This is a genomic window from Achromobacter sp. Marseille-Q4962 (assembly GCF_943737005.1).
Lineage (GTDB): Bacteria > Pseudomonadota > Gammaproteobacteria > Burkholderiales > Burkholderiaceae_B > Achromobacter.
In genome coordinates, this window is record NZ_CALSFU010000009.1 from 55918 (window position 1) to 111989 (window position 56072).

The following is a 56072-nucleotide window of genomic DNA, read 5'->3' on the forward strand; positions in this document are numbered from 1 at the left end:
GTGCTGGCCCTGGGCCTGGCCTACACGCCTTCGGTGGCGCGCATCGCGCGCGGCGCGGCGCTGTCGCTGCGTCAGCGCGATTTCGTGGTGGCGTCGCGCGCCACGGGGCATGGCGGCCTCTGGACCGTCTTCCGCCACGTGCTGCCCAATTGCGTGGCGCCCCTGCTGATCTTCTCCACCTCGCTGTTCGGCTCCGCGCTGCTGGCCGAAAGCGCCTTGAGCTTTCTCGGGCTGGGCGTGCCGCCGCCGCTGGCCACCTGGGGCGGCATGCTTTCGGAAAGCCGCAACGCAATGGACCAGGCCATCTGGCTGGCCGTGTTTCCCGGCGCCATGATCTCGCTGAGTCTCCTGGGCATCAACCTGCTGGGCGACGCGGTGCGGGACCGCCTCGATCCGCGCATGAGAGGAGTCATGGCATGAGCGACGTGCAGCCTCGCCGCAACGTTCACGACGGTCCGCCGCCCGTCCTGCTGTCGGTGCGCGACCTGGAGATCCGCTTCCCTGGCCGCGGGGACGCGGCGCCCGTGGTCGATCGCGTATCTTTCGACCTGCGCGCGGGCGAATCACTGTCCATCGTGGGCGAGTCGGGCAGCGGCAAGACCCTCATCGGCAAAACCCTGCTGGGTCTGCTGCCCGACGCGGCCCGTGTCGCCGCCGGCCAGGCGCTGTTCGAGGGCGCCGACCTGCTGCGGCAGGATGCCCGGCAATGGCGCGCCACGCGCGGCGCCGGCATCGGCATGGTGTTCCAGGAGCCCATGGTGTCGCTCAACCCCGCGCTGCGCGTGGGAGAGCAGCTCATCGAGGCGCTGGTGCCGCGCCGAGGCATGGACCGGCGCCAGGCATGGGAAGCCGCCGTGGCCATGCTGGAGCGGGTGCGCGTGCGCGATGCGCGCGACTGCATGAAGCGCTTTCCGCACGAGTTCTCGGGAGGCATGCGCCAGCGCATTTTGCTGGCCGGCGTCATGCTGCTCAAGCCGCGGCTGCTGATCGCCGACGAACCCACCACCGCGCTGGACTGCGTGGTGCAGAAGGAAGTGCTGGACCTCATGTGCGAACTCACGCGCGAGGAGGGCACGGCGCTGATCTTCATCAGCCACAACCTGGCGCTGGTGGCCGCCTACACCCAGCGCGTGCTGGTCATGCGCCGGGGGCGGGCCGTGGAAGCCGGCCCCGTGGCGCAGGTGCTGTCGCGGCCGGCCGATCCCTATACCCTGGGCCTGCTGGACGCGCTGCCCAAGCGCGGCCCGGCGCGCCGGACGCCGGACGCGCCGCCCATCCTGGAGGTCGCCGACCTGGCCGTGGACTACACGGTGCGCAAAGGCTGGCGCGGCAGCCGCCGGGTGCGCGCCCTGCATCGCGCCACGTTTGCGGTGGCGCCGGGAGAAACCCTGGCCATCGTGGGCGAATCCGGCAGCGGCAAGACCACCGCCATGATGGCCATCCTGGGCCTGGTTCCGCGTGCGGGCGGCCGCATCGCGCTGGCCGGGCAGGAACTGCCCGCGGGCGGCGCAGGGGCGGCCTGGCGGGCCGCGCGCCGCCGCATCCAGATGGTGTTCCAGGATCCGTACTCCTCGCTCGATCCGCGCATGCGCATCGCGGACCTGGTCGGCGAAGGGCTGCGGCTGGAGCCGGGGCTGACTGCCTCGGAACGCCGCGCCCGCGTGGACCAGGCGCTGCGCGACGTGGGGCTGGGCGACGGCTACGCCGGACGCTATGCGCACGAACTGTCGGGCGGGCAGCGCCAGCGCGTGGCCATTGCCCGCGCCCTGGTGTTGCGCCCGGAAGTCATCATCGCCGACGAGCCGGTATCGGCGCTGGACGTGACCGTGCAGAAGCAGGTGCTGGACACGCTGATGGACCTGCAGCGCGCGTACGGCTTTGCCTGCCTGCTGATCTCGCACGACCTGGGCGTGGTCGAGCAGATCGCCGACCGCGTGGTGGTGATGCTGCGCGGCCATATCGTGGAAGAGGGCACGCGCGACCAGGTGTTCGACCTGCCCACGCATCCGTACACGCGCAGGCTGCTGCAGGCCGTGCCCGAATTGCGCGGAGACCGCGAGCGCGGCTTTCGCGTCGAGGTGCGCGATTTGCCCGGCGAGGGCGCGGGCCGGGGCTGCTTCGATCCCGTGTCGGGCGGGGGCGAGCCGCGCATGGCGCCGGTGCCCGCCTCGGGCGCCATGCACCGCGTGGCGATGGCGGCTTGAGCCGCCTTCAGCGGCCGGCGCGTTCGGCCGCCAGCAGGGCCGCGTAGCCCTGGCGGCTGTCCGGCCACTGCAGCGAAAAGCCGCTGGCGAGCAGGCGGGCGTTGCTGAGTTTCTTGCTGCCGACGTGCGCGGGCGCGGGCGCTTCCGCCGGCGCGGGCGCGCCCGCCAGCCTGGCCAGTTCCGCGTACAGCTCATGCAGCGGCAGGGGCGTGCTGTCGCAGCCGATATAGACGGGGGCCGGGTCGGGAAGGCCGACCAGGTGCGCCACCGCGGCGGCCGCGTCGTCGATGTGGATGCGGTTGGCCCAGTGCGGCGGCCGCCGTGGCGCGCCGGCCTTGCCCGCGCGCAACCGCTCGACGAGCCGCATGCGGCCGGGCCCGTAGAGGCCGGCCAGCCGCAGCGCCACCGCGGGAACGGGTTGCGAGGCCAGCAGGGCTTCGGCTTCCAGCAGGATCCGCCCGTTGCCGGCCAGCGGGGCGGCAGGCGTGTTCTCGTCCACCCAGGCGCCGTGGTGCTCGCCATAGACGGCGCTGGAGGAAATGAACACCACGCGCCGCAGCGGGTCGCCCGCCAGGGCCTGGAGCACGTTGCGCAAGCCGTCCACGAACACCGAGCGGTAGGCGTCGGGGTCGCGCGAGCCGGGCGCGGGCAGATAGACCAGGCAGCCGATGCCCGCGGGCAGGCCGCGCAGGCTGGCCGGGTCGGCCAGATCGCCGCGCAGCCAGCGGATGCCGTCGGATCCGCCGTCGGGCGGGTGGCGGCGCAAGGCATGGACCTCGTTGCCGCGCGCGCGCAGCAGCCGCGCCACGCGCAGCCCCAGGTCGCCGCAGCCGGCCAGCAGGATGCGTTCGCTCATGGTCGTTCTTCCTTGGGACGGCCCAAGACAAAAAACGGCGCCCCGCGGGGCGCCTGGCTTCACATGCCGCTGTAGACCGGCCCTTCGCCGCCCTGCGGGGCCACCCACACGATGTTCTGGGTGGGATCCTTGATGTCGCAGGTCTTGCAATGGACGCAGTTCTGCGCGTTGATCTGCAGCTTGTCCTCGCCGTGGTCGTCCTTGATGAACTCGTAGACGCCGGCCGGACAGTAGCGCGATTCCGGCCCGCCGTACTTGGCGAGGTTGATGCGCACCGGAACGGAGGGATCCTTGAGCGTCAGGTGCACGGGCTCGTTTTCGTCGTGGTTGGTGTTCGAAATGAACACCGAGCTGAGCTTGTCGAAGGTGAGCTTGCCGTCGGGCTTGGGGTAGTCGATGCGCGCGCACTGCGAGGCGGGCTGCAGGCTGGCGTAGTCGGGCTTGTTGTGGCGCAGGGTCCAGGGGATGTTGCCCTTGAGCACCAGCTGCTCGATGCCCGTCATGATGGTGGCGACGGTGCGGCCCTTCTTGAACCACTGCTTGAAGTTGCGCGCCTTGTTGAGCTCGGTGTGCAGCCACGAGGCTTTGAACGCTTCCGGGTAGGCCGACAGTTCGTCCTGGCGGCGGTCCGCGGCCAGGGCGTCGAAGGCGGCCTCGGCGGCCAGCATGCCGGACTTGATGGCCGCGTGGCTGCCTTTGATGCGCGAGGCGTTGAGGAATCCCGCCTCACAGCCGACCAGCACGCCGCCCGGGAAGGTCAGCTTGGGCAGGGCCAGCAGGCCGCCCGCCGTGATGGCGCGCGCGCCGTAGGCGATGCGCTTGCCGCCCTCGAAGGTGCCGCGGATGGCGGGATGGGTCTTGTAGCGCTGGAATTCGTCGAAGGGCGACAGCCACGGATTGGCGTAGTCCAGGCCCACGATGAGGCCCACCGCCACCAGGTTGTTGTCCAGGTGATAGAGAAACGAGCCGCCGTAGGTATCGGAGTCCAGCGGCCAGCCGGCGGTGTGGATCACCAGGCCGGGCTTGGACTGGGCCGGGTCGACTTCCCAGAGTTCCTTGATGCCGATGCCGTACGACTGCGGGTTGCGGCCTTCGTCGAGCTTGTAGCGCTCGATGAGCTGGCGGCCCAGCTGGCCGCGCGCGCCCTCGGCGAAGATGGTGTAGCGGGCGTGCAGCTCCATGCCCGGCTGGTAGTGGTCGGTGTGGGTGCCGTCGCGGGCCACGCCCATGTCGCCGGTGGCCACGCCGCGCACGGCGCCGTTTTCGTCGTAGAGCACCTCGGCCGCGGCGAAGCCGGGGAAGATGTCCACGCCCAGCGCCTCGGCCTGCTCGCCCAGCCACTTCACCACGTCGCCCAGGCGGACGATGTAGTTGCCCTCGTTGTGGAAACAGGGCGGCAACAGCCAGTTGGGCGTCACGCGGGCGCCTGTCTCGCTCAGGAACATGAACTTGTCCTGCGTGACAGGCACGTTCAGGGGTGCGCCTTTTTCTTTCCAGTCGGGGATGAGCTCGGTCAGGGCGAGCGGGTCCATGACGGCCCCCGACAGTATGTGCGCGCCCAGTTCCGCGCCTTTTTCAAGCACGCAGACGCCGATTTCCTGATTCTTGTTCGCGGCCAGTTGCTTCAGACGGATGGCGGTGGCCAGGCCGGCGGGTCCTCCGCCGACCACGACCACGTCATATTCCATCGACTCGCGTTCAGACATTGCAAAGCTCCCCGTTGTATTCCATATATGTGGAAGTATTATCGGCGATTGTATTGCAGGCGGCATTCGGGCCGCCTTCGTATTTTGTTCACTGACCAGGAGTTATTGGTGAAGCCCGAACAGCCGCCGGAAAGAATCCTCGCCCCGGGAGATACCCATCAGGCCGACGTCCCCCTGCGCTGGGGCGATTCGGATGCCCTGAACCATCTCAACAACACGCTGTATTTCCGCCTCATGGAAGAGGCGCGCATCCAGATTTTCCTCGCCGCGGGCCTGCCGCTGCCGGCCGACACGGGCGCCATCCTGGCGCACGCGTCCTGCGATTTCCTGCGCCCGCTCACGTATCCGGCCACGGTGCGCGTGACCCACAAGGTGGTGCGCATCGGGCGCTCCAGCGCCGAGTTCGAGCTGGCGCTCGAGAAGGCGGGCGACGACACGGGGCCCTATGCGCGCGGACGCAATGTGCTCGTCTGGATGGATTACGTCGCCAATGTGTCCGCGCCGTGGCCGCCCGAGGTGCTGGCGCGGCTGGCCGCGCAGTTCCAGCCGGCCGCCTGACGGGCGTGCAATTGCCCGGCATGCCGTTAAAATCGAGCGCAAACCAAGAATCACAATAGCGAGGGGGCGCCGTCCCGGTACGACCCTCTTCCGTTTACATTAACCAGGAGTTGGAGCGATGGACAAGGTTTATGCAAGCGCCCGGGAGGCGCTGGCAGGCATCGTCAAGGACGGCCAGATGATTGCCGTGGGAGGCTTCGGCCTTTGCGGCATTCCCGAGGCCCTGATCGCGGCGCTGCGCGATTCGGGCGTGAAGGATCTCACCTGCGTCAGCAATAACGCGGGCGTGGACGGCTTCGGCCTGGGCCAGCTGCTCAACACCCGCCAGGTGCGCAAGATGATCGCCTCCTACGTGGGCGAGAACAAGGAATTCGAGCGCCAGTACCTGTCGGGCGAACTCGAGCTCGAGTTCACGCCCCAGGGCACGCTGGCCGAGAAGCTGCGCGCCGGCGGCGCCGGCATCCCGGCGTTCTTCACCCGCACCGGCGTGGGCACCATCGTGGCCGACGGCAAGGAAATCCGCGAATTCGACGGACAGCAGTACGTCATGGAACGCTCGCTGGTGCCCGACGTGTCCCTGGTCAAGGCCCATATCGCCGATCGCAGCGGCAATCTGGTGTTCCGCAAGACGGCGCGCAACTTCAATCCCAACGTGGCGATGGCTGGCAAGATCACCGTCGTCGAAGTGGAAAAGATCGTCGAGACCGGCGACCTGGACCCCGACCAGATCCACCTTCCCGGCATCTATGTGCAGCGGATCGTCCTGAACGCGAATCCCGAAAAGCGCATCGAACAACGCACCACTCGCCCGGCCTAAGGAGAAGACGACATGGCATGGTCCCGCGATGAAATGGCGGCGCGCGCCGCGCGCGAGCTGCAAGACGGTTTTTACGTGAACCTGGGCATCGGCCTGCCCACCCTGGTGGCCAACCACGTGCCCAAGGGCGTCGAGGTGTGGCTGCAGTCCGAAAACGGCCTGCTGGGCATCGGTCCGTTCCCCACCGACGACGAAGTCGACCCCGACCTCATCAACGCCGGCAAGCAGACGGTCACCACGCTGCCCGGCTCTTCCATCTTTTCCTCGGCGGATTCGTTCGCGATGATCCGCGGCGGCAAGATCAACCTGGCCATCCTGGGCGCCATGCAGGTGTCCGAGAAGGGCGACCTGGCCAACTGGATGATCCCGGGCAAGATGGTCAAGGGCATGGGCGGCGCCATGGACCTGGTGGCCGGCGTGGGCAAGGTGGTGGTGCTGATGGAGCACGTCGCCAAGAAGAAGGACGGCACGGAAGACATCAAGCTGCTGCCCGAATGCACGCTGCCGCTGACCGGCGTGGGCGTGGTCGATCTCATCATCACCGACCTGGGCGTGATGGAAGTCACCGACGACGGCCTCAAGCTGCTGGAGCTGGCTCCCGGCGTCGCCGTGGACGAGATCCAGTCCAAGACCAAGGCCAAGCTGGATGTCTCGGCGGTGAAGTAATCGCCCGGCACGACCTCGAAACGGCGCCCCTCGCGGGCGCTGTTTTCATTTGGACGGCGCGTCGAGCAGCATGCCCACGTGCGGGATGCCGTCTTCCATGTATTCGTCCGTGACCGGCACGAAGCCGTGGCCCGCATAGTAGTTCCGCAGGCGGGCCTGGGCGTTCAGGTAGAGCGGCCGGCCCGGCCACAGGCGTGCGGCCTCGGCCTTGGCGCGGCGCATGAGTTCGTGCCCCAGGCCGGCGCCGCGGAATGCGGGCGCGGTGATCACCCGGCCGATGACCGCGCGGCCTCCGTTCAGCGCGGGCTCCAGCAGGCGGCAATAAGCCGCCAGCTCGCCGTTTTCCCAGGCCATGAGGTGCGCCGTTGCGCCTTGCAAGTCTTTGCCGTCCAGATCCAGGTAGACGCATTCCTGTTCCACCACGAAGACTTCGGAGCGCAGCCGCAGCAGCGCGTAGAGCTCGGCCGGGGCGAGTTCGGAATGGGGCTTGCAGATCCAGGCGGGCATGGAAACTCCAGAAAGACGGGAGGCGTAAGCGTAACGCCTGCCGGCCCCGTTTTTTTTCTCCCGACTGTTACATCTGAACGCGGGTATACCCTGAGTATGAAAATCTATTTTCTTATCTAAAATTTGCATGTAAACAGATTTACATATTCGTTCCCACGCTTTTTCCCCTCGATGACCAAGGCTGCACTTACGATCGCTGACCGCATCGCCCGGGCCCAGCCCGCGCTCAGCCGGACGCAGCACAAGATGGCCGAATACGTGCTGGCGCACCAGTTCCGGGTGGCCACCATGACCATCGACGAATTCGCGGCGGCGGTCGGCGTGTCGGTGGCGACGGCCAACCGTTTCGCCCGGGCGCTGGACCTGCCCGGCTATCCGCAATTCCGCGCCGAGCTGGCGCGCGGCTTCGAGGCCGCGCTGGAACCGGTGGAAAAACTGCGCACCGAACTCGCGCACCCCGCCAGCGCGGCGCAGATCTTCGCCGCGACGCTGCAGGAAGACATCGACAACGCACAGCGCAATCTCCAGGCCCTGGACGCCCAGGCCTGTGAGCGCGCCGTGGACGCGGTGCTCGGCGCCGACCGGGTCTTCATCATCGGTTTCGGGGCCAGCGGCTTCCTGGCCGGCCTGCTGCAGCGGGGCTTGTGCATGCACCTGCATTCGGTGGAATCCCTGGCCGGGCCGGGCGGCGTGTCGCACGCCGCGCGCCAGATGTCGCGCATGACGTCCAGGGATCTGGTGATCGCCATCGGCTTTCCGCGCTACCTGGCCGACACCGTCACGCTGGTCAACGCCGCGCGGCAGGCCGGCGTGCCAGTGCTGGTGCTGACCGACAAGCCCACTTCGCCGCTGGCGCCCGCCGCATCGGTGGTGCTCTACGCATATTCGGCGCGCCAGCTCATGCCCAATTCCGAAACCGCCGCCCTGGGCCTGATCGAAGCGCTCTCGGCGGCGGTGGCCTATCGGGCCAAGAATTCCGTCGCGGCCGCGGCCGGGGTGACCCAGTCCGTGATGCCGTGGCTCATCCATGGAGTAGGAAAACGATGATTCAACCCGTGATCGCCATTCACGGCGGCGCCGGCGCGCTGACGCGCTCGGCCATGTCGCCCGAGAAGGAGCGCGAGTACCTGGAGGCGCTCGAGCGCATCGTGGCGGCGGGGCAGGCGGTGCTCGCGCAGGGCGGCAGCGCGCTGGACGCGGTGACCGAGGCCGTGCGCCTGCTGGAAGACTGTCCGCTTTTCAACGCCGGGCACGGCGCCGTGTTCACCAGCGCCGGCACTCACGAGCTGGACGCCGCCATCATGGACGGCGCCACGCTGCGCTCGGGCGCCATCGCCGGCGTGCACCGCGTGCGCAACCCGGTGTTCGCCGCGCGCAAGGTCATGGAAAACAGCAAGCACGTGTTCTTCGTGGGCGAGGGCGCCGAAGCCTTCGCCGCCGGGCAGGGCGTGGAGCTGGTGGATCCGTCTTATTTCTCTACCGAGGCCCGCCGCGAACAGCTGCTGCGCGTGCAGCGCGAGACGCCCGACGCCGCCGTGCTGGACCACGACGGCCAGGCCATGGTGGCGCGCGGCCAGCCCGCGCCGGCCGATCCGCTGGACGCCGACAAGAAATTCGGCACCGTGGGCGCGGTGGCCGTGGACGCGCAGGGCAACCTGGCCGCGGCCACTTCCACGGGCGGCATCACGAACAAGCAGGTGGGCCGCGTGGGCGACGCGCCGCTGATCGGCGCCGGCACCTATGCCAGCAACCGCACCTGCGCGGTGTCCACCACGGGCACGGGCGAGATGTTCATCCGCATGGTGGCCGCCTATGACGTCGCCGCGCAGATGGAATATTGCGGCGCGTCCCTGCAGGCGGCGGCCGACCGCGTGGTGCACGAAAAACTGCCCACCATCGGCGGCAAGGGCGGGCTGGTGGCGGTGGATGCGCAGGGCAACGTGGCGCTGCCGTTCAACACGGAAGGCATGTACCGGGGCTACGCCCGCGTGGGCGAGAAGCCGGTCGTCGCCATCTACCGATGAGCGCCGGCCAGGCTCGTTTGATCGAGCGCCGCGCAGCGCGGCGCAGGTTTTTTCAGTTGGGGATTGAATAAAGATGGTTGATCGCGCTAACAGCCTGGCGTTGCCGGAAAACCGCGTGGTCCAGGTCGAAGACCTGACGGTGCGCTTCGTGGGTTCGGAGCGCACGGTCGAAGCCGTGCGCAACCTGTCTTTCCACGTGGACCGGGGCGAAACCCTGGCCATCGTGGGCGAATCGGGGTCGGGCAAGTCGGTGACTTCGCTGGCGCTGATGCGCCTGGTGGAACACGGCGGCGGGCGCATCGCCCAGGGCCGCATGGCGCTGCGCCGCCGCAACGGCTCGGTGATCGACCTGGTCAACGCCAGCCAGCGGGCCATGCGCAACGTGCGCGGCGCCGACATGGCGATGATTTTCCAGGAGCCCATGACCTCGCTGAACCCCGTGTTCACCGCGGGCGACCAGATCGCGGAGTCCATCCAGCTGCACCAGGGCAAGGATGCGGCGGCCGCGCGCGCCGAGGCGCTGCGCATGCTGGAGCTGGTGCGCATCCCCGAGGCGAAGTCGGTCATGAACCGCCATCCGCACCAGTTGTCGGGCGGCATGCGCCAGCGCGTCATGATCGCCATGGCGCTGGCCTGCAAGCCCCAGCTGCTCATCGCGGACGAGCCCACCACGGCGCTGGACGTGACCATTCAGGCGCAGATCCTGCAGCTCATCCGCGAGCTGCAGGAAGAAATGCACATGGGCGTGGTGTTCATCACGCACGACATGGGCGTGGTGGCCGAGGTGGCCGACCGCGTGCTGGTCATGTACCGCGGCGACAAGGTCGAGGAAGGCCCGTCCGAGCAGGTGTTCGCCGCGCCGCAGCACCGCTACACCAAGGCGCTGCTGTCGGCCGTGCCGCGCCTGGGCTCCATGCAGGGCACCGACCTGCCGGCGCGGTTCCCGCTGCTGCAGGTCGACGGCAAGGCGCCGGCCGCGCAAGCGCCTGCCGAGGCGCCCGCTTCGGCGCCGGCGGGCAAGCGCGAGCCCGTGCTCAGCGTGCGCGACCTGGTCACCCGCTTCGACCTGCGCGGCGGCATCTTCAGCCGCGTGCAACGGCGCGTGCACGCCGTGGAGCGGGTGAGCTTCGATCTTTATCCCGGCGAGACGCTCTCGCTGGTGGGCGAGTCGGGCTGCGGCAAATCCACCACCGGCCGTTCGCTGCTGCGCCTGGTGGACAGCCAGGGCGGCGAGATCCGCTTCGGCGGACGCAATATCGTCAATCTGAAGACCAGCGAGCTGCAGTCCCTGCGCCGCGACATCCAGTTCGTGTTCCAGGATCCGTTCGCCTCGCTCGATCCGCGCGTGACGGTGGGCTTTTCCATCATGGAGCCGCTGCTGGTGCACGGCGTGGCGCGCGGCAAGGACGCCGAGCGCCGCGTGGCCGAGCTGCTGGAGCGGGTGGGCCTGCCGGCCGAGATGGCGCAGCGCTATCCGCACGAGTTTTCCGGCGGCCAGCGCCAGCGCGTCTGCATCGCGCGGGCCCTGGCGCTGAATCCCAAGGTGGTGATCGCCGACGAGTCGGTGTCGGCGCTGGACGTGTCCATCCAGGCCCAGATTGTCAACCTGCTGATCGACCTGCAGCGCGATATGGGCATTTCTTTCCTGTTCATTTCGCACGACATGGCCGTGGTGGAGCGCATCAGCCACCGCGTGGCCGTGATGTACCTGGGCCAGATCGTGGAAATCGGGCCGCGCCGCGCCATTTTCGAGAACCCGCAGCACCCGTACACCAAAAAGCTGATGTCCGCCGTGCCCATCGCCGACCCGGCGCGCCGCCACCTCAAGCGCGCGCTGCTTTCCGACGAGATCCCGAGCCCCATCCGCAGGCTGGGCGACGATCCCGTGGTGCGGCCGCTGGAGCAGGTCGGCCCCGACCATTTTGTTGCGCGCCACCCCGTGGGCGGCGCATATTGAGCAGGCCGCAGTCTCATGCCGCCGTCCAGCAGACTGGGATCCCCGGCCGCGAATGACGGCTTTTTTCTCCACCAAACCCCTTCTCCCCTGTGGAATCTGGAGTTGCAATGATGAAAGTTTTGCGCCCCACCAAGCTGATGGCCGCCGCCGCGCTGGCCTTCGGCGTGCTCGCCTCGCCCTTGGCGCATGCGTCCAAGGACGTGACCTTCGCGGTATCGATCGCGCTCGAGACCCTGGATCCGTACAACACCAACAGCACGCTGAACCAGGCGGCGGGCAAGGCCTACTATGAAGGCCTGTTCGAGTTCGACAAAGACCTCAAGATCCAGAAAGTGCTGGCCACCGACTACTCGGTGAGCGAGGACGGCCTGGTCTACACCTTCAAGCTGCGCCCCGGCGTGAAGTTCCACGACGGCACCGACTTCAACGCCGAAGCGGTCAAGATCAACTTCGACCGTCCCGCCAACCCGGACAACCACCTGTCGCGCTACATCCAGTTCAGCGTGATCGAGAAGACCGAGGTGGTGGACCCGCTCACCGTCAGGATCACGCTCAAGAAGCCGTTCTCGGCCTTCATCAACGCGCTGGCCCACCCGGCCGCCATGATGATCTCGCCGGCGGCCCTGGCCAAGTACGGCAAGGACATCGGCTTTCATCCCGTGGGAACCGGCCCCTTCGAGTTCGTCGAATGGAAGCCGGCCGAGTACCTGAAGGTCAAGAAGTTCGACGGCTACTGGAAGAAGGGTTACCCCAAGGTCGACACGCTGACCTTCCGCACCGTGACCGATAACAACACCCGCGCCGCCGTGGTGCAGACGGGCGAGGCCCAGTTCGCGTTCCCCGTGCCGTTCGAGCAGGCCGCCGTGCTGGCCAAGAACGACAAGCTGGACGTGGTCGACCACAAGAACTCGATCATGGCCCGCTACCTGTCGATGAACGTGCAGCAAAAGCCGTTCGACAACCTCAAAGTGCGTCAGGCCATCAACTACGCCATCAACAAGGAAGCCCTGGCCAAGGTCGCTTTCTCGGGCTATGCCACCGTGGTGGACGGCGTGGTGCCCAAGGGCGTGGACTACGCCTACAAGACCGGCCCCTGGCCCTACGACCTGAAGAAGGCCAAGGCGCTGCTGGCCGAAGCCGGCTACCCCAACGGCTTCGAGAGCACGCTGTGGTCGGCCTACAACGACGGCACCTCGGTGAAGGTGGTGCAGTTCCTGCAGCAGCAGCTCGCCCAGGTCGGCATCAAGGTGTCGGTGGAAGTGCTGGAATCGGGCCAGCGCGTGCAGCGCGTGCAGCAGGTGCAAAAGCCCGAGGACGCCAAGGTCCGCATGTATTACGCCGGCTGGTCGTCCTCGACCGGCGAGGCCGACTGGGGCCTGCGTCCGCTGCTGACCACCGCCGCCTTCCCGCCGGTGCTCAACAACGTCTCGTACTACTCGAACAAGTCGGTTGACGAGGGCGTCCAGGAGGCCCTGGCCACCACCGACCGCGCGAAGAAGACCGAGATCTACAAGAAGGTTCAGGAAACCATCTGGAACGACGCCCCGTGGGCCTTCCTGGTGACCCAGAACAACGTGTACGTGAAGTCGAAGAACCTCTCGGGCGTGTATGTGGAGCCGGACACCTCGTTCTGGTTCGGCGACATCGACCTGAAGCAGTAACCCTTGGGGCCTCCGGGCCCTTGTAAGGCCACATGCGGCGGGGGCGCGGTGCCCCCGCCGATGTCGCAGGAATTTCAATGCTGACCTACATCGTCAAACGTCTATTGGGCATGATCCCCACGCTGCTGCTGGTGGCCGTGGTGGTGTTCCTGTTTGTGCACATGCTGCCGGGCGACCCGGCGCGCCTGGCCGCCGGCCAGGACGCCGACCAGCAGACCGTGGAGCTGGTGCGCAAGGAACTCGGGCTCGATCTGCCCCTGCCGCAGCAGTTCGTGCGCTACTTCAGCCACATGCTGCAGGGCGACCTCGGAACCTCGCTGCGCACCAAGCGCCCCGTCTCCACCGAAATCGCCGACCGCTTCATGCCCACGCTCTGGCTGACGGTGGCCAGCATGCTCTGGTCCGTGACCTTCGGCATGGTCATCGGCATCGTCTCGGCCGTGTGGCGCAACCGCTGGCCGGACCGCCTCGGGATGACGCTGGCGGTGTCGGGCATTTCGTTCCCGGCGTTTGCGCTGGGCATGATGCTGATGCAGGTGTTTTCCGTGAATCTCGGCTGGCTGCCCACGGTGGGCGCGTCGAGCTGGAAGCACTACATACTTCCGTCCATCACGCTGGGCGCCGCCGTGGCCGCCGTGATGGCGCGCTTCACCCGCGCCTCCTTCGTGGAAGTGATCCAGGAGGATTTCGTGCGCACGGCCCGCGCCAAGGGCCTGAGCGAACGCCGCGTGGTGATCAAGCACACGCTGCGCAACGCGTTGATTCCCGTGGTCACGATGATGGGCCTGCAGTTCGGCTTCCTGCTGGGCGGCTCCATCGTGGTCGAGACCGTGTTCAACTGGCCCGGACTGGGCCGGTTGCTGGTCGATGCGGTCACGCAGCGCGACTATCCGGTGATCCAGGGCCTGGTCCTGCTGTTCTCGCTGGAATTCATTCTGATCAACCTGATTGTGGACGTGCTGTACGGCGTCATCAATCCCAGCATCCGTTACAAGTGAGGCGGCCATGAGCAATACCACTACCGCCGCAACCCCGGCCGCCGCGCCCGGCGACGTGCGCACTCCGGCCACCGAGTTCTGGCGCAAGTTCAAGAAACAGAAGCTCGCCGTGGGCGCGGGCATCTTCGTGCTGCTGCTCGTCATCGTGGCGATCTTCGCGCCCTGGATCGTGCCGTTCGATCCGGAGAACTTCTTCGACTACGACGCGCTGAACGCCGGCCCGTCGGTGAAGCACTGGCTGGGCGTCGATTCGCTGGGCCGCGACATCTTCAGCCGCATCATCATGGGCGCGCGCATTTCCATGGCGGCGGGCTTCCTGTCGGTGGCCATGGGCGCCGTGGTGGGCACCTTCATGGGCCTCATGGCCGGCTACTACCAGGGCTGGTGGGAGCGCATCACCATGCGCATCTCCGACGTGCTGCTGGCCTTCCCGGGCATGCTGCTGGCCATCGGCGTGGTCGCCATCCTGGGCTCCAGCATGGTCAACGTGATCGTGGCCGTGGCCGTGTTCAGCGTGCCGGCCTTCGCGCGGCTGGTGCGCGGCAACACGCTGGCCATCAAGCAGATGACCTATGTGGAGGCCGTGCGCAGCGTGGGCGCCTCTGACTGGACCATCATCATGCGCCACATCCTGCCCGGCACGATCTCGCCCATCGTGGTCTACGGCACCATGCGGATCGGCACCTCGATCATCACCGCCGCCAGCCTGTCCTTCCTGGGCATGGGCGCGCAGCCTCCCACGCCGGAATGGGGCGCCATGCTCAACGAGGCGCGCGCCGACATGGTGATCGCGCCGCACGTGGCCGTGTTCCCGGCGCTGGCGATCTTCCTGACCGTGCTGGCGTTCAACCTGCTGGGCGACGGCCTGCGCGACGCGCTGGACCCGAAGATCGACCGCAAGTAGTCCGCGCCGCCGCGACCGCCGCCGTGCCCGGGCCGCCCCGCGCGGCCGCGGGCGCGGCGGCGTTTTGCATCGAGACATGTGGCGGCACGAGGCAATCATGGAAAAACAGATCCTGGACCAACCCCGCATCGGCGTGCTGGCGTCCGGTCCGCTGGATTCGATCTGCGACGTGGGCGGCGTGACCGTCGGGCACTGCACGCTGTCCGAGGGGGCGCTGCAAACGGGCGTGACGGTCGTGCGTCCGCACGCGGGCGATCCCTTCCTGGACAAGGTGCCGGCCGCGGCCACGGTGCTCAACGGCTTCGGCAAGAGCGCCGGCCTGGTCCAGGTGCAGGAACTGGGCGTGCTGGAAACGCCCATCGCGCTCACCAACACCTTCGGCGTGGGCACCGTGGCCAACGCCCAGATCCGCGGCGCCATCGCGGCCAACCCGGAAATCGGGCGCGGCATGCCCACCGTCAATCCGCTGGTGTTCGAGTGCAACGACGGCTACCTGAACGACATCCAGGCGCTGGCGGTGCGGGAGACGCACTACGAGCAGGCCCTGGCCGCCGCCGGCCCGCGCTTCGAGCAGGGCGCGGTGGGAGCGGGGCGCGGCATGTCGTGCTTTTCGTTCAAGGGCGGCATCGGCTCGGCCTCGCGCATGGCGCAGATCCAGCCGGGCCTGCGTCATACGGTGGGCGCGCTGGTGCTGGCCAATTTCGGCCGCCTGCCCAACCTGGTGGTGGCGGGCCGCCCCTTCGGCCGCCGCCTGGCCGACCGCATGGACCGCGGCCTGTTGGGCGCCGGCGAGAACGCCGCCGTCGCGCCCGAGAAAGGGTCCATCATCCTGCTGCTGGCCACCGACGCGCCGCTGGATTCGCGGCAGCTACGCCGCCTGTCGCTGCGCGCGGGCGCGGGGCTGGCGCGCACCGGCTCGGTCTTCGGCCACGGCAGCGGCGACATCGCGCTGGCGTTCTCCACGGCCTACACCGTGCCGCAGCGCGCCGAGCAGCCGATGCCCGCCGTGGCCATGCTGCACGAGTCCCGCATCGATCCGCTTTTCGAGGCCGCCGCCGAGGCGGTCGAGCAATCCATCATCTCGGCGCTCTGGCGCGCCGAGAGCGTTACCGGGCGCGACGGGCACCGCCGCGCCAGCATCCGCGAGGCGGCGCCCGAGTGGCGCCAGTGGCTGGCGGATACCGAATTCGCACCGAACCAAGGCTGAATCCCATGAAGATCCTGATTTCCACCGATATCGAAGGCGTGGCCGGCGTGTTCCACGCCGAGCAGGTCCGTCCCGGCAATGGCGAGTACGAGCGCGCCCGCGCCTGGATGACCGCCGAGGCCAACGCCGCCGTGCAGGGCGCCATCGCGGGCGGGGCCGAGGAAGTGCTGGTCAACGATTCGCACGGAGGCTTTCGCAACCTGCTGCCCGACGGGCTCGACGAGCGCGCGCGCCTCGTGCTGGGCAAGCCGCGCTATCTCGGCATGATGGGCGGGCTGGAAGAGGGCGGCTGCGACGCCGTGTTCATGATCGGCTATCACTCGCGCTCGCAGGGGCGCGGCGTGCTGGCCCACACCATCAACAGCTTCGCCTTTGCGCGCGTGCTCATCAACGGCATGGAGCTGGGCGAGGCCGGCCTGTACGGCGCGCTGGCCGGCGAGATGGGCGTGCCCGTCATACTGGGCACGGGCGACGACGTCTTCATCGCCGAGACGCGCGGGCTGTTCCCCGGCGCGGAGTGGGTGCAGACCAAGACGGCGGGCGGCCAGGGCAGCGGCGTCACGCTGTCGCCGGCGGCGTCGCGTCGCGCCATCGCCGCGGCGGCCGAGACTGCCGTGCGCAATCTGAAGAAGGCCGTTCCGTTCCGCATCGCGCCGCCTATAGAATGCCGGTTGCAGACCCAGAGCACGGCCCTGGCCGATCTGTTCTGCATGTGGCCCGCGCTGGAGCGCGTGGACGGCGTCACCCTGCGGTTCACCACCGACAGCATGCAGTCCGCCATCCGCATGCTCAATAGCCTGGCCGCCATGTCATTCATGTTGCGCTGAGGATTCCCCACCCATGTCCCATACCGACGCCCGTATCGCCCGGCTGCGCGAGGCCATGCGCCGCCGCGGCCTTTCCGCCTGCATCGTCCCGTCTTCGGATCCGCACCTGTCCGAATACCTGCCCGCCCGCTGGCAGGGGCGCCGCTGGCTGTCGGGCTTCACGGGATCGGTGGGTACGCTGGTGGTCACGGCCGACTTTGCGGGTCTGTGGGTGGACAGCCGCTACTGGGTGCAGGCCGAGGCGCAATTGGCTGGCACCTGCGTGCGGCTCATGAAGATTGCCTCGGCGGCCGTGCCGGGCCACGTGGACTGGCTGGCCGGGCACGTCGAGGCCGGCGGGCGCATCGGGGTGGACGGGCAGGTGCTGGGCCTGGCGGCCTTCCGGGCGCTGGCGGCCGCCGCTGCCCGCGCCGGCGCCGAACTGGACATCCTGGCCGACCCGCTGGACGAGATCTGGACCGACCGTCCCGGCCTGCCGGCCGCGCCCATCTACGAACACCTGCCTCCGCACGCCTGCGTGACGCGGGCCGAAAAGCTGGCGCAGGTGCGCGAGGCCATGCGCGGGCACGGCGCCGACGTGCATTTTCTCTGCACGCTGGACGACATCGCGTGGCTCTTCAACCTGCGCGGCTCCGACGTGGAATACAACCCCGTGTTCCTGGCCCACGCCCTGGTCGGGCCGGACCATGCCACGCTCTTCGTGGCCGAGGGCGCGATGGACGAGGGCGTGCGCGCCGCGCTGGCGGCCGACGGCGTCGAGGTGGCGGCCTACGGGCAGGCGGCCGAGGCGCTGGGTTCGCTGGAGCGCGACCAGACCCTGCTGATCGACCCCGCCCGCGTGACCTGCGGGGTGTTCCACGCCATGGACCCGGACGTGCCGCGCGTGGAAGCCATCAACCCCTCCACGCTGCTCAAGTCGCGCAAGACCGAGGCCGAGCTCGCCAACGTGCGCGAGGCCATGGCCCAGGACGGCGCCGCGCTGTGCGAGTTCTTCGCCTGGTTCGAGGGCGCGCTGGGCCGCGAAACCGTTACCGAGCTCACCATCGACGAAAAGCTCACGGCCGCGCGCGCGCGCCGGCCCGGCTATGTGTGTCCCAGCTTCGGCACCATCGCGGGCTTCAACGCCAACGGCGCCATGCCCCACTACCGCGCCACGCCGGACTCGCACGCCGTCATCGAAGGCGATGGCCTGCTGCTCATCGACTCCGGCGGCCAGTACCTGGGCGGCACCACCGACATCACGCGCGTGGTGCCCGTCGGCACGCCCAGCGCCGACCAGAAGGCCGATTTCACGCTGGTGCTCAAGGGTATGATCGCGCTGTCGCGCGCCTCGTTCCCGCGCGGCACGCCCTCGCCCATGCTGGACGCCATCGCCCGCGCGCCCATCTGGGAGGGCGGAGCCGAGTACGGCCACGGCACCGGCCATGGCGTGGGCTACTTCCTGAACGTGCACGAAGGGCCGCAGGTCATTTCCTACCGCGCCGCGCCGGGGCCGCACACGGCGATGGAGCCGGGCATGATCACCTCCAACGAGCCCGGCATCTACCGCCCCGGCCGCTGGGGCGTGCGCATCGAGAACCTGGTGGCCAACCGCAGCTGGCTCGAGTCCGAACTGGGCGAGTTCCTGTGTTTCGAGACGCTCACGCTGTGCCCCATCGATACGCGCTGCATCGAGCCCGCCCTCATGCGCGAAGACGAGCTTGCCTGGCTCAACGACTATCACCGCACCGTCTACGAGCGCGTTTCGCCACTGGTCGAAGGAGCGGCGCTTCGCTGGCTGGAGCGCCGTTGCGCGCCGATCTGAAACCCCGGCGTCAGGCCGCGGCGGCGGGCGCTGCCCCGCCGCGCCGGCCATAGAGCAGGCGCGCGCACAGCGCGCAAGACAGCGATTGCAGCGCCGCGTAGGCGAGCAGCCGTATCCACGGCGCGGCGGGCGAGCGCGAGAAAGCCTGGATGCCGGCGCTGTCCACATTCATGAGGGCCAGCGCCACCAGTCCGATGCCCGCGGCCTGCGCGAGCCAGAACGACAGGCTGCCGTGCGCCACGGCGCGCGGCGCGTCCGCGCCGCCGAGCGCGCGCGGCACGTGGCGCCGGTTCACGGCCAGCGCCAGCGCGGCCAGGGCGGCAGGCAGGGCCCAGTATCCCAGCGCGTAGGCCGCGAGGCTGCTCTGCCGTTCGAGCAGCCCGATGCCCAGGAAGGGCACGAGGCCGAGAACGATCAGCCATTGCCAGACCAGCAGGCTGGCGGCCGCGATGGCGGCGGCATGGTCCGCGGTATAGGCCGGCGCCGCGCCGCCCGCGGTCCGCGAGCGCCACAGCGCGACCCGCAGCGCGGCCCAGGCGCACAGCAGCTCCAGGGCGGCGGCCGCCATCGCCGAGAGCAGGGCGGCGAACAGCGCGGGCGGAATGCGCATGCCGCCGCCGGGCGCGGCGAGCCGGCGCGCCAGCCCGGCCAGCCAGACGCCGGAATAGGCCTGCAGGATCTCCGCCGCCAGCAGGCCCGCCCAGAGCAGCCCCACGTAACCGGCCAGCGTCCGTCCGGGCCGCGCCAGCCGGCCGGCGCCGCGCCGCGCGAGCCAGCGCCGCGTTACGCACCAGGCCGCCAGTCCCGCCAGCAGGATGGCCGCCAGCCCGCGCGCCACCATGGGGCCGAGCGCGGCCGGCTGCGCGTACAACGCGCGCAGCTGGTGCGCCTGCGGCGAGACAAAAAGAATCAGCCCGTAGCCGGCGAGGCCGAAAACCAGGCGCGCGAGCGCGCTGGCGATGGCGAAACGGCGGGGAAGGTCGGGAGCGTCGGGCACGGCCATGCCTTGAAAAGAGGGACGGGAACAGGCGCGACCATAGCATGCCGCCGGGCCGCCTCGCCGCTCCGCTTTCGGGAGGCGGCGAGGCGGGCGGCTTCGCTTCGCGTTCTGCTTCGCGTTCTGTTACGTGGTGGAATTAAGGGAAAACCCATACGGGCGCGATCACTTGGCTATAATCCAAATTTCCCGCACGCGCCCGTTCGTCCCGGGTGCTCATTACGATGACCAAATACGTCTTTGTCACCGGCGGTGTGGTGTCTTCCCTGGGCAAGGGCATCGCCGCCGCGTCGCTTGCCGCCATCCTCGAATCCCGCGGTCTGCAGGTCACCCTGCTGAAACTCGATCCCTACATCAACGTCGATCCGGGCACCATGAGCCCGTTCCAGCATGGCGAGGTGTTCGTCACCGAAGACGGCGCCGAAACCGACCTGGACCTGGGCCATTACGAGCGATTCATCTCCGCCCGCATGCACAAGGTGAACAATTTCACCACGGGCCAGATCTACGAATCCGTGCTGCGCAAGGAGCGCCGCGGCGATTACCTGGGCAAGACCGTCCAGGTCATTCCGCACATTACCAACGAGATCCAGGACTTCATCGCCCGCGGGGCCGACGCCGCCTGGAACGGCAACACCGACGTGGCCATCGTCGAAATCGGCGGCACGGTGGGCGACATCGAATCGCTGCCGTTCCTGGAAGCCGCGCGCCAGATGAGCCTGCGCCTGGGCCGCAACAATGCCGCCTTCGTGCATCTCACCCTGGTGCCGTTCATCGCCTCGGCCGGCGAGCTCAAGACCAAGCCCACGCAGCACTCGGTGCAGAAGCTGCGCGAAATCGGCATTTATCCCAACGCGCTGCTGTGCCGCGCCGACCGTCCCATTCCCGACGACGAGCGCGCCAAGATCTCGATGTTCTCCAACGTGCCGCTGGACGCCGTGATCTCCGTCTGGGACGCCGACTCCATCTACAAGATCCCCGCCATGCTGCACAAGCAGGGCGTGGACAACATCGTGTGCGAGGCGCTGGGCCTGAATCCTCCGCCCGCCGACCTGTCCATGTGGGACAACCTGGTCGATGCCCTGGAGCATCCCCAGCACGAGATCACCATCGGCATGGTGGGCAAGTACGTCGACCTCACCGAGTCGTACAAGTCGCTCACCGAGGCGCTGGTGCACGCGGGCATCCACACCCGCTGCAAGGTGAACATCGAATACATCGATTCCGAAGACCTCGAAACCCGGGGCACCGACCAGCTCAAGCACCTGGACGCCATCCTCGTGCCGGGCGGCTTCGGCAAGCGCGGCACCGAGGGCAAGATCGCCGCCATCCGCTACGCCCGCGAGAACGGCGTGCCCTACCTGGGCATCTGCCTGGGCATGCAGCTGGCGGTCATCGAGTTCGCGCGCCACGTGGCCGGCCTGGGCGGCGCCAACAGCACCGAATTCGATCCCTCCGCGCCGCATCCCGTGGTGGCCCTCATCACCGAGTGGATGGACCGCGAGGGCAAGGTCGAGAAGCGCGACGCCTCGTCCGACCTCGGCGGCACCATGCGCAAGGGCGCGCAGCGCTGCCCCATCAAGCCGGGCACCCGCGCCCAGGCCATCTACGGCAACGAGGTGAACGAGCGCCATCGCCACCGCTACGAGGTCAACAACGTCTACGTGCCGCGCCTGGAAGAGGCCGGCATGGTCATCAGCGCGCGCACGCCCACCGAGAACCTGCCCGAGATGATGGAACTCCCCGGTCATCCGTGGTTCATCGGCGTGCAGTTCCACCCGGAATTCACGTCCACCCCGCGCGACGGCCATCCGCTCTTTTCGAGTTACATCCGCGCCGCCATCGAACAGAAAGGCCGGCGCGGCCAGGAGGCGTGATGACGGCTCGTGGTTTCGAATCGCAACCGGAAGTTGCCGAGCCACGAGCCTGTTTCCCAGCGGCGCCCGCCTGCACGGGGGCGCCGCGGCGTCGTCCGCCCGGGGCAGGGCGTATCCAATGCGCCGCCTCAACTGTTACCCTCACCGCTACGCAACTGCTCTGAAGGAACCCCATGAGTGCCTACCTGATCGCCGACGTCACCGTGACCAAGCCCGCGCAGTACGAAGACTACAAGCGCCTGTCCACGCTGGCCATGCGCGCGTACGATGCCAGGATCCTGGTGCGCGGCGGCGATTCCAAGCGCCTCGAGGGACGCGAGCCGGGCCGCACCGTCGTCATGGAATTTCCCTCCATGGCGGCGGCGCAGGCCTTCTACGACTCCTGGCAGTATCGCCGCGCCCGCAACGCCCGCGAAGGCGCGGCCGTCATGAATATGTTTATCGTTCAGGGAATCTAAAGTCATGAGTGCAATTGTCGATATCATCGGCCGCGAGATCCTCGATTCGCGCGGCAACCCCACCGTCGAATGCGACGTGCTGCTGGAATCCGGCGCCATGGGCCGCGCGGCCGTGCCCTCGGGCGCGTCCACCGGCGCCCGCGAAGCCATCGAACTGCGCGACGGCGACAAGGGCCGCTATCTGGGCAAGGGCGTGCTGCGCGCCGTCGAGAACCTCAACACCGAGATCTCCGAGGCCCTGATGGGCCTGGACGCCCAGGAACAGACTTTCGTCGACCGCACGCTCATCGAGCTGGACGGCACCGAGTCCAAGGAACGCCTGGGCGCCAACGCCATCCTGGCCGCCAGCATGGCCGTGGCTCGTGCCGCCGCCGACGAGTCCGGCCTGTCGCTGTACCGCTATTTCGGCGGCAGCGGCCCCATGAGCATGCCCGTGCCCATGATGAACGTCATCAACGGCGGCGCGCACGCCAACAACACCCTGGACCTGCAGGAATTCATGATCCTGCCGGTGGGCGCGGCCAGCTTCCGCGAAGCCCTGCGCTGGGGCGCCGAAGTGTTCCACATGCTCAAGAAGCTGATCCACAGCCAGGGCATGTCCACCGCCGTGGGCGACGAGGGCGGCTTCGCCCCCAACGTGGCCAACCACGAAGCGGCCATCCAGCTCATCCTCAAGGCCATCACCGAGGCCGGCTACGAGCCGGGCACGCAGATCGCGCTGGGCCTGGACTGCGCCAGCTCCGAATTCTTCCGCGACGGCAAGTACACGCTGGCCGGCGAAGGCGGCATCTCGCTCTCGTCGCAGGAGTTCGCCAACCTGCTGGCCACGTGGTGCGACAAGTACCCCATCATCTCCATCGAAGACGGCATGGCCGAAAACGACTGGGATGGCTGGAAGCTGCTGACCGAACAGCTCGGCCGCAAGGTGCAGCTCGTGGGCGACGACCTGTTCGTCACCAACACCAAGATTCTGCGCGAAGGCATCCAGAAGGGCATCGCCAACTCCATCCTCATCAAGATCAACCAGATCGGCACCCTCACCGAAACCTTCGCGGCCATCGAAATGGCCAAGCGCGCCGGCTACACCGCCGTGGTTTCGCACCGCTCGGGCGAAACCGAAGATTCCACCATCGCCGACATCGCGGTGGCCACCAACGCCATGCAGATCAAGACCGGCTCCCTGTCGCGTTCCGACCGCATGGCCAAGTACAACCAGCTCCTGCGCATCGAAGAGGAACTGGCCGAAGTGGCGTCCTACCCTGGTCTGGAAGCCTTCTACAACCTGCGCTAATGCAAGCACGGCCGCGGCGCGAAGGCGCTGTGGCCGTATCCGCGTCACGACTGCTGAGGGTTCCCGCGTATGCGCCTGCTGTTCCTGGTGCTGTTCGTGCTGCTAGGCCTGATCCAATATCCGCTCTGGCTGGGCAAGGGCGGCTGGTTCAAGGTCTGGGACCTGCAGCGGCAGGTCGCCGAGCAGCGCGAAACCAACGAAGGCCTGCGCGCGCGCAACGCGGCGCTGGAGGCCGAGGTGCGCGACCTCCAGACGGGCACCGGCGCCATCGAGGAACGGGCGCGGGGCGAACTGGGCATGATGCGCGAAGGCGAGGTTTTCGTGCATATCCTGCCCAAGGACACGCCTGCGCCGGCCGGCGGAGCGGTGCTCAACGCCAGCGCTTCCAAGCCGGCCGCAAAGCCCGCCGCGCCGGCCCGCGCGCAGCCGGCTGGCCGCCCGGCGGCGTCTGCCGCGCCAGGCAACGCCACGCGGCCGCCTCAAGGGCACAGGGAAGGGCACTGAGCGAGCCCGCGCCTTTGGGGGCATGAGCGCCGGCGCACCGGCGCCGGCCCCTCCACCCGAAACCTCCTCCGGCACCTCCATACTGGCGCATCCACCCGGCACGGAACGGCCCGGCGCGCCTTCCGCAACGGCGGCCTCAATCGCAGGCCGCTGCTTCGCATTTTCCATGCGTCACGTTCTCGGTCCGGCGGCGCGCCCGCGCCCAGTCGACCGGATGCGAGTGCATTTCCAGCGCCAGTTCCATTTGCATGGGCAGCAGGCCCCGCGCCAGTGCGCGCCGGTTGTAGGCGTCGGGCCCGCCGTCCCACAAGCCTAGCAGTGCGCGCACCGGCGGCAGCATGGGCCGATGCAGGTAGCGCAGCCGCAGGCGCAGCGTATTGGCCTCGAAGATATCCGGCCCGGGTCCGGCCGGCGGGCGGGCGTGCTGCTCAGGCTGGAAATCGTTGCCGATGGCGGGCAGGCCGGCGGCATCGGCCGGAAGCTGGCCCGCGCGCGCGGGCCAGCGGCGCGCATGGCGGCGAAACGCATCCGGCGCGGGCGACAGCACCTCGATGCGCCAGGCGGGCAGCCCGGCGTTCCGCTCCAGGCTTTCCAGGGCGCGGTCGCGCCGCCGCGCCGCCTCGGCCGGCCCCTGCGGATGGGCATGCAGGGGCAACAGGGACTGCAGGAATGCGGCGCGGATGCGCCGGGGATCGCCATGCGCCATGGCGCCCGCGCGGGCCGCTTCCAGCAAGGCCAGGTGCAGTACCTGGCGAACCTGGTGCCAGCGGGCCGCCTCGATGGCGGCCAGCCCCAGCAGCAGAAGCAGCGCAGCCAGCACCGTGAATTCGACGGCGGCGGCGCCCGATTGGCGTCGTCGGCGGATGGAAGGCAGAAAAAAGGCGTTCATGGCTGCGCAGTATGGCGCGTGCCGTGAACGCCTGGCGATACGTGGTTGCCGGGGGGCGGGCGGCCGGCTCAGTGCATCGTGGGCGGCTTGTCGTCAGCGGCCGGCGCACTGTTGGAGAACAGCGCGGCGCAGTCCACGGCGTCGAACACATAGGGCTTGCCGCAGAAGTCGCAGGAGACTTCCACCTGCCCCTGCTCGGCCACGATTTCCTCGATTTCGGCCCGGCCCAGCGAGCGCAGCATGCCGGCCACCCGCTCGCGGGTGCACGGGCAGTGCCAGCGCACGGGCAGCGGCTCGAAGGCCTGCAGGGTTTCTTCCCAGTACAGGCGGCGGATGAGCGTGTCGGTGTCCGTTTCCAGCAATTCGTCGTTCTTGAGCGTGGAGGCCAGCGCCAGCGCCCGCTCCCAGCTCTCGTCGGCGGCCTCGGCCGACAGCAGCGGGTTGTCGCCGCCGCCATGCACGGGCAGGCGCTGCAGCAGCAGGCCGGCGGCGTGCTGGCCGTCGGCCGCCAGCCACAGGCGGGTGTCGAGCTGCTCGGAGGCTTTCATGTAGTGCTGCAGGGCTTGCGCCACCGTGTCGCCTTCCAGGGGGACGATGCCCTGGTAGGCCTGCTGCCCGGGAACCTTGTTGCGCGGGTCGAGCACTACGATGAAGCGGCCGTTGCCGCCCGGGTTGAGCAGGCTCTGCATGTCGCCATGGGCCGGCACGTCGTGGCCTTCGCGCATTTTCACGGTCGCGCGCAGGCTGAGGTCGGCGCGGCATTCCACCACCAGCAGGGCGATGGGGCCGTCGCCCTGGATCTGCAGGACCAGCGAGCCGTCGAACTTGATGTTGGCGGCCAGCAGCGTGGCGGCCGCGACCAGTTCGCCGAGCAGTTGCAGGATGGCGGGCGGGTAGTCGTGGTTGGCCTGGACGGCCTGCCAGGTGTCGTGCAGGCGCACCGCCTGCACGCGCAGGCTGCGGTCCGCGTAGAGGTATTTCTTGAGTTGATCGGTCATGGGTGGAATGTTAGCCGATCGGCGGGGGCGGGCGGACGCTCAGTCCAGGCGCTTGAGCGCCTTGCGGTAATGCTGGCCGCGCGCCACGTAGTGCGCGGTGTTCTTGTGCATGTTGGCGATTTCGTCCGCCGAGAGCTCGCGCACGATCTTGCCGATGCCGATCACCAGCGAATTGTCGGGGATGACGCGGTCTTCGGGAATGATGGCGCCGGCGCCGATCAGGCAATTGCGGCCGATGACGGCCCGGTTCAGGACGATGGCCTGCATGCCCACCAGCGCGCCCTCGTGGATGGTGCATCCGTGCAGCATGGCCTGGTGGCCGACGGTGACGTTGGGCCCGATGGCCATCGGACAGCCGCCGTCCACGTGCAGCACGCTGGATTCCTGGATGTTGGTGCCCTCGCGGATGAGGATGGCGTCATTGTCGCCGCGGATGGAAACGTGGGACCAGATACTGACGCCCGCTTCCAGCGTCACGTTGCCGATGATGTCGGCGCTGTCGGCCACATAGGCGGAGGGGTCGATGCGGGGAATGAGGTCGTCGAGTTGGTAGATAGGCATGGTTTGCGTGTGTCTCGGTTGCGCGCCGCGGCGCCGGCCGGCCTAGATTCCGGCCTTGGCCGCCGCGAGGGCCCGGTCTTCTTCGAGCTGGCGCAGGATCCGGCGCTGCACCCGGCCGTTGGCGGTCATGGGCAGGGCGTCGAGGAACTCGATTTCGGCCGGGACTTCATGGGCGGGCAGGCCCTCGGCCAGGTACGCCCGCAGGGTTTCGGCCAGGGATTCGCGTTCGTCCAGGCCCGTTTCGGCGGCCAGCGCCACGTAGGCTTTCACGGCTGTGCCCTGCGCGGCGTCGGGGCGGGGAACCACGGCCGCCTGGCTGACGGCGGCGTGTTCCATCAGCCGGCGTTCGATGGGCGCGGGCGCGATGCGGCGGCCGCCCGCGACGAAAGCGTCTTCGACCCGGCCGGCATACCAGAGATAGCCGTCGGCGTCGGCCGAGGCCAGGTCGCCCGTGCGGCACCAGTCGCCGGTGCAGCGGGCCTGGGTGGCCGTGTCGTTGCCCCAGTAGCCGAGGAACAGGACGGGGTCGGGAAAGCCGTGGATGTCCTGGCGGCCGACCGCGATCTCCCCTACCTGGCCCGGCGCGGCGGGGCGGCCGTCTTCGTCCAGCACGGCCACGAGATGGCCGGGGTAGGGTCGCCCCATGCTGCCGGGACGCGCGGGCCAGCGCTTGCGGCTGTTGCCCACGACGTAGTTGGCCTCGGCGGTGCCGTACATTTCGTTGGGCTCCACGCCCAGCGCCGATTCGCACCACGCGGACAGCCCCGCGCCCAGCGTCTGGCCGCTGGCCATGATGCTGCGCAGGGCCAGGCGGTAGCGGTCGCGCGGCTCGGGGTCGGCCTGGCGCAGCTGGCGCAGCACGGCGGGAGACAGGCAGGCGTTGGTGATCTGGTAGCGCTCCATCAGTTCGTAGGCTCGCACGGGCGAGAAGCGCGCGCGCGTCGCCACGATGGGATGGCCGAAATACAAGGTGGGCAGCAGCGAGTCGGTCAGGCCTTCGGGCCCGGCCCAGTCCGCGGGCGTCCAGAACACGTCGCCGTGGCGCGGAAACCAGTCTTGCGAAGCCACGAAGCCTGGCAGGCTGCCGATCAGGGCGCTGTGCGGCAGCAGGGCGCCCCGCGGCGCGCCGGTGGCGCCCGAGGTGTAGAGCAGTATGGCGGGGTCGGAAGACAGCGTCTGTACCGTCTTGAACTCGCCCGGCTGGCGGGCGAGCAGGCTGCGCCAGGGCAGCACGCGCTCGTCGGCGAAGCCGATGCCGATGATCTGGTGCAGATTGGGGCAATTGTCGCTGATAGACAGCAGATTGGCGCTGGAAGCGTGATCGACGATGGCCACGTGCGCGTCGGCGTCGCACAGCCGGCTTTGCAGCGCGTCGGGGCCGGACTGGGCCGAAAGCGGCATGGCCACGGCGCCCACGCTGTAGATGGCCATGTGCGCCACCACGGCTTCCGGGCGCTGTCCGAGCACCACGGCGACCCGGTCGCCCCGCGCCACGCCCATTTTCATCAGGCCGTTGGCGAGCTGGTTGGTCGCTTCGCCCAACCTGGCGTACGTCCAGACCTCGCGGTTGCCGGATTCGTCCTCGTGGTAGATGGCGATGCGACGCGCGTCCGGAGTACTGGACGCCCAGCGGTGGCAGCACGCTTCCGCAATATTGAACTGGGTGGGAACCAGCCAGCGGAATGTTTGGTAGAGCGCCTGATATTGGTCGTTCATGGCCCTATGTTGTAAGCATGTTGCAGCGAGAACGGGCCGCCGGCCCATCGCCCCAAGCTGCAAGCATGACCTAGAGGGACGGGAACTGCAATATCCGCGTTGCGTAATGGGGACGTATAAGGGTTATCACGGGTGCCGGCCTTGGCGCCGCAACGCCGAGGGAAGCGCCGGCAAGCTGAGCGAGCGGGGCTGCCGTTTGGAGAAGCCGGCCTGGCGCGCGGCCATCTCCGCCGCCCAGTCCAGCAGTTGCAGCTGCCCGTCGTGCGTTTCGCCCAGCGCGGACAGGCTTTCGACCCAGTCTCCGTCGTTGCAATACAGGATGCCGCCCACGTCGCGCAGCTCCGCTTTGTGGATGTGGCCGCACACCACCCCGTCCAGGTCGCGGCGGCGCGCCTCGCCCGCCAGCGCTTCCTCGAAACCGCTGATAAAGGAAACGGCGTTCTTCACGCGGTGCTTCAGATACTGCGACAGCGACCAATAATGCAGTCCCAGCCGGTGCCGCAGGCGGTTGAAGTGATGGTTGATCCAGAGCGCGAACTGGTAGAGGCCGTCGCCCAGGTGGGCCAGCCAGCGGCTGTGGCGCACCACGCCGTCGAACTGGTCGCCATGCAGCACCAGCAGCCGCAGGCCCTTGGCGGTGACGTGCACGTCTTCGTCCAGGATTTCGATGTCTCCGAACGCGAAGCCGATGAATTCCCGGGCGAACTCGTCGTGGTTGCCGGGAATGAACACCACCCGGGTGCCGTTGCGCGCCTTGCGCAGGATGCGCTGGATCACGTCGTTGTGGGTGCGGGGCCAGTGCCAGTGGCGGCGCAGTTGCCAACCGTCCACGATATCGCCCACCAGATACAGCGTGTCCGAATCGTTGCGCTCGAGGAAATCGAGCAGGAAATCGGCCTTGCACCCGGAGGTGCCCAGGTGAATGTCGGATATCCAGAGAGTGCGCCAGTGCGTGCGGACGTCGTTCACAGTGGGTTCCAGGGACGCTGTGCTCATGCCTGGAGATGAAATCACCCGCCGATGACGGCCATGTGAATATGCGGTGACCGGGTTGTGACACCCGGCCCGGATTTCCCGCGCGTTACTGCCCGCGCAGCCCGCCCAGCATGTCGTGCACGTCGTGCGCCATGACCGCCAGCAGGCAGACCAGCGCCAGGTAGGCGCTGCCGTAAGTCAGCCGGCTTTCCAGCGACACGCCGTAATAGGCCTGGTTTTCCGGCAGGCCGGGGTCGTACTTGAACGCGCGCACGACGTTGGGGATGGCCAGCAGCGCGACCAGGACCAGGATGGGGCTGGGCCGCCACAGGAACACCGCGGCCAGCACGGGCACCCCCACCAGCCATACCCGCGGCGTGAGCACCGCCGTGATGCGCCCGCCGTCGAAGGGCGAGAGCGGGATGAGGTTGAACAGGTTGATGAAGAAGCCCGCATAGGAAAGCGCCAGCAGCAGGTTGCTGCCGGTTTCCCGCGCCGCGAAATAGCACAGCAGCGAGGCCAGGGTGCCGGCGAACGGCCCGCCCAGGCCCACATAGGCTTCCGTGTCCGCGTCGCGCGGCTGGTCTTTGAGCTGGATCCACGCGCCCACGAAGGGAATGAACACCGGCGCGCCTACATCCAGGCCGCGCTGCCGCGCCGCCACGTAGTGGCCCAGCTCATGGACCAGGATGAGGGCGACGAAGCCCGCCGCGTACCGCCATCCAAACACCAGGGCGTAGGCGGCCACCGACAGCAGCATGCTGCCGCCGGTGGCGAACAGTTTTCCGAATTTGAGAAACTTCAGTCCGGAAAACAGCAGGAACAGCAGTTTCATGCCTGCTGCGAGTCCTGCGCTTTCTCCTTCTTGCCGCGCAGGCGCTTCCAGAGGCCGCCGCCCAGCGCCGCCGCGGCGAGCACGAACACCTTGGCGAATTTCGCGACGAAAGCGGCGATGACGGCGAACAGGCCCAGCTTCTTGGCGGCCACGCCGGCCACCAGCGCCGCCAGGCCGTATTCGGCCACCTTGTCGGTGGAGGCGTTGAAGTCGGCGTAACGCTTGCCTTCCACGTATTCCAGGTTGTCCAGCAGGGCCAGCACGGCGCCCTTGTCTTTGGGCACCGCGCTTTTCTGGGTAATGAGGTCGAGCGTGATGTAGCCGTCGCGGCCCAGCGCGTAGGTGTTGTAGTTCACGGTGGGGTCTTCCGACAGGCCCGCCTTCTTGTGCCTGGCCGCCACCGACCACACCAGGCGCTGGGTGGCGCTGTCGTAGCGGGGCGCCTGCACCCAGCCGTCCACCGTCAGCTCGGGAAAGCCGAGTTTGCTGCGCTCCTCGTTGGACTGTTCGGTGCCTTCGCGCAGGCTGGTGAGCAGTTCGCTCACATTCCAGTTGCGCGCGTCGTCGTCCTTGATGTAGCCGGCCTTCTCGAAATTGACCGTGATGACCCAGTCTTCGTCGTCGGCCTTGGGCATGACCAGGCCCAGCAGCGTCGCGTCCTTGCCGTTGCCGTAGGCTTGCATCAGGCGTTCGGCCTGCGGGCGCGGCACGAACAGCATCCGCTCGGGCAGGTGCACCACCGCCTGGTCCGCCAGCTTGACGTCGGACGGACCAGCCTGAGCGGCGGCATAGGCGGCTCGGGCGGCCACCTCGATTTCCTGCCGGGCCTCGGTGGTCTGCGCGCAGGCGCCCGCAGGCAGGAACAGCAAGGCGCTGGCGGCCAGCGACAGTCGGGAGAGAAACGCTCGCATGATAATGGGGACATTTAAAAAGGGGCCCCATTGTCTTTGCCGGAGACTTTCAACTTTCTGAAAGCCAGGCGCTATTTCGCCGCCGGATTTTGCTGCTTGTAACGTCTTGTGAATCCAGCCTGCGCTCAACGCCGCCTGGGCCGGGGCGGCGCGTTGCGCAGGCGCGTGCCCAGCAGCCTGTCGTGCAGGAACTGGCCGTCCGGATCGAACCACGACCACACGAAGATGGTGAAGGGCGCGGCCACGATGAACATGTCCATGGAGCGCCAGCCGGTCAGCGACGAAGCCGCCCAGACCAGCGCCGCGCCCGCCAGCACCAGGGGCCAGGCGAGCACGTAGCGCAGAATGAGCCGCGCCGTGCCCGGCGTGTTGCCGTCGCGGTCCACGAGGCGGATGTTCCAGGTCTGCATGGGCAGAGTCTGGCCGCGCCGCCGCCAGCAAATCACGAAATAGGCCCCGATCACCAGAAACAGCCAGGCCTGTCGCAGGCCCCGCAGGTCCATGCCGCTGCGGCTCTGGGTGAGCGTGTCCATGAGGTAGCTCGCCAGGAAAACCACGCCGAACAGCAGCACGGCTTCGTACATCATGCAGGCAAACCGGCGTAGCCGGTTGGGCGTCTGGTCCAGGGGAAGGGCGGCGGTCATGGGGCCGTATTATTACGCGCCCCGGCGGGAAAAGGCGAGCCAGAGCCGCGCTTTCGCGCTGGCCGCCCTGCAGGGCAAAAAAAACCCGCCGGTTAGGGCGGGTCTTAAAAGGGGCTGTGCAGCCCCCAAGGGGAAAACGTTCGTCAGGCGCGAGCCTGGGGGCCGGGGTCCGCTCAGGCGGCAGAGTGCGCGTCTTTGGCGCTCGTCTTGCCGGCCAGGCTGCGCAGACCGTGCGCCAGCTTGCGCAGGCCGGCGGCCAGGGCCCGCATCGGATGCGGACGGAATTGTTCTTCAATGGCCTGCAGCATCAGTTGACGTTCCAGTTCGTCGGTCAGGCGGATGGTGTTGTTCGGGTTGATCACAATAGCCTCCACGGGCTTGCACAGTGTGTTTTGCTACTAGGGATAACCCGAATTATAGGGGTTAACCCTAAACCATGCAAGCAGGCAGTGCGGCTTTGCAACATCCTGGTGCTGATAATGCCCCAATTCGGCGCCCGGCGCACCACGGCAAGTCTGGTGTGTCTGTGTTGCGGCGCTTTTACAACGGCCCGAAGACGGGGGCGCCGCCGATGGAACGGAGCGCGGGCCGGACGGCGCCAGCAAGCGCGCCGCCGCGCGTTGCGGCGCACAAGCGGGGCCGGGCGGAAAACCGCCGGAGGCGAAGCGGGAAAATCAGCGGTCGCGGTAGCTGGCCGCCACCAGCTCGAAGCCGAACAGCCGGCAGTCCAGCGCGCCGTTGTGCAGCGGAATGCGGCGGCGCGGCTTCAGGCGCAGCTGCTGGGGCAGGCTCATGTCGCTGGTGATGACGTGCAGTTGCCAGCCCGCGAAGTTGCGCTTCAGGCAGCTCGACCATGCGCGCCACAGGCCTTCCTGCTGCTCGGCCTGCATGCGCTCGCCGTAGGGCGGGTTGGTGACGATCCAGCCGTGGTCGGCGGGAGCGGGAATGTCGCGGGCGTCGCCCACCTCGAAACGGATGGTGTCGGCCGTGAGCCAGGCGCGCTCGGCGTTGGCGCGGGCGAATTCCACCGCGCGCGGATCCAGGTCGTAGCCGACCAACGGCTGCTCGATCTGGGGCAGGATCCGGGCCCGCGCGTCGTTCTTCAGGTCGCGCCAGCGGTAGGCGTCGTGGCCGCGCAGCCGTTCGAAGCCGAAGGGCCGCGATATGCCGGGCGGCACGCCCAGCGCGATCCAGGCCGCCTCGATGAGAATGGTGCCGGAGCCGCAGAACGGGTCCAGCAGCGGGGCGGCCGGATCCCAGCCGGCCAGCGCCAGCATGCCGGCGGCCAGGTTCTCGCGCAGCGGCGCTTCGCCCTTGTCGAGCCGCCAGCCGCGTTTGAACAGCGATTCGCCCGAGGTGTCGAGGTAAAGGGTGGCGGTGTGGCCGGTCAGGAACAGATGCACGCGGGCGTCGGGACGCACGGTGTCGATGTCCGGGCGGGCGCCCTCCACCTCGCGCAGCCGGTCGCAGATGCCGTCCTTGGCGCGCAGGTTGCAGTACTGCAGGCTCTGCACCGGGCTCTTGACGGCCGAGGTGTCCACCCGCAGCGTCTGTTCCGGGCCGAACCAGCGTTCCCAGGGCGTGGCGCGGGCCAGGTCGAGGATGTCGTCTTCGTGGCTGATTTCGGCGTGGGCGACCTGGACCAGGATGCGGGTGGCCAGGCGCGAATACAGGTTGGCGCGCTGCACGCCCGACCAGTCGGCCGTGAAGGAGCAGCCGGCGCGGCCGGCCTGCGCGTCTTCATAGCCCAGCGCCTGCATTTCGGCGGTGAGGGCGTCTTCCAGACCCTGCGGGCAGGGCGCGAACACCTTGAAGGTTTCGGCCGGGCGCGGCGTGCGCGGGCGGCGGCTGCGCTTCTCGACCACGGGGACGTGTTCCGCCTCGCGCCAGTTCTCGGGCGCGGGGGCGAATTCGGGGGCTGGACCGTCGTCTTCGAACGGATCGTGAAAGCCGCCCGCCGAGGCGGCGGGCGCGACGTAGTCGAGGTCGTCCCGCGGATGGGCTGGCCGGGCCGTGTTGGGCCGCGCAGCGCCGGGCCGGGATTTGCCAGGCCGGCTCGCGTCAGATCGGATCGCATCAGGTCGGGCCGCGTCAGGTCGGGCCGCGTGAGGCCGGGCCGCGTCAGGTCGGGCCGGGCCGCGCGCGGCACCGGCGGGCGCGCCGCGGCGGTGTTCCTGCGGCTCTCGGCGGGGCGGGCGCGAAGTCTCGGGCGCTGCGGCTTCCTGCAGGCGCTGGCGCTTTTCCTTGTCGCGCTCGATCTGGGCAACCAGGCGCGCCCGCGCGCCGCTGCGGGCGCGCTTGGGCGATTCCTCGGCGTGGGCGTCGCGTGCGGTTTTCTTGACCGTCAGCGTCTTGCGCGGGCGGTTCGGTTCATCAGAGGCCATACGGATCCTGGCGATAAGCCAACAGGCAGGGGGGAATCAGAAGGGTTTGACGACGACCAGCGCCACCACCACCAGGAGCAGCAAGACGGGAACTTCGTTGAACCAGCGATAGAACTTGTGCGAACGGGTGTTCTTGCCCTGTTCGAACTTGCGCAGCATGACGCCACAGGCGTGATGGTAGCCGATGATCAGCAGCACGAAAAAGAGCTTGGCGTGCATCCAGCCGTTGCCCGGCCCCACGCCGATGCCGTAGCCCAGGTAGAGCCACATGCCCAGGATGACGGCCACGATGGCCAGCATGGTGGTGAAGCGGTACAGGCGGCGCGCCATGCCGATGAGCGTGGCCTGCACCGAGGTGTCCGTTTGCTGGGCGAGGTTGACGTAGATGCGCGGCAGGTAGAACAGGCCGGCGAACCAGGAGGCGATGAAGACGATGTGAAAAGTCTTGACCCAAAGCATGGCGCGATCCAGAGGCGGGAAAGCCGCATTGTAAGCCGCGGGTCCGGCGGGCAGGAGGGCGCGGGGCGCCCGCGCGCCCCGCGCCTTTTCAGATGACGTAGAGGTCCACGTATTCGTGCACCGGCATGGCTTCCAGCGTGTCCTGGGCCAGCGAGGCGGCCAGGATGCGCTGCTGCTGGCGCGGCGGGAATACGCGCGCGAGATTGGTGCGGAACTTGGCCTCCAGCAGCGGAATGCCCTCGGCGCGCCGGCGCTTGTGGCCGATGGGGTACTCGCACACCACTTCGTCCAGCGCCGTGCCGTCGGAGAATTCCACCGTCAGCGCATTGGCGATGGAGCGTTTGCCGGGGTCGTGGTAGTCGCGGGTGAAGGCGGGGTCTTCCACGCACGTCATCTTCGCGCGCAGCGCGTCGATGCGTGGGTCGGCCGCCACGCCGTCTTCATAGTCGGCGGCGGTGAGGCGCCCGAACAACAGGGGCACGGCCACCATGTACTGCACGCAGTGGTCGCGGTCGGCCGGGTTGTGCAGGGGGCCTTGTTTGTCGATGATGCGGATGCACGCCTCGTGGGTGCGGATGGTGATTTTGCTGATGTCCTCCGGTTTGCGGCCCAGCGTGCGCAGCCGCCCGTGCAGCTGCATGGCGCATTCCACCGCCGTCTGCGCGTGGAACTCGGCCGGGTAGGAGATCTTGAACAGCACGTTCTCCATGACGTAGCTGCCATAGGGGCGCTGGAACCGGAAGGGCTGGCCCTTGAAGAGCACGTCGTAGAAGCCCCAGGTCTTGGCGGTGAGCACCGTGGGGTAGCCCATTTCGCCGGTGCGCGCGATGAGGGCCAGCCGCACGGCGCGGCTGGTGGCGTCGCCCGCCGCCCAGCTCTTGCGGCTGCCCGTGTTGGGCGCGTGCCGGTAGGTGCGCAGGCTCTGGCCGTCGACCCAGGCGAGCGAGATCGCGTTGATGATTTCCTCGCGCGACAGCCCCAGCATGCGCGATACCACGGCCGTGGAGGCCACCTTGACCAGCACCACGTGGTCCAGGCCCACCTTGTTGAAGGAATTCTCCAGCGCGATGCAGCCCTGGATCTCGTGCGCCTGGATCATGCCCGTGAGCACGTCGCGCATGGTCAGCGGCGGCTTGCCCGCCGCCACGGCGTTGCGCGAGAGCCAGTCGGCGGTCGCGAGAATGCCGCCCAGGTTGTCCGAGGGATGGCCCCACTCGGCCGCCAGCCAGGTGTCGTTGAAATCCAGCCAGCGGATCATGGCGCCGATGTTGAAGGCCGCCTGCACGGGGTCGAGCTGGAACTGGGTGCCGGGAACCTTGGCGCCGTGCGGCACGACCGTGCCCGGCACGATGGGGCCGAGCAGCTTGCGGCACGCGGGGTATTCGAGCGCTTCCAGGCCGCAGCCCAGGGTGTCGATCAGGCAGTTGCGCGCCGTGTCATACGCGAGACTGCCGGGAATGTCGGTATTGAGGACGTAGTCCGCGATATCGGCCAGCACCTGGTCGGGATCGCGGCGGGCATTGGAGATCGGGGCAGACATGTCGGAACCTCTCCTGTAAGGGGATACAGGTGGGCCGAGGCCCGCCAATCCGACGCGGATTGGCGTTTCCCGAATCGACAGGCCCCGGTTGCACCGTTACTTCCGCTTTTCGATGGGCACGAACTTCTGGTCTTCCGGCCCGACATAATTGGCGGTCGGACGGATGATCTTGTTGTCGATGCGCTGCTCGATGATGTGGGCCGACCAGCCGGCCGTGCGGGCGATCACGAAGAGGGGCGTGAACATCGCGGTCGGCACGCCCATCATGTGGTAGCTCACGGCGGAGAACCAGTCCAGGTTGGGGAACATCTTCTTGATTTCCCACATCACGGTTTCCAGGCGCTCGGCGATGTCGAACATCTTGGTGCTGCCGGCCTTCTTGGAAAGCTTGCGGGCGACTTCCTTGATGACCTTGTTGCGCGGATCCGATACCGTGTAGACGGGGTGGCCGAATCCGATGATGACTTCCTTGGCCTCGACGCGGCGGCGGATGTCGGCCTCGGCCTCGTCCGGCGTGTCATAGCGCTTCTGGACCTCGAACGCCACCTCGTTGGCGCCGCCGTGCTTGGGGCCGCGCAGCGCGCCGATGGCGCCGGTGACGGCCGAGTACATGTCCGAGCCGGTGCCCGCGATGACGCGGCTGGTGAAGGTGGACGCGTTGAACTCATGCTCGGCGTAGAGGTTCAGCGAGATGTGCATCGCGCGGACCCACTCTTCGCTGGGCTTCTGGCCGTGCAGCAGGTGCAGGAAATGGCCGCCGATGCTGTCGTCGTCGGTCTGCACGTCGATGATGCGGCCGTTGTGGCTGTAGTGGTACCAGTAGAGCAGGGCGGAGCCCAGGCTGGCCATCAGGCGGTCGGCGATGTCGCGCGCGCCCGGGATGTTGTGGTCGTCTTTCTCGGGCAGCACGCAGCCCAGCACCGACACGGCCGTGCGCATCACGTCCATGGGGTGGCTGGCGGCGGGCAGGGCCTCGAGGGCGGACTGGAGCTGGGCGGGCAGGCCGCGCAGGCTGCGCAGCTTTTCCTTGTAGGCCTTCAGCTCGGCCTTGTTGGGCAGCTTGCCGTGCACCAGCAGGTGCGCGATTTCCTCGAATTCGCAGGTGTCGGCGATGTCCAGGATGTCGTAGCCGCGGTAGTGCAGGTCGTTGCCGCTGCGGCCCACCGTGCACAGCGCCGTGTTGCCGGCCACCACGCCGGACAGCGCAACCGATTTCTTGGGCTTGAAGCCGGCCTTCTCCTCCGGCTTGGCTTCCGTCTTGGCTTCTTTCTTGGGAGCCGTGCTCATGTCTCTACTCCTTTCCTTACGCGATGGTCGAAGAATCAGTGGACGGCGGGCGCCGCGCGCAGCGGGCCGCCCGCCGGGAGGACGTGCGGAATCAGGCCTTGCCCTTCTGGAAGAGCGCGTCCAGCTTGGATTCGAATTCGTGGTAGCCGATGCGATCGTACAGCTCGTCGCGCGTCTGCATCATGTCGACCACGTTCTTCTGGTGGCCGTCGCGGCGGATGGCCGTGTAGACGGCCTCGGCGGCCTTGTTCATGGCGCGGAAGGCCGACAGGGGGTAGAGCACCATGCCCACGCCCACGCTGCGCAGCTCGTCCACCGAGAAGAGCGGGGTCTTGCCGAACTCGGTGATGTTGGCCAGCACCGGCACCTTGACCGCCTTGACGAAGCGGTCGTAGGTGGGAAGGTCGTAGGCGGCCTCGGCGAAAATGGCGTCGGCGCCGGCTTCCACGCAGGCCAGCGCCCGCTCGATGGCCGCGTCCACGCCGTGCGAGGCGATGGCGTCGGTGCGGGCGATAAGATAGAAGTCGCTGTCGGTGCGCGCGTCGGCGGCCGCCTTGACGCGGTCGACCATTTCCTCGGTGCTGACGATTTCCTTGCCCGGGCGGTGGCCGCAGCGCTTGGCGCCGACCTGGTCTTCGATGTGGCAGGCGGCGGCGCCGAACTTGATGAGGCTCTTGACGGTGCGCGCGATGTTGAACGCCGAGGGGCCGAAACCCGTATCGATGTCCACCAGCAGCGGCACGTCGCACACGTCGGTGATGCGCCGCACGTCGGTCAGCACGTCGTCCAGCGTGTTGATGCCCAGGTCGGGCAGGCCCAGCGAGCCGGCCGCCACGCCGCCGCCCGAAAGATAGATGGCGCGGTAGCCCGCCCGCTTGGCCAGCAGGGCGTGGTTGGCGTTGATGGCGCCGATGATCTGCAGCGGGGTTTCTTCCTTGAGCGCCTTGCGGAAAAGGGCGCCGGGCGATTCGGGTCTGGACATGAGGAGTCTCCGTGAGGGGCCGGGTTGCGCCCGGTCTGGTCGGTGGCGCGCCGGCGTCCGTGGGCCGCGGCCGGCACGGACGCCTCGCGGAACCATACCGCGGCGGCGGAAAATAAATCTGTCCCCTACGCGACAATCGCGCCGGCGCGGCCGGGCAAAGGGACAGGTGTATGTTCCGCGCCCGCCTGGGAATTGGGCCCGCAGGAGCGGGCCCAATTCCGGAAGCGGGACGCCGATTACTTCAGCAGGTCCTTGACGCCGTCGCGCTCTTCGAGGAGCTCTTTCAGCGTGAAGTCCAGGCGCTCGCGCGAGAAGGCGTCGATTTCCAGCCCTTCGACGCGCTTGTATTCGCCGTTTTCGGTGATGACCGGCACGCCGTAGATGATGCCTTCGGGGATGCCGTAGGAGCCGTCGGACGGCACGCCCATGGTGACCCACTTGCCGTTGCTGCCCAGGACCCAGTCACGGACGTGATCGATGGCGGCGTTGGCGGCCGAGGCGGCCGAGGACAGGCCGCGCGCCTCGATGATGGCGGCGCCGCGCTTGCCCACGGTGGGGATGAAGACGTCGCGGTTCCAGGCGTCGTCGTTGATGATCTTGGCCAGGCTCTCGCCGCCCACGGTGGCGAAGCGGTAGTCGGGGTACATGGTGGGCGAGTGGTTGCCCCACACGACCAGCTTCTCGATGTCGGCCACGGCCTTGCCGGACTTGGCGGCCAGTTGCGACAGGGCGCGGTTGTGGTCCAGGCGCAGCATGGCGGTGAAGTTCTTGGCGGGCAGGTCCGGCGCCGACTTCATGGCGATGTAGGCGTTGGTGTTGGCCGGGTTGCCGACCACCAGCACCTTGACGTTGCGGCTGGCGACTTCGTTCAGGGCCTTGCCCTGGGCGGTGAAGATCTGGGCGTTGACCGACAGCAGGTCCTTGCGCTCCATGCCGGGGCCGCGCGGACGGGCGCCGACCAGCAGGGCCACGTCGGCATCCTTGAACGCGGTGCGCGGATCGCTGTGGGCGGTGACTTCCTGCAGCAGCGGGAAGGCGCAGTCATCGAGTTCCATGATGACGCCCTTCAGGGCCTTTTGCGCCTTTTCGTCGGGGATTTCCAGCAGTTGGAGGATGACGGGCTGATCTTTGCCGAGCATTTCGCCGGAGGCGATGCGGAACAGCAGGGCGTAACCGATTTGGCCGGCGGCGCCGGTGACGGCGACACGCATGGCGGGCTTGGACATGGACGTTCTCCAGAATGGTTTGGCGAGAAAAAATCTCGACAATCAGTGTAATCCGTTGACGGCCGGAACCTGCCGCGCCGGAGCGCAAGGCAGGAGGGCTGGGCAGCCTGGAATCCTAGATCGAATTTACGTATGCGTCAATTTCTCTTATATCTTATATAAGACATAAGACGTTGGACAGGCCGGCTCGCGGTATGCCACAATAGTGCGTTTGTTCGAATGCGCCGCAGCGCATGCCGTCTTCGGGTGTCCTGCCAAAGGCTGCCGCCCCGGGGCGGCCCTTCCGGGCCTTCCTCCGGTCGCGCGGCGGAACAGCCGCCCCGCGCGACGCCTCCGCCATTCGCATGAACATGAAGACTCCAAGAAAACCCATGGCCGACCAACCCTCCGCACGCGCACGCGCCGCCCGACCTTCGGGCGAGGGGGCCGCTTTCAGTCCGCTGTACCGCCAGATCAAGGATCTGCTGGTGCAGAGCCTTGATCGCGGCGAATGGAAGCCTGGCGAACTCATTCCCAGCGAGATCGACCTCGCCGCGCGCTTCCAGGTCAGCCAGGGCACGGTGCGCAAGGCGGTGGACGAGCTCGCCGCCGAACACCTGCTGCTGCGCCGCCAGGGCAAGGGCACCTTCGTCGCCACCCATCACGAGGCGCGGGTGCGCTACCGCTTCCTGCGCCTGGCCGCCGACGACGAAACCGAAGCCGGCCGCGCCGAAGCCGGCCGCGCCGAGAGCCGCATCCTCGAATGCCGCCGCCTGCGCGCGCCGGCCGAGATCTCCCGCGGGCTCGACCTGCGCGCCGGCGAAACCGTCATCATGATCCGCCGCCTGCTCTGTATGAACCAGGTCCCCACCGTGGTGGACGACATCTGGCTGCCGGGCGCGGCCTTTCGCGGCCTCACGCTGGAGCTGCTGTCGGCCAACCGCGCTCCCATGTACGGGCTTTTCGAGTCGGAGTTCGGCGTGAGCATGGTGCGCGCCGACGAAAAGCTCCGCGCCGTGGCCGCGCCGGCCGAGATCGCGGCGCTGCTGAATGTCGAGCCCGGAACCCCGTTGCTGCAGGTGGATCGCGTGTCCTACACCTATGGTGACCGCCCCATGGAAATCCGGCGCGGTCTTTACTTGACTGATCGATACCACTACCGCAATAGTCTGAATTGATGAGTGTTTTGCCTACGATTTGATACCAACCCGATCTCTGGGCGAAAATAATGCGTTTGCCCGAAAGGGGCACGGCATTTTCGCCGTCACGATTCCCTAGTAAGAAACCTGAGGCCGTCATGTCCGACACCGCTGCCAAGCCACGTCCGCAGTTTCGCAATATTGGTCTTGCGCAAATTGCCAGCTATCGCCTGCCCCTGCCGGGCAAGCTGTCCATCCTGCACCGCGTCAGCGGCGCCTTGCTCTTCGTCTGTCTGCCCTTGGTCATCCTGCCGCTCTTCGCGGCCAGCGTGGCCTCGCCGCAGACGTTCGCCGCCGTGGCCGCATACGCGGGCAACCCGATCGTGAAACTGGTCCTGCTGGTGCTGATCTGGGGCTACCTGCACCACTTCTGTGCCGGCATCCGCTATCTCGTCCTCGACCTGCACGTCGGCCTGGACAAGCAGTCGGCCAAGAAGAGCGCCGGCGTGGTTTTCGGGGTCAGCCTGGCGCTGACCGTGGTGTTCGCCCTCAAACTGTTCGGAGTGCTGTAAATGGCCGCCACCAAGAACTACGGACCCAAGCGTCTGGTCGTCGGCGCCCATTACGGCGTCATGGATTTCATCGTCCAGCGCATCACCGCCGTCATCATGGCGGTCTACACGCTGGTCCTGCTCATCGGCATCCTGGCGATGCCCGCCTTCACGTACGAAAACTGGACCGCGCTGTTCACGTTCTATGTGGGCGTTCTTCCGGTGGGCCAGCTGCTGGCCTCCCTCGCATTCATCGCGCTCGGATGGCACGCCTGGATCGGCGTGCGCGACATCTGGATGGACTACGTCAAGCCGGTGGGCGTGCGCCTGCTGCTGCAAGTGCTGACGATCCTCTGGCTGGTCGGTTCGTTCATCTACTTCGCGCAAATCCTCTGGAGCATTTAAGCCGTGGTCTCTGTCATGAAATCCCTGCCGCGCCGCCAGTTTGATGTGGTGGTCGTCGGCGCCGGCGGAGCCGGCATGCGTTGTTCCCTGCAGCTTTCCCAGGCCGGCCTGTCGGTCGCCGTGCTGTCCAAGGTATTCCCCACCCGCTCGCACACCGTGGCGGCGCAGGGCGGCGTGAGCGCCTCGCTGGGCAACATGAGCGAAGACAACTGGTACTGGCACATGTACGACACCGTCAAGGGTTCGGACTGGCTGGGCGACCAGGACGCCATCGAGTTCATGTGCCGCGAAGCGCCCAACGCCGTGTACGAGCTCGAGCACTTCGGCATGCCGTTCGACCGCAACCCCGACGGCACCATCTACCAGCGCCCGTTCGGCGGCCACACCGCCAACTTCGGCGAGAAGCCCGTCCAGCGCGCCTGTGCCGCCGCCGACCGCACCGGCCACGCGCTGCTGCACACCCTCTACCAGCGCAACGTCGCCGCGCGCACCCAGTTCTTCGTCGAATGGATGGCGCTGGACCTGCTGCGCAACGAGGCCGGCGACGTCCTGGGCGTGACCGCCCTCGAAATGGAAACCGGCGAAATCTACATCCTGGAAGCCAAGAGCACCGTGCTGGCCACGGGCGGCGCCGGCCGCATCTGGGCCGCGTCCACCAACGCCTTCATCAACACCGGCGACGGCCTGGGCATGGCCGCCCGTGCGGGCATCCCGCTGCAGGACATGGAATTCTGGCAATTCCACCCGACCGGCGTGGCCGGCGCCGGCGTGCTGATCACCGAAGGCGTGCGCGGCGAAGGCGGCATTCTGCTCAACAAGGATGGCGAACGCTTCATGGAGCGTTACGCGCCCACGCTGAAGGACCTGGCCCCGCGCGACTTCGTGTCCCGCTCGATGGACCAGGAAATCAAGGAAGGCCGCGGCTGCGGTCCCGACGGCAGCTACGTGGTGCTCAAGCTCGACCACCTCGGCGCCGACGTCATCAACAAGCGCCTGCCCTCGATCCGCGAAATCGCCATCAAGTTCGGCAACGTGGACCCGATCAAGGAGCCGATTCCCGTCGTTCCGACCATCCACTACCAGATGGGCGGCATCCCGGCCAACTATCACGGCCAGGTCCTCACGCGCGTCAACGGCGAGAACAAGATCGTCAACGGCCTGTACGCGGTGGGCGAGTGCGCCGCTGTGTCGGTGCACGGCGCCAACCGCCTGGGCACCAACTCGCTGCTGGACCTCATCGTGTTCGGCCGCGCCACCGGCAACCACATCGTCAACTCGCACCCCGAGCGCCAGCACGCGCACCAGCCGGTGCCGCAGCAGGCCGTGGAATATTCGCTGGACCGCGTCAACAAGCTGGAATCGCGCACGTCCGGCGAGAAGGCGCAGGATATCGGCAACGCCATCCGCGTTTCCATGCAGCGCCACTGCGGCGTGTTCCGCACGCTGGAATTGCTGAACGAAGGCGTGGAGCAGATCGAAGACCTGGCCAAGCAGGCCGACCACATCTACTTCAAGGACAAGTCCAAGGTGTTCAACACCGCGCGCGTCGAGGCGCTGGAGCTGGCCAACATGACCGAAGTGGCGCGCGCCACCATCAAGTCGGCCGCCAACCGCACCGAAAGCCGCGGCGCGCACGCCCTGAACGACCACCCGAACCGCGACGACGAGAACTGGCTGAAGCACACGCTGTGGTACTCCGAAGGCAGCCGCCTCGAGTACAAGCCCGTGCAGATGCAGCCTCTGACGGTCGAGTCCTTCCCGCCCAAGGCGCGTACTTTCTAAGTCCGGAAAGAGCAAATTATGAGCACCAAGAGAATCGTCAAGTTCGAAATCTACCGCTACGACCCGGACAAGGACGAGCGTCCTTACATGCAGAAGCTGGAGGTCGAACTCCAGCCCACCGACAAGATGCTGCTCGATGCGCTGGTGCGCATCAAGAACACGGTGGACGACAGCCTGTCGCTGCGCCGCTCGTGCCGCGAAGGCGTGTGCGGTTCGGACGCCATGAACATCAACGGCAAGAACGGCCTGGCATGCATCACCAACTTGCGCGAGCTTAAGGAACCCATCGTCCTGAAGCCGCTGCCCGGCCTGCCCGTGATCCGCGACCTCATCGTGGACATGACGCACTTCTTCAACCAGTACCACTCGGTTCGCCCGTACCTCATCAACGACACGCCGCCGCCCGAACGCGAGCGCCTGCAGTCGCCCGAGGCGCGCGAAGAACTCGACGGCCTGTACGAGTGCATCCTGTGCGCGTGCTGTTCCACTTCCTGCCCGTCCTTCTGGTGGAATCCGGACAAGTTCGTGGGCCCCGCCGGCCTGCTGCAGGCCTACCGCTTCATCGCCGACAGCCGCGACGAAGCCACGGGCAGCCGTCTGGACAACCTGGAAGACCCGTACCGCCTGTTCCGCTGCCACACGATCATGAATTGCGTCGACGTCTGTCCCAAGGGCCTGAACCCGACCAAGGCGATCGGCAAGATCAAGGAACTGATGGTTCGACGGACTGTCTAGTCTTAATGGTATTCACAAGGTGCGACCATGAGCAGGCTCACTGAACTGGAACGGGCGCGTTTGCGTTGGCGAGCGCGCCGCGGCCTGCTCGAAAATGACCTCATCATCACCCGGTATCTGGACGCCTACGAAACCCAGCTTACCGACGAGGATGTGAGCGCATTGACGCAGCTCTTCGAGCTTGGAGACAACGATCTGCTCGACCTGCTGCTGGCTCGCAAGGAACCCGAAGGCGTGCTGGACACGCCTCGGATTCGGAGCATTCTGGGCCGGATGCGCGAGCTCTGATTCAATCGAAAGGAAATAGCGATGAACCTGTCTGACAAAAAAGCCACTCTATCCTTCTCGGATGGCAGCGCTCCTATTGAGTTTCCTGTCTACAAGGGTACGGTCGGTCCCGACGTGATCGACATCCGCAAGCTGTACGGCCAGACGGGCATGTTCACGTTTGACCCCGGCTTCATGTCCACCGCCTCGTGCGAATCGGCCATCACCTACATCGACGGCGACAAGGGCGAGCTGCTGTACCGCGGCTACCCGATCGAGCAGCTGGCCGTGAACTGCGACTTCATGGACATCTGCTACCTGATCCTGAACGGCGAGCTGCCCAACGCCGAGCAGAAGGCCGACTTCGATTCGCAAGTCACCCATCACACGATGGTGAACGAGCAGCTGCATTTCTTCCTGCGCGGCTTCCGCCGCGACGCGCACCCGATGGCCGTGCTGACCGGCCTGGTGGGCGCGCTGTCGGCCTTCTACCACGACTCCACCGACATCACCAATCCGCAGCACCGCCACATCTCGGCGATCCGCCTGATCGCCAAGATGCCGACGCTGGTGGCGATGGCGTACAAGTACTCGCAGGGCCAGCCCTTCATCTATCCGCAGAACAACCTGTCCTACACGGGCAACTTCCTGCGCATGATGTTCGCCACGCCGTGCGAAGAGTACAAGGTGAACGAAGTGGTCGAGCGCGCGCTGGACCGCATCTTCATCCTGCACGCCGACCACGAGCAGAACGCCTCCACCTCCACGGTCCGCCTGTGCGGCTCGTCGGGCACCAACCCGTTCGCCGCCATTTCGGCCGGCGTGGCGTGCCTGTGGGGCCCGGCCCACGGCGGCGCCAACGAAGCTTGCCTGCAGATGCTCGAAGACCTGCAGGCCAACGGCGGCGTGGCCAAGGTCGGCGAGTTCATGGAGAAGGTCAAGGACAAGAGCTCGGGCGTGCGCCTGATGGGCTTCGGCCACCGCGTCTACAAGAACTACGATCCGCGCGCCAAGCTCATGCAGGAAACCTGCAAGGAAGTCCTGGCTTCCCTGGGCCTGGAAAAGGATCCGCTCTTCAAGCTGGCCATGGAGCTCGAGCGCATCGCCCTGGAAGACGACTACTTCGTCCAGCGCAAGCTGTACCCGAACGTGGACTTCTACTCGGGCATCGTGCAGCGCGCCATCGGCATCCCGACCTCGCTGTTCACGGCCATCTTCGCGCTGGCCCGCACTGTGGGCTGGATCGCGCAATGGAACGAAATGCTGTCCGACCCCGACTACAAGATCGGCCGTCCGCGCCAGCTCTTCACCGGCCACGTCACCCGCGACGTGCCCCCGATGGACAAGCGTTGATCGCCTGACGCTTGCCCGACAAACCCGCCCGCGTGGCGGGTTTTTCTTTGCCGTTCTTCGCGGCGGCTGCGGTGCGGCGTTGCGCGCGCCGCGGACAGGCCAGCCGGTTCACGTATCATCGCGGCCATGATCCCACTTGCGCTGCCCTCGACGGAATTCCTTGCCCTGCTGCTCGTTTCGGAACTCGCCGGCGTGGCGCTGCTGGGATGGCTGGCCGTGCTGGCCGTCAGCGGCGGGGCGCGGCGGCGCTTCGCGCGCCGTCCGTGGCTGCATGGCGCGGCGCTGCTGGCGCTGGCCGCGGTGTCGGCGTTTCACGTTGCGTTCCGGGTGATGCTCTGGCTGTTCGACCGCGAGCAGGCCAGGCAGGAGGCGGCGCGGCGCGTGACGCTGCAGCAGCCGCAAACGCTCGGCGGTGTGCCCATGCCCGCCGGAACGCGCCTGGTGCTGGAGAAGGAAGGCCAGCCCGAGCGCTACACCGAGGCCGTTTTCGATGCGCCGACGCCGGCCTTCGGCATGCGGGCCAGGCGCATCGTGCGCTACCTGTACACCGACTACGACCGGCGCACCTACAAGGAAACGCGTAGTTATCCGCGCACCGTGCAGGTCTGGGGAGAGGGCGCCCAGACGGTGGCGGGATGGCTGTGCGACACGACGCGCAAAGTGGAATTCCGCGTGGAGGACGAAGGGGCGCGCATCGAGTTCGCGTCCTGCTCGCTGGCGGCGGGCAACCGCGCGGGCGGCGTGGACCTGCCCGCGGGCGCCGAAGCGCAGGCGCGCGATGGCGAGAAATATACCAATGGGCACGTCGAGCCCTTGCGCTGGTACGTGAGCGTCGAGTCCAGCGAGCCGGTGGCCGTGTCCGGGCTGCTGCTGGGCCGTCCCGGGCTGTTGCTGGACGAGGAACGCCGCCTGCTGGGCGTGGCGCGCGGTTCGCTGGCCTGCCCGCTGCGACTGGGGCCGTACCGCTATCCCGCGGGCACGCTGGTCCAATCCACCGCGTATCCGCTGAACCGGCGCCTGCCCGGCGCGTGGGTGTTCAGCCCGGACTACGGGATGACGGCGCGCCGCGACGACGGCCAGGACCTGCCCGACGGTATGTCGGCGGTGCAGCGGAGCGACGGCGAGGTGCTGGACGTACTGCCGAACGACCGCGCCGGCGTGGTGCGCTATGCCGTCATCGAGGTGGACGGCGCGCCGCCGCGGGAGCCGGCGCGCTGTCCCTGACGGCGGACGCCGGCGCTGCTACAGGCCGATGCCGCGCGCCATGAGCGCCGCGAACAGCGGCAGCAGGATGAACAGGTGCGATTCGATCATCACCCAGCGGCGGGCGCGCCGGATCTCGGCCTCGGGCGGGACGTAGCCCCGCGGCTGCTTCGACCAGCGCAGGAAGGCCAGCGTCGGCGGGATCGAACAGAGCCCGATGATGACGAAGAGCGCGATCTTGGCATGGAACCACGGGTTGCCTATGTAGAAGGCGGCGCCCTTGGCGCCCAGCGTCAGGCGCAGCACGCCGGTGGCCAGCACGGCCAGGGCGGATGCCAGGTACAGGCGGTCGTAGAGCGCGAGCCGCCGCACCGTATCGGGCGACAGGCCCGGGCGCAGCAGCACGGCCTCGGCCGCCATGATGACCACGAGCACGAAAATGGCCAGGTAGTGAAACCAGGCAAGCAGGGCGTCTTGCAGCATGTCGACTCCGGTAAGGGGAAACAAGCCCGTTTTTACCATTGCCGCATGACGCGCAGTCGGATAGGCGCGCCAGAAGAAAGGAAAAGCAAAGGGCGCCCCGCAGGGCGCCCTCGCGCGTCGGCGGCGCCCCGGCGGGCCGGGGCGCCAGGGGTCAGCGGCGCTGCCGGGCGGCGTCCGCGGCTTCCTGCTGCGCATCCACCACGGCCAGCGCCGTCATGTTGACGATGCGGCGCACCGTGGCGCTGGTGGTCAGGATGTGCACCGGACGGGCCGCGCCCAGCAGGATGGGGCCCATGGCGATGCCGTTGCTGCCCGTCATCTTGAGCATGTTGTACGTGATGTTGCCCGTGTCGAGGTTGGGCATGACCAGCAGGTTGGCCGGGCCCTTCAGCGTGCTGTCGGGGTAGGCCAGCACGCGGATCTTCTCCGACAGGGCGGCGTCGGCGTGCATTTCGCCGTCGACTTCGAGCTCGGGCGCGCGTTCGGCCACCAGGCGGCGGGCCTGGGCCATCTTGCGCGAGGACTCGGTCACGCGGCTGCCGAAGTTGGAGTGCGACAGCAGCGCCACCTTGGGCACCACGCCGAAGCGCACCATTTCGTCGGCGGCCTGGATGGTGATGTTGGCGATTTCCTCGGCCGTGGGGTTTTCGTTCACGTGGGTGTCGGTCACGAAAAGCGTCTGGTCGGGCAGCATCAGCACGTTGAGCGCGGCGTAGGTCTGGCCGGGTTTCTTGCCGATGATCTCGTCCACGTACTTGAGCTGGTTGTCGTACTTGCTGGCCACGCCGCACAGCAGGGCGTCCGCGTCGCCGCGGCGCAGCAGCATGGCGCCGATCAGGGTGTTGTGCTTGCGGATCATCGCCTTGGCGATGGCAGGCGTCACGCCCTCGCGGCCGCGCATCTGGTAGTACGCGTTCCAGGTTTCGTTGAAGCGGCTGTCGTCTTCGGGATCGACGATTTCGATGCTCACGCCGGGCGTCAGGCGCAGGCCGAACTTCTTGATGCGCATCTCGATGACCGAGGGGCGGCCGATCAGGATGGGCTGGGCCAGTTTTTCGTCGACGACGACCTGCACCGCGCGCAGCACGCGTTCGTCTTCGCCGTCGGCGTAGATGACGCGCTTGGGCGCCTTCTTGGCCTGGGCGAACAGCGGGCGCATCAGCTGGCCGGAGTGGTAGACGAAGCCCATCAGCTTCTGGCGGTAGGCCTCGATGTCCTCGATGGGGCGGGCGGCCACGCCGGAGTCGGCGGCAGCCTGGGCCACGGCCGGGGCGATCTGGACGATGAGGCGCGGATCGAAGGGCTTGGGGATGATGTAGTCGGGGCCGAACGACAGCTCCTGCCCGGCGTAGGCGCGGGCCACTTCGTCGTTCTGCTCGGCCTGGGCCAGTTCGGCGATGGCCTTCACGCACGCGAGCTTCATTTCTTCCGTGATGCGCGAGGCGCCGGCGTCCATGGCGCCGCGGAAGATGAAGGGGAAGCACAGCACGTTGTTGACCTGATTCGGGTAGTCCGAACGGCCGGTGGCGATGATGCAGTCGGGGCGGGCGGCCTTGGCCACCTCGGGGCGGATCTCGGGTTCGGGGTTGGCCAGCGCCAGGATCAGCGGCTTGTCGGCCATGGTCTTGACCATCTCGGCCGTGAGCACGCCGGCGGTGGAGCAGCCCAGGAACACGTCGGCGCCGTTGACGACGTCGGCCAGCGTGCGCGCGTCGGTCTTTTGCGCGTAGCGTTTCTTGTTGGCCTCCATGTTCTCTTCGCGGCCTTCCCAGATCACGCCGCGCGAATCCACCACGTAGATGTTCTCGCGCTTGATGCCCAGGTGCACCAGCAGGTCCAGGCACGCGATGGCCGCGGCGCCCGCGCCCGAGCACGCCAGCTTGACCTGGCCGATGTCCTTGCCCACGACCTTCAGGCCGTTGAGGATGGCGGCCGACGAGATGATGGCCGTGCCGTGCTGATCGTCGTGGAAGACGGGGATCTTCATGCGCTCGCGCAGCTTCTTCTCGATGTAGAAGCACTCGGGCGCCTTGATGTCCTCGAGATTGACGCCGCCCAGGGTGGGTTCCAGCGCCGCGATGATGTCCACCAGCTTGTCCGGGTCGTTCTCGGCCAGTTCGATGTCGAACACGTCGATGCCGGCGAACTTCTTGAACAGGCAACCCTTGCCTTCCATGACGGGCTTGGCCGCCAGCGGGCCGATGTTGCCCAGGCCCAGCACGGCGGTGCCGTTGGTGATCACGCCCACCAGGTTGCCGCGCGAGGTGTACTTGGAGGCGGCGTCGTCGCCCTGGTCGAAGATGGCCATGCAGGCGGCGGCCACGCCGGGAGAGTAGGCCAGCGACAGGTCGTCCTGGTTGGCGAGCGTCTTGGTCGGCGTGACCGAAATCTTGCCGGGGGTGGGATAGGCGTGGTAGTCCAGCGCCAGTTTGGTGAGGGTTTCGTCCATGGAATTTCAGCCTTGCGGCTTTGGTAAAACAGCTTGAAACGAGAAAGCGGGCCGCAGCCCGCCGTATTTGCCCGGAAACGCTAGGGGAACCCCCGTATTTCAACAGAAAGCGGCGCGGTATGGTTGCTGCGCCGCAACGAAAGCGGGGATTCCGGTCAGGCCATGGACGTTTTTGCGCTGGCGGGGCGCTCAGGCCTCCCAGGGCGGCGTGCGCCGCGAAGCGGCCGCCAATTCCCGCCGCAGGGCGTCGGCCGGCCCCCGCAGGCCCAGGCTGTCGAGCGCCTGCAGCACGATCCAGTCGGCGCCGACTTCGAAGAAGTCGCGCAGCCGCGCCCGGGTGTCGCTGCGGCCGAAGCCGTCGGTGCCCAGGCTGCGGTAGGGCGCGGGAACCCAGGCGCGGATCTGCTCGGCCACGGCGCGCACGTAATCGCTGGCGGCGATCACCGGCGCGGCGCTGCCGCCCAGGCAGGCCGAAACCCAGGCCTGGCGGCTGTCCAGGCCCAGCAGCCGGGCGCGGTCGGCTTCGCGGCCGTCGCGCGCCAGTTCCGAAAAGCTGGTCACGCTCCAGACTTCGGCCTCCACGCCGTATTCGTCGCCCAGCCGCCGCGCCGCCAGTTCGGCCTCGCGCAGCATGGGGCCGGCGCCCAGCAGCCGCACCCGCGCCTGGCCCCGCGCCGGCCGCAGCCGGTACATGCCGCGCAGGATGCCGGCGCGCACGGCATCATCATCCGGCAGGTCGGGCTGGGCCAGGTTTTCGTTGGTGACGGTGAGGTAAAAGAATTCGTCGCGCTGTTCGTCGAGCATGCGGCGCATGCCGTGCTCGATGATGATGGCCGCTTCATAGGCATAGGCCGGATCGTAGGCGCGGCAGTTGGGTATGGCCGCGGCCATGAGATGGCTGGAGCCGTCCTGGTGCTGCAGGCCCTCGCCGCCCAGCGTGGTGCGCCCCGAGGTCGCGCCGATGAGAAAGCCCCGCGTGCGCTGGTCGGCCGCCGCCCAGATCAGGTCGCCGATGCGCTGGAAGCCGAACATCGAGTAATAGATATAGAAGGGCAGCATGGGCAGTCCATGCACCGAGTAGCTGGTGCCCGCCGCCGTCCACGAAGAGATGGCCCCGGCTTCCGTAATGCCTTCCTCGAGGATCTGGCCGTCGCGCGCCTCGCGGTAATAGAGCACCGAGCCGATGTCTTCCGGCTCGTAGAGCTGGCCCTGCGCGGAATAGATGCCGATCTGCCGGAACAGGTTGGCCATGCCGAAGGTGCGGGCCTCGTCGGCCACGATGGGCACGATGCGGGGGCCCAGTGCGGGGTCCTTGAGCAGCGCGGTCAGCATGCGCACCAGGGCCATGGTGGACGACATTTCCTTGCCCGCGGCCGCCAGCGCGAAGCGCGCCCATTGTTCCACCGGCGGCGGGGCCAGGCGGGGCGACTGGCCGCTGCGGCGCGGAATGTGGCCGCCCAGCGCCGCGCGCCGGCTGCGCAGATGGCGCAGCTCGGCGCTGTCTTCGGCGGGGCGGTAGAACTTCAGGGCCAGGCAGTCCTCGTCGGGGATCGGCAGGGCGAAGCGGTCGCGGAAGGCGAGCAGGGCCTCGCCGTCCAGCTTCTTCTGCTGGTGCGTGGTCATCTTGCCCTGGCCCGCCGCGCCCATGCCGAAGCCCTTCTTGGTCTGGGCCAGTATCACGGTGGGCTGGCCGCGGTGGCGCACCGCGCGGTGATACGCGGCGTGGATCTTCACCATGTCGTGGCCGCCCCGGTGCAGGCGGTCGATGGCCTCGTCGGTCCAGTCGGCCACGAGCGCGGCCAGCTCGGGGTTCTGGTTGAAGAAGTGGGTGCGGTTGAAGGCGCCGTCGTTGGCCGCGAAGGTCTGGAACTGGCCGTCCACCGTGCCCGCGAAGGCGCGCGCCAGCGCGCCCGTGGCGTCGCGCCGCAGCAGCGCGTCCCAGTCGCTGCCCCAGACGAGCTTGATGACGTTCCAGCCCGCGCCGGCATACAGGGTTTCCAGCTCGTCGATGATGCGGCCGTTGCCGCGCACCGGGCCGTCCAGGCGCTGCAGGTTGCAGTTCACGACGAAGACCAGGTTGTCCAGCTTCTCGCGGGCGGCCAGCGTGAGGGCGGCGATGGATTCGGGTTCGTCCATTTCGCCGTCGCCGAAAATGCCCCACACCTTGCGGTCGCCGGCGGGAAGGAGCGAGCGGTGTTCCAGATAGCGCATGAAGCGCGCCTGGTAGATGGCATTGATGGGGCCGATACCCATGGAGCCGGTGGGAAACTGCCAGAAGTCCGGCATCAGCCAGGGGTGGGGATAGGAAGACAGGCCGCGCAGGCCGCGGGCGGACGCGGTGATCTCCTGGCGGAAATGCGCCAGGTCGTCTTCGCCGAGAAAGCCTTCCAGGTAGGCGCGGGCGTACACCCCGGGCGCGGAGTGCGGCTGCATGTAGACCAGGTCGCCGGGGTTGCTGGGCGTGCCGGCGCGGAAGAAATGGTTGAACCCGACTTCGAACAGGTCGGCGGCCGAGGCATAGCTGGCGATGTGCCCGCCCAGCTCGCCGTGCGCCTGGTTGGCGCGCACCACCATCGCCAGCGCGTTCCAGCGGTTGATGCTGGCGATGCGCTCCTCGACCGCGAGATTGCCCGGAAAGGGCGGCTCCTGGTCGGCGGGAATGGTGTTGAGATAGGGCGTGCGGACCTGCCCGCCCGCGCGCAGGCCCAGCGCCGCGGCATGGCCCAGCAGGCTGTCCAGCACGTAGGCGGCGCGCTCCGGACCCCCGTGCTGCGCCAGCGCCTGCAAGGCGTCTCGCCATTCGGCGGTTTCGGCGGGATCGGTATCCTGCGGGGCGGCGGAACCCGCGTCGGTGTGGCGATGATCGCGCATGATGCTTGTCTCCTTTTCGGCCCTCATGCTAGACCGGTGCGCGGGGCATGAGGCATCGAAATCCGGGCGCGGGCCGCGTCGATTCAGCATAATCTATTATCGTTCTGGCGTTTCGCGGCAGTTTCGGCTGCCGCAGGACGCATAAGCGCGGCAGGCCCTGCGCACGTCGGCCGGCCGCGGGCTACGGAGATATGCAATGACCCTACCCCTCAGTGTGCCGGCGCGGGTGACGCTGCCGGAGCTGACATTCCGCGGCGTGCTGCTGGGCGCCCTCATCACGGTGATCTTCACCGCATCCAACGTCTTCCTCGGCCTCAAGGTGGGGATGACCTTTTCCTCGGCCATTCCGGCGGCCGTGATCTCCATGTCGGTGCTGCGCCTCTTCAAGGACGCCAACATCCTGGAGAACAACATGGTGCAGACCCAGGCCTCGGCGGCCGGGACGCTGTCCTCCATTATCTTCATCCTGCCCGCCCTGGTCATGATGGGGCACTGGCAGGGCTTTCCGTTCTGGCAGACGCTGGGCATCTGCGCGGCCGGGGGCATGCTGGGCGTGATGTTCACCATTCCGCTGCGCCATGTCATGGTGGTGCAGAGCGACCTGCCCTACCCCGAGGGCGTGGCGGCCGCCGAGATCCTGCGCGTGGGCAGCGCCGAGCGCGCGCTGGACGCGCAGGCCGAGGCGGGCGGCGCACCGCAAGGCGGCGCCCAGACGCAGGCCGCCACCGGCATGGCCGACATCGTCACCGGCGGCGCGGCCGCCGCGCTGGTGAGCTTCGCCGCTGGCGGCCTGCGGGTGCTGGGCGACGGCGTGAGCCGCTGGTTCGAACTGGGCGGGGCCGTGTTCCGGCTGCCGATGGGATTTTCGCTGGCCCTGCTGGGCGCGGGATACCTGATCGGCATCGTGGCCGGGCTGGCGATGTTCACGGGGCTGGTGATCGCCTGGGGCGTCGCGGTGCCGGTGCTGACCGCGCAGGGCGTCATCCCGGCCGGGCAGACCGCGGCGCAGTACGCCACCGGCATCTGGTCCTCGCAGGTGCGGTTCATCGGCGCGGGCGTCATCGGCGTGGGCGCCATCTGGACGCTGGCCACGCTGTTCATGCCCATGGTGCGCGGGCTCAAGGCTTCGTTTTCCGCCATCGGCAAGCCCAGCGGCCCGCGCGAGGGCGGCACGCCGCGCACCGAGCGCGACATGCCCGCGTTGTGGATTTCGGCCGTGACGCTGGCGCTGGTGGCGATCCTGGTCGCGACCTTCTACGTGTTCGTCGCCGGGGCCGCGCCGCTGCCGGCCGCCTCCATCTGGAAGCTGGTGGCCTACGCGGTGCTGTTTGCCTTCGTGTTCGGCTTCCTGGTGGCGGCGGCCTGCGGCTACATGGCGGGCCTGGTGGGCTCCTCGACCAGCCCCATCTCCGGCGTGGGCATTGTCGCCATCGTGCTGGTGTCGCTGCTGATGCTGGTGCTGGGGCGCGAACTGCTGGACGTGGAGCACGGCACGCGCATCGCGATCGCGCTGGCGATCTTCAGCACCTCGGCGGTGGTGGCGGTGGCCTCGATTTCCAACGACAACCTGCAGGACCTCAAGACCGGCTGGCTGGTGGGCGCCACGCCGTGGCGGCAGCAGGTGGCGCTGCTGATCGGCTGCGTGGTGGGCGCGGCGGTGATCTCGCCCGTGCTGGACCTGCTCTACAACGCCTACGGTTTTGCCGACGCCATGCCGCGCCAGGGCATGGACCCGGCCCAGGCCCTGTCGGCGCCGCAGGCGACGCTGATGCTGGCGATCGCGCGCGGCATTTTCACGCACCAGCTGAACTGGACCATGATTCTCGTCGGCATGGCGGCGGGCGTGGCGCTCATCGTGGCCGACGAGATCATGAAGCGCGTCTTCAAGGTGGCGCGGATTCCCGTGCTGGCCGTGGGCATCGGCATCTACCTGCCGCCGACCGTGGCCGCGCCCATCGTGGTCGGCGCGGTGCTGGCCTGGCTGCTGGAGCGCGCGCTGCGCCGCCGCGCGCAGGCCGCGGGCCAGCCCTACGCGCGCCATGCCGACGCCGCCAACCGCCGCGGCGTGCTCATCGCCTCGGGCTTGATCGTGGGCGAGAGCCTGGTCGGCGTGCTGATGGCGGCCGTGATCGGGGCGACCGGCAGCAATGCCCCGCTGGCCGTGGCGGGCGAGGGGTTCGAGCAGACCGCCTCGTACCTGGGCCTGGCCGTTTTCGTGCTGGTGGCGGTGCTGTTCTGGCGCCGCGTGATGCGCCTGGCCTGAGCCCGCTCAGGCCAGCAGGTCGGCCAGCGTGCGCGCCACCACCTTGGTGGCGCGGCGCAGGTCTTCCAGCACCAGGCGCTCGTCGCTGCGCTTGGCGTGCGATTCCAGCACCGTGCGCGGACCGGCGCCGTACAGCACGCAGGGAATGCCGGCCTCGGCGTAGAGCCGCGCGTCGGTATAGAGCGGCGTGCCCATGGCCGGGACCGCCGCGCCGAAGACCGCCGCGCCATGCCGCTGGATGGCCCGCACCAAGGGCTCGCTGCCGGGCAGGGGGCGCATGGCCCGGGCGAGCAGCAGGCGCCGGGTTTCGACGCGTATGCCCGGCAGGGCGCCGGCGGCCTGCCGGATGACGCGCAGGATGCCGGTTTCCACCTCGGCCGGATCTTCTTCCGGAATCATGCGGCGGTCGAGCTTGAACACCACCTTGCCCGGCACCACGTTGGTGTTGGTGCCGCCTTCGATGCGGCCCACGTTCAGGTAGGGGTGGCCGATGCCCGGCACGCCGGAGCGTATCGACGGGTAGCCCGCGTTCAGCGCATACAGCGCATCGAGAATGGCCACCGCGCCGCGCAGCGCGTCCACGCCGCTGGCGGGAATGGCGGCATGGGCCATCTTGCCGTGCACCGTGACTTCGATCTGCAGGCAGCCGTTGTGCGCGGTGATGACCTCATAGCCGAAGCCGGCGGCGATCAGCAGGTCGGGGCGGGTGAGCTTCTGCTCGAGCAGCCAGCCCGGCCCCAGCAGCCCGCCGAATTCCTCGTCGTAGGTGAAATGCAGCTCGACCGCGCCGCGGCGAGGCCGGGCCTGCGCTTCCAGCGCGCGCACCGCGAAGGTGTAGGTGGCGAAATCGCTCTTGCTGACGGCGGCGGCGCGGCCGTACAGGCAGCCGTCGTCGATCTCGCCGCCATACGGGTCGCGTGTCCAGCCCTCGCCGGGCGGCACCACGTCGCCGTGGGCATTGAGCGCCACGCAGGGACCGCCCGCGCCGTAGGGCCGGCGCACGATGAGGTTGGTAATGGACCGCATGCCGTAGCCGTGCACGGCGTCGGCGGGCACGGCATGCGATTCCGCTTCCAGGCCCCAGCCTCGCAGCAGTTCGGCGGTGCGGGCGGCGTGGGGCGCGTTGTCGCCCGGCGGCGTGTCGGTGGGTATGCGCACGAGCGCCTGCAGAAAGGCGACCTGCTCGTCGAAGTGGGCGTCGATCCAGGCGTCGAGCTTGGCGTAGTCGGTCATGGTTCAGCCTTGCTCCGATCCGCCGGCCAGGTCGTCCAGCAGTCGCAGCATGGCTTCGGCGGCCAGCTGCATGTCGTGGCTGGTGGTGGATTCCAGCGGGTTGTGGCTGATGCCGCCGTTCTGTCCGCG

Annotated in this window: 51 protein-coding genes (2 of these 51 only partly in view); 27 read left to right on the plus strand and 24 right to left on the minus strand. The window is 68.0% G+C overall.

Features of this window, described 5'->3' with window-relative positions; genetic code table 11:
* Positions 1 to 420, plus strand: partial view of an ABC transporter permease gene (locus tag NGJ44_RS09660; protein WP_251863793.1) — the 3' portion only. The gene continues 405 nt to the left of window position 1, outside the view; only the last 420 of its 825 coding nucleotides appear in the window; the start codon falls outside the window, past its left edge; the stop codon is at positions 418 to 420.
* Positions 417 to 2204, plus strand: coding sequence for a dipeptide ABC transporter ATP-binding protein (locus NGJ44_RS09665; RefSeq protein ID WP_251863794.1), 1788 nt, complete (start codon positions 417 to 419; stop codon positions 2202 to 2204). Before NGJ44_RS09660 ends, NGJ44_RS09665 begins: the two co-directional genes overlap by 4 nt.
* 7 nt (positions 2205 to 2211) lie before the next feature.
* Here the strand turns inward: NGJ44_RS09665 and NGJ44_RS09670 are convergent, their stop codons facing one another.
* Positions 2212 to 3060: an NAD-dependent epimerase/dehydratase family protein gene (locus tag NGJ44_RS09670; RefSeq protein ID WP_251863795.1), complete on the minus strand. Its 849-nt coding sequence runs from the start codon at positions 3058 to 3060 to the stop codon at positions 2212 to 2214.
* A gap of 59 nt (positions 3061 to 3119) precedes the next feature.
* Complete coding sequence (locus NGJ44_RS09675; protein ID WP_053245919.1) at positions 3120 to 4766, minus strand: electron transfer flavoprotein-ubiquinone oxidoreductase; 1647 nt, start codon at positions 4764 to 4766, stop codon at positions 3120 to 3122.
* Positions 4767 to 4874: 108 nt separating this feature from the next.
* On the opposite strand from NGJ44_RS09675, the gene NGJ44_RS09680 reads away from it, so the two are divergent.
* The 3 genes from NGJ44_RS09680 (at position 4875) to NGJ44_RS09690 (ending at position 6807) form a co-directional block, all read left to right on the plus strand.
* Positions 4875 to 5324: an acyl-CoA thioesterase gene (locus tag NGJ44_RS09680; protein WP_235490630.1), complete on the plus strand. Its 450-nt coding sequence runs from the start codon at positions 4875 to 4877 to the stop codon at positions 5322 to 5324.
* Between the two features lie 118 nt (positions 5325 to 5442).
* Entirely contained in the window at positions 5443 to 6141 is a 699-nt protein-coding gene (locus NGJ44_RS09685; protein WP_053245917.1) for a CoA transferase subunit A, read from the plus strand.
* A gap of 12 nt (positions 6142 to 6153) precedes the next feature.
* On the plus strand, positions 6154 to 6807 hold the full coding sequence (locus NGJ44_RS09690; protein ID WP_251863796.1) for a CoA transferase subunit B: 654 nt from the start codon (positions 6154 to 6156) through the stop codon (positions 6805 to 6807).
* Between the two features lie 45 nt (positions 6808 to 6852).
* Here NGJ44_RS09690 and NGJ44_RS09695 read toward each other — a convergent pair whose 3' ends face one another.
* On the minus strand, positions 6853 to 7314 hold the full coding sequence (locus NGJ44_RS09695; RefSeq protein ID WP_053245916.1) for a GNAT family N-acetyltransferase: 462 nt from the start codon (positions 7312 to 7314) through the stop codon (positions 6853 to 6855).
* A gap of 171 nt (positions 7315 to 7485) precedes the next feature.
* Between NGJ44_RS09695 and NGJ44_RS09700 the strand changes: the two genes are divergently transcribed.
* From NGJ44_RS09700 to NGJ44_RS09740, 9 genes are all read left to right on the plus strand, one after another.
* Positions 7486 to 8361, plus strand: a complete 876-nt coding sequence (locus NGJ44_RS09700) for a MurR/RpiR family transcriptional regulator (RefSeq protein ID WP_053245915.1) — start codon at positions 7486 to 7488, stop codon at positions 8359 to 8361.
* On the plus strand, positions 8358 to 9338 hold the full coding sequence (locus NGJ44_RS09705) for an isoaspartyl peptidase/L-asparaginase family protein (protein WP_251863797.1): 981 nt from the start codon (positions 8358 to 8360) through the stop codon (positions 9336 to 9338). Before NGJ44_RS09700 ends, NGJ44_RS09705 begins: the two co-directional genes overlap by 4 nt.
* 73 nt (positions 9339 to 9411) lie before the next feature.
* On the plus strand, positions 9412 to 11295 hold the full coding sequence (locus NGJ44_RS09710; protein WP_053245920.1) for a dipeptide ABC transporter ATP-binding protein: 1884 nt from the start codon (positions 9412 to 9414) through the stop codon (positions 11293 to 11295).
* 107 nt (positions 11296 to 11402) lie between these two features.
* Positions 11403 to 12956 (plus strand): glutathione ABC transporter substrate-binding protein GsiB, encoded by a 1554-nt coding sequence (gene gsiB, locus NGJ44_RS09715; RefSeq protein WP_053245921.1) that lies wholly within the window; start codon positions 11403 to 11405, stop codon positions 12954 to 12956.
* Positions 12957 to 13033: 77 nt separating this feature from the next.
* Entirely contained in the window at positions 13034 to 13954 is a 921-nt protein-coding gene (gene gsiC / locus NGJ44_RS09720; protein ID WP_053245922.1) for a glutathione ABC transporter permease GsiC, read from the plus strand.
* 7 nt (positions 13955 to 13961) lie between these two features.
* A complete protein-coding gene (gene gsiD, locus NGJ44_RS09725; RefSeq protein ID WP_053245923.1) occupies positions 13962 to 14858 on the plus strand; it encodes a glutathione ABC transporter permease GsiD in 897 nt (298 codons plus the stop codon).
* 76 nt (positions 14859 to 14934) lie between these two features.
* On the plus strand, positions 14935 to 16065 hold the full coding sequence (locus NGJ44_RS09730) for a DmpA family aminopeptidase (RefSeq protein WP_053245924.1): 1131 nt from the start codon (positions 14935 to 14937) through the stop codon (positions 16063 to 16065).
* Between the two features lie 5 nt (positions 16066 to 16070).
* Positions 16071 to 16892, plus strand: a complete 822-nt coding sequence (locus NGJ44_RS09735; RefSeq protein WP_053245925.1) for a M55 family metallopeptidase — start codon at positions 16071 to 16073, stop codon at positions 16890 to 16892.
* Positions 16893 to 16905: 13 nt separating this feature from the next.
* Entirely contained in the window at positions 16906 to 18696 is a 1791-nt protein-coding gene (locus NGJ44_RS09740) for an aminopeptidase P family protein (protein ID WP_251863798.1), read from the plus strand.
* 10 nt (positions 18697 to 18706) lie between these two features.
* Here the strand turns inward: NGJ44_RS09740 and NGJ44_RS09745 are convergent, their stop codons facing one another.
* Complete coding sequence (locus NGJ44_RS09745) at positions 18707 to 19693, minus strand: hypothetical protein (RefSeq protein WP_251863799.1); 987 nt, start codon at positions 19691 to 19693, stop codon at positions 18707 to 18709.
* 224 nt (positions 19694 to 19917) lie between these two features.
* On the opposite strand from NGJ44_RS09745, the gene pyrG reads away from it, so the two are divergent.
* From pyrG to ftsB, 4 genes are all read left to right on the plus strand, one after another.
* Positions 19918 to 21570, plus strand: a complete 1653-nt coding sequence (pyrG, locus tag NGJ44_RS09750) for a CTP synthase (RefSeq protein ID WP_053245928.1) — start codon at positions 19918 to 19920, stop codon at positions 21568 to 21570.
* Positions 21571 to 21743: 173 nt separating this feature from the next.
* On the plus strand, positions 21744 to 22028 hold the full coding sequence (locus NGJ44_RS09755; protein ID WP_251863800.1) for a DUF1330 domain-containing protein: 285 nt from the start codon (positions 21744 to 21746) through the stop codon (positions 22026 to 22028).
* 4 nt (positions 22029 to 22032) lie between these two features.
* Positions 22033 to 23319, plus strand: a complete 1287-nt coding sequence (gene eno / locus NGJ44_RS09760; protein ID WP_053245927.1) for a phosphopyruvate hydratase — start codon at positions 22033 to 22035, stop codon at positions 23317 to 23319.
* A 69-nt stretch (positions 23320 to 23388) separates the two neighbouring features.
* Positions 23389 to 23823: a cell division protein FtsB gene (ftsB, locus tag NGJ44_RS09765; protein WP_251863801.1), complete on the plus strand. Its 435-nt coding sequence runs from the start codon at positions 23389 to 23391 to the stop codon at positions 23821 to 23823.
* A gap of 136 nt (positions 23824 to 23959) precedes the next feature.
* Here ftsB and NGJ44_RS09770 read toward each other — a convergent pair whose 3' ends face one another.
* The 15 genes from NGJ44_RS09770 to NGJ44_RS09840 all read right to left on the minus strand — a co-directional run bounded on the left by NGJ44_RS09770 (position 23960) and on the right by NGJ44_RS09840 (position 39230).
* A complete protein-coding gene (locus tag NGJ44_RS09770; protein ID WP_251863802.1) occupies positions 23960 to 24712 on the minus strand; it encodes a TadE/TadG family type IV pilus assembly protein in 753 nt (250 codons plus the stop codon).
* 68 nt (positions 24713 to 24780) lie between these two features.
* A complete protein-coding gene (hslO, locus tag NGJ44_RS09775) occupies positions 24781 to 25710 on the minus strand; it encodes an Hsp33 family molecular chaperone HslO (protein ID WP_053245587.1) in 930 nt (309 codons plus the stop codon).
* 39 nt (positions 25711 to 25749) lie between these two features.
* Positions 25750 to 26271 (minus strand): gamma carbonic anhydrase family protein, encoded by a 522-nt coding sequence (locus NGJ44_RS09780; RefSeq protein ID WP_053245586.1) that lies wholly within the window; start codon positions 26269 to 26271, stop codon positions 25750 to 25752.
* A 42-nt stretch (positions 26272 to 26313) separates the two neighbouring features.
* Entirely contained in the window at positions 26314 to 27987 is a 1674-nt protein-coding gene (locus NGJ44_RS09785) for an acetate--CoA ligase (protein WP_251863803.1), read from the minus strand.
* 126 nt (positions 27988 to 28113) lie between these two features.
* Positions 28114 to 28983 (minus strand): UDP-2,3-diacylglucosamine diphosphatase, encoded by an 870-nt coding sequence (locus NGJ44_RS09790; protein ID WP_152968093.1) that lies wholly within the window; start codon positions 28981 to 28983, stop codon positions 28114 to 28116.
* 85 nt (positions 28984 to 29068) lie between these two features.
* Positions 29069 to 29797, minus strand: a complete 729-nt coding sequence (locus NGJ44_RS09795) for a site-2 protease family protein (RefSeq protein WP_053245584.1) — start codon at positions 29795 to 29797, stop codon at positions 29069 to 29071.
* Entirely contained in the window at positions 29794 to 30708 is a 915-nt protein-coding gene (locus tag NGJ44_RS09800) for a DUF2167 domain-containing protein (RefSeq protein ID WP_251863804.1), read from the minus strand. Before NGJ44_RS09800 ends, NGJ44_RS09795 begins: the two co-directional genes overlap by 4 nt.
* 125 nt (positions 30709 to 30833) lie before the next feature.
* Positions 30834 to 31352, minus strand: a complete 519-nt coding sequence (locus tag NGJ44_RS09805; RefSeq protein ID WP_251863805.1) for an RDD family protein — start codon at positions 31350 to 31352, stop codon at positions 30834 to 30836.
* Positions 31353 to 31525: 173 nt separating this feature from the next.
* Positions 31526 to 31714 (minus strand): hypothetical protein, encoded by a 189-nt coding sequence (locus NGJ44_RS09810; protein ID WP_053245582.1) that lies wholly within the window; start codon positions 31712 to 31714, stop codon positions 31526 to 31528.
* Between the two features lie 312 nt (positions 31715 to 32026).
* Positions 32027 to 33736 carry a THUMP domain-containing class I SAM-dependent RNA methyltransferase gene (locus NGJ44_RS09815; protein ID WP_251863806.1) on the minus strand — a complete coding sequence of 570 codons (1710 nt, stop codon included), beginning with the start codon at positions 33734 to 33736 and terminating at the stop codon, positions 32027 to 32029.
* A gap of 36 nt (positions 33737 to 33772) precedes the next feature.
* The gene (locus tag NGJ44_RS09820; protein ID WP_053244465.1) at positions 33773 to 34195 is read right to left on the minus strand and encodes a CopD family protein; all 423 of its coding nucleotides are present in this window, start codon (positions 34193 to 34195) and stop codon (positions 33773 to 33775) included.
* An 88-nt stretch (positions 34196 to 34283) separates the two neighbouring features.
* Positions 34284 to 35735, minus strand: a complete 1452-nt coding sequence (locus NGJ44_RS09825) for a bifunctional 2-methylcitrate dehydratase/aconitate hydratase (RefSeq protein ID WP_251863807.1) — start codon at positions 35733 to 35735, stop codon at positions 34284 to 34286.
* A gap of 96 nt (positions 35736 to 35831) precedes the next feature.
* Entirely contained in the window at positions 35832 to 37022 is a 1191-nt protein-coding gene (prpC, locus tag NGJ44_RS09830; RefSeq protein WP_053244463.1) for a bifunctional 2-methylcitrate synthase/citrate synthase, read from the minus strand.
* Positions 37023 to 37113: 91 nt separating this feature from the next.
* The gene (gene prpB / locus NGJ44_RS09835; protein ID WP_053244462.1) at positions 37114 to 38004 is read right to left on the minus strand and encodes a methylisocitrate lyase; all 891 of its coding nucleotides are present in this window, start codon (positions 38002 to 38004) and stop codon (positions 37114 to 37116) included.
* Between the two features lie 236 nt (positions 38005 to 38240).
* A complete protein-coding gene (locus tag NGJ44_RS09840) occupies positions 38241 to 39230 on the minus strand; it encodes a malate dehydrogenase (RefSeq protein ID WP_053244461.1) in 990 nt (329 codons plus the stop codon).
* A 371-nt stretch (positions 39231 to 39601) separates the two neighbouring features.
* On the opposite strand from NGJ44_RS09840, the gene NGJ44_RS09845 reads away from it, so the two are divergent.
* From NGJ44_RS09845 to NGJ44_RS09880, 8 genes are all read left to right on the plus strand, one after another.
* On the plus strand, positions 39602 to 40387 hold the full coding sequence (locus NGJ44_RS09845) for a GntR family transcriptional regulator (RefSeq protein ID WP_251863808.1): 786 nt from the start codon (positions 39602 to 39604) through the stop codon (positions 40385 to 40387).
* A 119-nt stretch (positions 40388 to 40506) separates the two neighbouring features.
* Positions 40507 to 40920, plus strand: coding sequence for a succinate dehydrogenase, cytochrome b556 subunit (gene sdhC / locus NGJ44_RS09850; RefSeq protein WP_053244459.1), 414 nt, complete (start codon positions 40507 to 40509; stop codon positions 40918 to 40920).
* Entirely contained in the window at positions 40921 to 41304 is a 384-nt protein-coding gene (gene sdhD / locus NGJ44_RS09855; protein WP_053244458.1) for a succinate dehydrogenase, hydrophobic membrane anchor protein, read from the plus strand.
* A gap of 3 nt (positions 41305 to 41307) precedes the next feature.
* Positions 41308 to 43086: a succinate dehydrogenase flavoprotein subunit gene (sdhA, locus tag NGJ44_RS09860; protein WP_251863809.1), complete on the plus strand. Its 1779-nt coding sequence runs from the start codon at positions 41308 to 41310 to the stop codon at positions 43084 to 43086.
* Positions 43087 to 43104: 18 nt separating this feature from the next.
* The gene (locus tag NGJ44_RS09865; RefSeq protein ID WP_053244456.1) at positions 43105 to 43821 is read left to right on the plus strand and encodes a succinate dehydrogenase iron-sulfur subunit; all 717 of its coding nucleotides are present in this window, start codon (positions 43105 to 43107) and stop codon (positions 43819 to 43821) included.
* 27 nt (positions 43822 to 43848) lie between these two features.
* A complete protein-coding gene (locus tag NGJ44_RS09870; RefSeq protein ID WP_053244455.1) occupies positions 43849 to 44109 on the plus strand; it encodes a succinate dehydrogenase assembly factor 2 in 261 nt (86 codons plus the stop codon).
* Between the two features lie 21 nt (positions 44110 to 44130).
* The gene (locus NGJ44_RS09875) at positions 44131 to 45441 is read left to right on the plus strand and encodes a citrate synthase (RefSeq protein WP_053244454.1); all 1311 of its coding nucleotides are present in this window, start codon (positions 44131 to 44133) and stop codon (positions 45439 to 45441) included.
* Between the two features lie 126 nt (positions 45442 to 45567).
* Positions 45568 to 46665: a hypothetical protein gene (locus NGJ44_RS09880; protein WP_251863810.1), complete on the plus strand. Its 1098-nt coding sequence runs from the start codon at positions 45568 to 45570 to the stop codon at positions 46663 to 46665.
* 18 nt (positions 46666 to 46683) lie between these two features.
* Here the strand turns inward: NGJ44_RS09880 and NGJ44_RS09885 are convergent, their stop codons facing one another.
* The 3 genes from NGJ44_RS09885 to mdeB form a co-directional block, all read right to left on the minus strand.
* Complete coding sequence (locus NGJ44_RS09885) at positions 46684 to 47127, minus strand: DUF2214 family protein (protein ID WP_251863811.1); 444 nt, start codon at positions 47125 to 47127, stop codon at positions 46684 to 46686.
* Between the two features lie 151 nt (positions 47128 to 47278).
* The gene (locus tag NGJ44_RS09890) at positions 47279 to 49576 is read right to left on the minus strand and encodes an NADP-dependent malic enzyme (protein WP_251863812.1); all 2298 of its coding nucleotides are present in this window, start codon (positions 49574 to 49576) and stop codon (positions 47279 to 47281) included.
* Between the two features lie 189 nt (positions 49577 to 49765).
* Entirely contained in the window at positions 49766 to 52447 is a 2682-nt protein-coding gene (gene mdeB / locus NGJ44_RS09895; protein WP_251863813.1) for an alpha-ketoglutarate dehydrogenase, read from the minus strand.
* Between the two features lie 196 nt (positions 52448 to 52643).
* Here mdeB and NGJ44_RS09900 point away from each other — a divergent pair, with 196 nt between their 5' ends.
* Positions 52644 to 54710: an OPT family oligopeptide transporter gene (locus tag NGJ44_RS09900; protein WP_053245776.1), complete on the plus strand. Its 2067-nt coding sequence runs from the start codon at positions 52644 to 52646 to the stop codon at positions 54708 to 54710.
* A gap of 6 nt (positions 54711 to 54716) precedes the next feature.
* On the opposite strand, the gene NGJ44_RS09905 is transcribed toward NGJ44_RS09900, so the two are convergent.
* A complete protein-coding gene (locus tag NGJ44_RS09905; protein ID WP_251863814.1) occupies positions 54717 to 55943 on the minus strand; it encodes a M20/M25/M40 family metallo-hydrolase in 1227 nt (408 codons plus the stop codon).
* Between the two features lie 3 nt (positions 55944 to 55946).
* Positions 55947 to 56072 carry the end of a hydantoinase/carbamoylase family amidase gene (locus NGJ44_RS09910; protein ID WP_251863815.1) on the minus strand. 1569 nt of this gene lie beyond the right edge of the window, so only the last 126 of its 1695 coding nucleotides appear in the window; the start codon falls outside the window, past its right edge — the gene reads right to left on this strand; its stop codon occupies positions 55947 to 55949.

What these genes read in the sequence shown, in the direction of transcription:
- ftsB (WP_251863801.1), top strand. Translation starts at nt 23,389, where the DNA reads ATGCGCCTGCTGTTCCTGGTGCTGTTCGTGCTGCTAGGCCTGATCCAA.
- NGJ44_RS09905 (WP_251863814.1), bottom strand. Translation starts at nt 55,943, where the DNA reads ATGACCGACTACGCCAAGCTCGACGCCTGGATCGACGCCCACTTCGAC.
- NGJ44_RS09875 (WP_053244454.1), top strand. Translation starts at nt 44,131, where the DNA reads ATGAACCTGTCTGACAAAAAAGCCACTCTATCCTTCTCGGATGGCAGC.
- NGJ44_RS09735 (WP_053245925.1), top strand. Translation starts at nt 16,071, where the DNA reads ATGAAGATCCTGATTTCCACCGATATCGAAGGCGTGGCCGGCGTGTTC.
- sdhC (WP_053244459.1), top strand. Translation starts at nt 40,507, where the DNA reads ATGTCCGACACCGCTGCCAAGCCACGTCCGCAGTTTCGCAATATTGGT.
- NGJ44_RS09700 (WP_053245915.1), top strand. Translation starts at nt 7,486, where the DNA reads ATGACCAAGGCTGCACTTACGATCGCTGACCGCATCGCCCGGGCCCAG.
- NGJ44_RS09845 (WP_251863808.1), top strand. Translation starts at nt 39,602, where the DNA reads ATGGCCGACCAACCCTCCGCACGCGCACGCGCCGCCCGACCTTCGGGC.
- NGJ44_RS09695 (WP_053245916.1), bottom strand. Translation starts at nt 7,314, where the DNA reads ATGCCCGCCTGGATCTGCAAGCCCCATTCCGAACTCGCCCCGGCCGAG.
- NGJ44_RS09755 (WP_251863800.1), top strand. Translation starts at nt 21,744, where the DNA reads ATGAGTGCCTACCTGATCGCCGACGTCACCGTGACCAAGCCCGCGCAG.
- gsiD (WP_053245923.1), top strand. Translation starts at nt 13,962, where the DNA reads ATGAGCAATACCACTACCGCCGCAACCCCGGCCGCCGCGCCCGGCGAC.
- NGJ44_RS09805 (WP_251863805.1), bottom strand. Translation starts at nt 31,352, where the DNA reads ATGACCGCCGCCCTTCCCCTGGACCAGACGCCCAACCGGCTACGCCGG.
- mdeB (WP_251863813.1), bottom strand. Translation starts at nt 52,447, where the DNA reads ATGCGCGATCATCGCCACACCGACGCGGGTTCCGCCGCCCCGCAGGAT.
- NGJ44_RS09675 (WP_053245919.1), bottom strand. Translation starts at nt 4,766, where the DNA reads ATGTCTGAACGCGAGTCGATGGAATATGACGTGGTCGTGGTCGGCGGA.
- hslO (WP_053245587.1), bottom strand. Translation starts at nt 25,710, where the DNA reads ATGACCGATCAACTCAAGAAATACCTCTACGCGGACCGCAGCCTGCGC.
- NGJ44_RS09790 (WP_152968093.1), bottom strand. Translation starts at nt 28,983, where the DNA reads ATGAGCACAGCGTCCCTGGAACCCACTGTGAACGACGTCCGCACGCAC.
- NGJ44_RS09885 (WP_251863811.1), bottom strand. Translation starts at nt 47,127, where the DNA reads ATGCTGCAAGACGCCCTGCTTGCCTGGTTTCACTACCTGGCCATTTTC.
- NGJ44_RS09665 (WP_251863794.1), top strand. Translation starts at nt 417, where the DNA reads ATGAGCGACGTGCAGCCTCGCCGCAACGTTCACGACGGTCCGCCGCCC.
- NGJ44_RS09730 (WP_053245924.1), top strand. Translation starts at nt 14,935, where the DNA reads ATGTGGCGGCACGAGGCAATCATGGAAAAACAGATCCTGGACCAACCC.
- NGJ44_RS09785 (WP_251863803.1), bottom strand. Translation starts at nt 27,987, where the DNA reads ATGAACGACCAATATCAGGCGCTCTACCAAACATTCCGCTGGCTGGTT.
- NGJ44_RS09890 (WP_251863812.1), bottom strand. Translation starts at nt 49,576, where the DNA reads ATGGACGAAACCCTCACCAAACTGGCGCTGGACTACCACGCCTATCCC.
- eno (WP_053245927.1), top strand. Translation starts at nt 22,033, where the DNA reads ATGAGTGCAATTGTCGATATCATCGGCCGCGAGATCCTCGATTCGCGC.
- NGJ44_RS09705 (WP_251863797.1), top strand. Translation starts at nt 8,358, where the DNA reads ATGATTCAACCCGTGATCGCCATTCACGGCGGCGCCGGCGCGCTGACG.
- NGJ44_RS09870 (WP_053244455.1), top strand. Translation starts at nt 43,849, where the DNA reads ATGAGCAGGCTCACTGAACTGGAACGGGCGCGTTTGCGTTGGCGAGCG.
- NGJ44_RS09820 (WP_053244465.1), bottom strand. Translation starts at nt 34,195, where the DNA reads ATGCTTTGGGTCAAGACTTTTCACATCGTCTTCATCGCCTCCTGGTTC.
- NGJ44_RS09780 (WP_053245586.1), bottom strand. Translation starts at nt 26,271, where the DNA reads ATGCCTATCTACCAACTCGACGACCTCATTCCCCGCATCGACCCCTCC.
- sdhD (WP_053244458.1), top strand. Translation starts at nt 40,921, where the DNA reads ATGGCCGCCACCAAGAACTACGGACCCAAGCGTCTGGTCGTCGGCGCC.
- NGJ44_RS09690 (WP_251863796.1), top strand. Translation starts at nt 6,154, where the DNA reads ATGGCATGGTCCCGCGATGAAATGGCGGCGCGCGCCGCGCGCGAGCTG.
- NGJ44_RS09815 (WP_251863806.1), bottom strand. Translation starts at nt 33,736, where the DNA reads ATGGCCTCTGATGAACCGAACCGCCCGCGCAAGACGCTGACGGTCAAG.
- pyrG (WP_053245928.1), top strand. Translation starts at nt 19,918, where the DNA reads ATGACCAAATACGTCTTTGTCACCGGCGGTGTGGTGTCTTCCCTGGGC.
- NGJ44_RS09710 (WP_053245920.1), top strand. Translation starts at nt 9,412, where the DNA reads ATGGTTGATCGCGCTAACAGCCTGGCGTTGCCGGAAAACCGCGTGGTC.
- NGJ44_RS09770 (WP_251863802.1), bottom strand. Translation starts at nt 24,712, where the DNA reads ATGAACGCCTTTTTTCTGCCTTCCATCCGCCGACGACGCCAATCGGGC.
- NGJ44_RS09740 (WP_251863798.1), top strand. Translation starts at nt 16,906, where the DNA reads ATGTCCCATACCGACGCCCGTATCGCCCGGCTGCGCGAGGCCATGCGC.
- gsiC (WP_053245922.1), top strand. Translation starts at nt 13,034, where the DNA reads ATGCTGACCTACATCGTCAAACGTCTATTGGGCATGATCCCCACGCTG.
- NGJ44_RS09800 (WP_251863804.1), bottom strand. Translation starts at nt 30,708, where the DNA reads ATGCGAGCGTTTCTCTCCCGACTGTCGCTGGCCGCCAGCGCCTTGCTG.
- NGJ44_RS09900 (WP_053245776.1), top strand. Translation starts at nt 52,644, where the DNA reads ATGACCCTACCCCTCAGTGTGCCGGCGCGGGTGACGCTGCCGGAGCTG.
- NGJ44_RS09825 (WP_251863807.1), bottom strand. Translation starts at nt 35,735, where the DNA reads ATGTCTGCCCCGATCTCCAATGCCCGCCGCGATCCCGACCAGGTGCTG.
- NGJ44_RS09865 (WP_053244456.1), top strand. Translation starts at nt 43,105, where the DNA reads ATGAGCACCAAGAGAATCGTCAAGTTCGAAATCTACCGCTACGACCCG.
- NGJ44_RS09880 (WP_251863810.1), top strand. Translation starts at nt 45,568, where the DNA reads ATGATCCCACTTGCGCTGCCCTCGACGGAATTCCTTGCCCTGCTGCTC.
- NGJ44_RS09840 (WP_053244461.1), bottom strand. Translation starts at nt 39,230, where the DNA reads ATGTCCAAGCCCGCCATGCGTGTCGCCGTCACCGGCGCCGCCGGCCAA.
- NGJ44_RS09795 (WP_053245584.1), bottom strand. Translation starts at nt 29,797, where the DNA reads ATGAAACTGCTGTTCCTGCTGTTTTCCGGACTGAAGTTTCTCAAATTC.
- NGJ44_RS09670 (WP_251863795.1), bottom strand. Translation starts at nt 3,060, where the DNA reads ATGAGCGAACGCATCCTGCTGGCCGGCTGCGGCGACCTGGGGCTGCGC.
- prpB (WP_053244462.1), bottom strand. Translation starts at nt 38,004, where the DNA reads ATGTCCAGACCCGAATCGCCCGGCGCCCTTTTCCGCAAGGCGCTCAAG.
- prpC (WP_053244463.1), bottom strand. Translation starts at nt 37,022, where the DNA reads ATGAGCACGGCTCCCAAGAAAGAAGCCAAGACGGAAGCCAAGCCGGAG.
- gsiB (WP_053245921.1), top strand. Translation starts at nt 11,403, where the DNA reads ATGATGAAAGTTTTGCGCCCCACCAAGCTGATGGCCGCCGCCGCGCTG.
- NGJ44_RS09685 (WP_053245917.1), top strand. Translation starts at nt 5,443, where the DNA reads ATGGACAAGGTTTATGCAAGCGCCCGGGAGGCGCTGGCAGGCATCGTC.